Raw genomic sequence first — 54,055 nt, 5'->3', positions numbered from 1 at the left:
CCTGCTCGCCTCCACCGGCAAGATCGCGGTCTACGGCTGGAGTGCTAGGCGGCGCGGTGGATGGTGATGATCGTATGCGTGCCGCCCGTGTCGATGATGTCGAAGGCCCGGGGCGTGTCCGGCGACACGACGTCGGTGAGGATCCTCTGCGGGTGCTCGACGCCGTGGCGGAGCACCACCGGATAGCGTCCGTCGCGCCCGCCCACTCCCACCGAGAAGATGTCGTCCTTGTCGTCGTACTCGATGTAGGCCAGCGGAAGCCTCTCGGTCTGCACCTGGTCGCCGAACCCCTGGTCCAGCACCTCTATGGTCACCTCTGAGCCCTCGTACTGCCTGGACAGGCTGTCCAAGAACGGGCGCCACTCCTCGCGCGGCACCTCGGAGTGTTCCTGAGTCATCTGACAGCTCCTTCCCTGCGGAGACGACCGGCCAGGGGTGATCGAGCCTCCCGGCGATCTCCTTCTCATCCTGGCCGGAGCCCGGCCGCCGGACATCACACGTTCAGGTAGGAAACCCCCACTACCTCGGCGGGCACACGCTCCGGCCGTGCCGTTCGGCGGCCTCTTCGCGTGGCTGACGACGAGCGCCTCACAGAGCGCCGATCCAGTCCGCCTCGGTACCGGTCAGCCGGTGCCATTCGGCGGCAACCCCCTCGGGATCCATGTCGCTGGCCGTACGCATTCACATCGCGGTGTCGTCTGTCTCGGCACCGAACTCCAGCATGGTTCGGGGAGATCCGGTCCGCTGTCCATCGATGCGGGCCGACCGGCGCGCCATTGTCTTTCCCGTGTTTCCTTCGACACATTCACTCTGTGTTTCCGCGGTCTTCCGAACGGTGTCCGGTGTGGTGTGCGGATAAACGAGAGCCCTGGTCACCGCTGTGTCGCATTCGTGCCCTGAGAATTACGGCGTCCGCCGTCGTGGTGCGACGATGGTGCCTTCCGCAGGGTGAGGGCCGTCGGGGTGCACTCCTTCCGGCTTTGTTTCGCCGAGTGTTTCACTCTGCTCCATCTCGTATGGAAAGTCGCCATCTTGGATGAATGTCCTATTCTCCCAGGGAGTGAGTGGTCCGCGCACACCCTCCGCGGAGGTGGAATCAGCTGGAAATCTGTCGCGGGAGCTGCCCTTCCCACAGCGTGATGGCGCACCACGACCGGGCGGACGTGGAGCGCGGCGGGCGGCCGGGCATCGGGGGGCCGTCATCTCTATGACGTTTCCCGGCCACTGTCAAGCGTGTGGGGATTAGCTTTCAGCTGAAGAGGTGACTCTTTCGAAAATCGTTGAAATAACTCCCCGCATTCACTTAATGGCCGATCGCATAAATCGCTTCAACGGTTGATTTTCAAGCGGGTGATCAGTCTATGCTGACTCGTCGGGTCTGTTGTTTTCAGACACATTTCGACGGTGCGGGTAACGGGGACTTCCGGCGGCTGCGATACGTCGGATCGATGTGCTCAGGGAGGCGTGCCGCCGCTTTTCGGCATACCCGGAGTCACTCGTTGTAAGACTCCGGACCCGTGCGTCGCGAAAGGCGTCAGAGGAGAATTCGTTGCCACTTCACTCCAATGCCTCGGATCGCGGAAGGTCTCGATCATCACGACGGCGAATCGCCGCGGCGATACTCGCCGTAACCGTCGGCACATTGACAAGCATGATCTCGACCGGACCGGCCTCGGCCGAGCCGGCCCCGGCCTACGACCACAGCAAGGACAAGGGCATCGCGCCGGGCACACACGGGCCGCTTCCCAAAGGATTCTCCACGACCCAGCTCTCGGTGAAGTTCAAGTCCGACCGGGCCGTACGGATTCACGAGCAGAAGCTGGTCGCACAGAACACCGCCGACGCCTCCGAGATCCAGCAGGTGCTGGCGAAGTACAAGGGCGCGTCGATCAGGCCCCTGTCGTCCACGCCCGAGACGGAGGTCACCGAGCAGCGGCTCCAGCTGGAGAAGCGGACCGGCCGCGAGCTGCCCGACCTGAACTCGTGGTTCGTCGTCACCGTGCCCAAGGGCATCGAGTCGCTGCTGAGCGACCTCAACGCCCTGCCCTCGGTGGAGATCGCCCAGGCCAGGACGCTCCCGGTCGCTGCCACCGAGCCACTGCGCTCGCACCAGAAGTACCGCAACGCGATCGGCTCCGTCCAGGGAGGGGGCATCAACGCCGACTACGCCAACGCGCAGCCCGGTGGCAAGGGCGACGGCATCACCGTCACCGACATCGAGTACCAGGCCATGCTGGTCCCGGAGTACGGGCCGCAGAAGGTCGCCGCGGGTGACGACCACTCGCTGATGCTGGCGTGGAACGCGTCAGGCGGTGAGGTGTGGGCGTGGGGCGACAACGCCCAGGGCCAGCTCGGTCTGGGTCACACCACGGTCAGGAAGGTTCCGGCACGGGTCCCCGGCATGACCGGGGTCACCACCGTCTCCGCCGGTAACGGCTACTCGGTCGCGCTGAAGTCCGACGGCACCGTGTGGGCGTGGGGCGACAACAGCCAGGGCCAGCTCGGCAACGGCACCACCACCGACAGCTCGGTCCCGGTGCAGGTCGCCGGGATCTCCACCGCGGTGGGCATCAGCGCGGGCCCCGGTCACGTCCTGGCCGTCATGTCGGACGGCACCGTCAGGGCATGGGGCGACAACAGCCAGCGCCAGCTCGGCTACGGAACCATGGACTCCTCGCTCGCGCTCACCGTCCCCGGGCTCACGGGCGTGTCCACCGCGTTCGGCTCGGTCGCGGCGGGGGCGGCCCACTCCGTCGCCGTGCTCGCCACCGGCACGGTCAAGGCCTGGGGCGACAACAGCCAGGGGCAGCTCGGCGACGGCACCACCACCGACCGGATCTCCCCGGTCACCGTGTCCGGCCTGACCAACGTCAGCCAGGTCAGCAGCCGCGGCGAACACGTGCTCGCCCTGGTCTCCGGCGGCACGGTCAAGGCCTGGGGCGACAACAGCCAGGGCCAGCTCGGCGACGGCACCCTCACCGACAGGAAGACCCCGGTCTCGGTTTCCGGCCTGACCAACGTCAGCCAGGTGGCCGCCGGTTCCCTGCACAGCGCCGCCACGACGTCGTCGCTCACCTCGACGACCTATACCTGGGGTGACAACGCCCAGGGGCAGCTCGGCAACGGCACAACCACCGACTCCACCACACCCGTCGCGCTCTCCCTGGGCGCCGAGTCGATCGCGGTGGGCACGGCGCACAACGTCGCCAAGCTCAGCCAGTGGTTCCACGCATGGGGCGCCAACGGCAGCGGGCGGCTGGGTGACGGCACCACCACGGCTCGGACCAGCCCGGTCCAGCTCAGCGGGGCGCTGACCCGGTGGAACCAGTGTCATGAGGACCTGGCCGGGCGCGTCGCGACCGGCGCGGTGCTTCAGGTGCCGCCCATGTTCGGCGACCTGTGCGCCAACGACGTCACGATCTATCACGGTACCGCCGTCGCCGGGATCATCGGCGCCCAGGACGACAACGGACTCGGCATGGCGGGCATCGCACCGCACGCCACGCTGCACCTGGGCGGCGAGCAGACTCCCGACACCGTCGCCTACGCCACCGCGCACTCCAACCCGGGCGACGTGATCCTGTTCGAGCTCGCGGTGATACCCGACGGCACCTCCGGCCCCTGGTACCCGTGGGAGGTGGACAGCAGCATCTACGACCAGACGGTGCTGGCCACCGCTGCCGGGGTGACCGTGGTCGAGGCCGCGGGTAACGGCGGCAACAACCTCGACGACCCGACCGACACCTACGCCACCACCATCATGGGCCGTCCCGACTCCGGTGCCGTCGTCGTCGGGGCGGGAGCGCCGCCCAGCCCCGGCGGGACGAACTGCCTGGGATCCACCCCGCCCGCCGAGCGGACCGCGCTGTCGTTCTCGACGTACGGCTCGCGCGTCGACGTCCAGGCCTACGGCTCATGCGTGGCGACCCTGGGCATCCCCGGCTCGCAGGACCTGACCCCGTCGGAGACCAACCCGAACAAGATGTACACCGGTTACTTCAACGGCACCTCCAGCGCCAGCGCCATCGTGGCTGGCGCGGTGACGGCCCTCCAGGGAGTGGCCAAGAACGCGGGCGCGGTGCTCACCCCGGCCCAGGTCCGCTCGACCCTCAAACTGACCGGTACGGCACAGCCCACCGGCGACCCCCACCACATCGGCCCGCAACCGAACCTGCAGGCGGCGGTCGACGACGTCCTGACGCCCTAGGACGATTGATTCCAACGGGGTAGCCGCGGGAGGACGCGGCTGCCCCGACAGAAAGCCGCCAGAAAGGAGCCGGTCCCCGTCCGTGAGGGGCGGGGACCGGCTCTGTCGTCCTGTGCTGGGGTGTGCGTCAGCCGAAGGCGCCGGCCTTGACGCCGTCGATGAAGGTGTCCCAGGTGGTGGGGGTGAACAGGAGGGCGGGGGCGGTGGGGTTCTTGCTGTCGCGGACGCCGATGTGTCCGCCGGTGAGCCGGGCGATCTCGACGCAGTTGGTGCCGTCGCTTCCGGAGAGGGTGGACTTTCGCCACGTGGCCGTGCTCAGTTCCTGTCGCAGGTCGTCCATGTCTGGATTTTCTCCTCGATCAGGTCATGGGACTGAGTCAGTCGAACTGGCCGTTCTTGACGGCCCCGATGAAGGCGCTCCAATCGGCGGAGGTGAACAGGAGCGCCGGACCGGTGGGGTTCTTGCTGTCGCGGACGCCGACGTGTCCGCCGGAGAGTCGGGCGATCTCGACGCAGTCGGTGCCGTCGCTTCCGGAGAGGGTGGACTTGCGCCAGGTAGCCGTGCTCAGTTCCCGCTGCAGGTCGTCCATCGTCGCATCTTCTCCTTGATCAGGATCAGTGACTCGCGCTGGGACAGGGCTTCGGCGCGGATCGCGTCGTATCTCAATGCTAGTGAGCTGACGTCATCCGGTCTGCCCGTCACCCGGACCGAGATCCCCGCCGAGTCGATGTAGGCCGTGTCGGGCTCTCCCGGTGCCGTCGCGATGACGAAGGCTCCGATGAGGCCAATGGCACTGTAGGCGCTCCATGGCACGATCTGGATGGTGATCCGCGAAGAACTCGCGGTTTCGGCGAGGTGGCCGAGCTGGGCGGCCATCACGCTGGGACTTCCAATGGGGCGATCGAGAACTCCTTCGTCCAGGAGCACCCACCACACGGGAGGTGACGTGCGGCGGAGGATGTTCTGGCGTTCCATCCGCGCGGTTGTGCGTTCCTCGATCTGTTCGGGTGTCGCGAGCGGCTCGGTGGACAGCACGGCTCTCGCGTAGTCCTCTGTCTGAAGCAGCCCAGGAACGATCACGGGTTGCCACGTCCGCAGGGTGTCCGCCTCTCGTTCGATCTCCAGCCATGACCGGTACCACGTCGGCAACTGCTTGGACACGTTGTCGAGCATCGCCCAGAGGCTGGAGAGTGCCCCGTCGAGTTTGAGGGCGGAGTCCATGCTGCAGGCGAGCTCCGGGGTCGGTCCCCGGTTCCCGTTCTCCAGCATGCTGATCTGGCTGATCGACCAGCCTGTCAGGGCCGCCAGCGTTTTTTGTGACATTCGTGCGGCATTTCGGTGCCTGCGAAGCTCTGCACCGAATTGCACCCTCGGTGAGATGTTCGGGTCGAAGCTGATGGGGGTGGTCACTGGCCTCTCCTCGCGGTGGCCGGGCGGAGTACACGGAGCTGTGTAAGAAAGGTGTATTCGATCCGCTACCGAGCGTAGTCGCTTTCTGGGACTCTTTGAAGGGCGGGACGCAAAAAGACAGGCCGTGGACCGCGAACTCGGGTGAATTCATGAGACGGGCTGCCGATGCGCGACGAAGGGCTTTTGGCATGGAACCGAAAAAGCTCGGAGAGGTCTTTCTGGAGAGCGCTCAGGAATCGGTTCGGCGGGCGCGGGGCGAGGTGCGAGCCTTTCTCGGTGTGGACCATCCCCTGCTGGAGGATGTCGTGCAGGTGGTGTCCGAACTCGTGGCCAACGCCGTCGAGCACGCCGATCGGCGACGTGCCGGAGACCTGGTCGGACTGACCCTCACGGAGACGGCCGGGCTGGTCCACGTGGAGGTCTCCGACCCCGGATCGCTCCTCAGTGCGCCGTACATCCCCGAAGGGGAGACCCCGATGGCGGAGAGCGGCCGTGGCCTGCTCATCGTCGACCGGATCTGCGGTGGCAGGTGGGGCGTCCGCGAGCGGCCGGAAGGCCGGGGCAGGACCGTGTGGTGCGCCGTGCCCGGCGGCGAACGGCCCCCTTCCGCCGAGGAGACGGCCCAGCGGCTGGAAAGCCTCTCGCGGGGGTGAATTCGCGCGGGGAATGACTCCCCGCCCATGACCGCCCGTTCTCCCGTGGTGCCGCATGGGAGAACGGGTGCGGGTTCCCGGCGGGTGCCCCCGTCCGCCGGGAACCCTTCAAGAACGGCCCCCGGTAGAAAAACGACACGTGTGACTTCCCCCGTAACCGAACGCCACGTGTCCGTTCTCTCCTTTCCCCCGTTGAGAGGACTTTCCGCCGGGGGCCCTGGAAACGCGCGCTCGAAATCGCCATTCGATATGGCGGGCTCGTTCAGGACGCGTTCCGTGCGCTTTCCATGAGTGCCAGGTAACCGTCTTCGAGGGTCGGCTCCGCCGGTACGGCACCCGCCTCAGGAGACGACGGCGCGACGACGCGGTAGCGCGTTCCCGCATTGTCGGGAACGGCCGCCACGACCCTGCCGATCGAGGGGGCGGGCCCCGCGGTGGTGACCGTCCACACCAGCCCTTCGGCGTGCGAGACCAGCTTTCCGACGGTTCCGTCGAACACCAGGCGGCCCCCGGTGAGGACCGCCAGCGAGCGGCAGGTCTGGGCCACGTCCTCGATGATGTGCGTGCTCAACAGGACCGTGCGCTCCCTGGCCAGCTCGACCAGCATGGTGCGGAACCTGATCCGCTCTTCGAGGTCGAGGCCGGTCGTCGGCTCGTCCACGATCAGCAGCTTCGGGTCGGCCAGCAACGCCTGGGCGATGCCGACCCGCCGTACCATTCCGCCGGAGAAGCCCTTCAGCCTGCGGTCGGCCACGTCGGACAGGCCGACGACCTCCAGCAGTTCACCGACCCTGCGGCGCCGGAAGGGACGGGAGTCCAGGCCCTTGAGCAGCGCGATGTAGTCCAGGAACGCGCGGGCGGTCAGATCGGGGTAGACGCCGAGGTCCTGCGGCAGGTATCCGAGCTCCCGCTGTACGGCCAGCCGCCCGCCGGGCTCGGTGACGTCGTGTCCGCCAACCCTGACGGTTCCCGAGGTGGGCTTGAGCAGCCCGGCCAGGATGCGCATGAGCGTGGTCTTGCCCGCGCCGTTCGAGCCGAGCAGGCCGTACATGCCGGTGGGCACCTCCAGGTCGAGCCCGTCGAGGGCGCGGACCCCGCCCCGGTAGGTCTTGGTCAGCCGGGAGATCTCGATGCGCATGTCAGTGCTCCGTGCGGGCGGTGTGGAGACGGATGAGCAGGAGGACGGCCGCGGTGAGCGCGACCATCACGCCCATCCACAGGAAGGCGACGGCCGGGGTTCCCACGGGACGCAGCGCGTCGAACGCCGCGCCGGACGTCGGGCGGTAGGGCTCGTAGTCCGATGGCGCCTGGACGCCCGGGGGAAACCTGACGCCGAAGAGCGCGAACCTCGCGTAGCGGGCGCCCGGTGAGAGGATCGAGTAGGCCACGGTGGGCATCATGTCCGGGGAGATGAGGCTGCTCCAGCACCAGTAACCGACGAACAGCACCCGGAACGGCTGTACCGGCATCAGCAGCGGACCGGCCAGGGCGAGCGCCCCGGTGAACAGCAGGCCCGGCAGGCTCGTCGCCGCGAAGACCGCCATGGACAGGGGCAGCGCCCCAGGCCTGCCCCCGATGATCGCGTAGACGAGGACCCGGCCGAAGTACATGAGCGCGATCGGTGTGGCCGTGGCAGCGCAGGCGCCCAGGTACTTGCCGAGGAGCCGTCCCGTGCGCCCGGCGGGGGTGGTGTTCAGGACCTCGGTGACGCCGAGCCGCCGGTCTCTGACGAGCCGGTCGGCCAGCAGGCATCCGTAGACCATCGGCATCATGGCGTTGATGATGTCGCCCATGGCCAGCAGGGCCGCCGTGGTGTCGTGCGGGAAGGACCCGACGTCGGGGAGCAGATATCCGAGCTGAGGGTTGACGACGAGCAGGGTGAACGCCAGGCCGTAGACGATCCACAGGACGGGGCGGCGGATCTGCATGCCGAACTCGTGGCGCAGGGTCGCGATCACTCGTTCTCACCTCCGAGAACGCGCGTCTCGTGTGCCCGGAGGCCGAGGTGCTTCACGATCGGTGAGTTTCGGGGAGACGCCGGATCGGTTCACGCCACCCCGCCATGACCACGGCGGCCAGTGCCATGACCAAGGCCAGAGCGATCGTCCCGGGGCTGGTGGTCCACAGCGCGCCGAGCCAGGAGAGCCCGGGCCAGTCGATGAGGCTCAGCATGTACAGTCCCCACACCGCCAGGGCGACGCCCGCCGCGCCCTCGGCGTTCCAGCACACCGACAGCAGCAGGCTGAGCGCCGCGATCACCGCCGTCGGCCCGAGCCACGCCGTGACCAGCGAAACCAGCTGCGCCGCGGCCGAGTCGGCGACCGAGCCGAGCATCGGCAGGGACAGCAGCGCCGAGGCGGCCAGCCCCAGCGCCAGGTCGTAGCCGAACACCAGCGTCATCCTGGCCAGCAGGATCACCCGTGGCGATGTCGGCGTGACGGCCACGAGCTCGAAGACCCTGCCGTCGCGCGGGCCGCACGCCGCCGCGATGCCCATCCCCGCGACCAGCGGCGCGACCAGGGCGAGCACGGACACCGCCGTGGACGGCTCGGCCAGGACGAACCCCACCCCGGTCGCCATGACCAGCGCGGAGACCAGCCAGATCGGCAGGGGCTGGACGCGGGCCTCCATCACCAGCAGCTCCCATACCCTGACGACCCTCGGCACGGCGGGCGGCCGGCCGCCCTCGAGCGCCGATCTCCACAGCGCGCTCCGCACGATCTCCGGTCCCGGCGGCGCCGGAACGCCGTCGCCGATCCCCCTCAGCTCGGGCCACTCGTCCACGTGATCGTTCCCTTTCAACGGAGCACCCCCCTGAGGGTCGCGCGGGCATGATGCAGGCGGCTCTTGACCGTGCCGACCGGGATGCCCAGGATCTCGGCGATCTCCTGGTGACCCAGGTCGTTGAGGAAGGCGAGCACGACCACCTCGCGCTGCGCCAGCGGCAGCCGCGCGAGCGCCTCCTGCACCCGCTCCGCTCCCACCGCCAGTTCCTCAGGGCCGGGCACGTTGTCGGCCCGCTCGTACGGCTCGGCCGCGAGCGGGGGAGGGATCCCGCGCAGCCGGTTGTGCGCCTGCCTGCGTGCCACCCCGAACAGCCAGGTGCTCACACTGGAACGGCCCTGGTAGGTCGCGGCGGAACGCCACACGGCCAGCAGCGTGTCCTGGAGGATCTCCTCCGCGGTGCCCCGGTCTCCGGCGAGCCGGTACAGGAAGCCGAACAGCGCCCCCGAGTGCCGCCCGTACAGCTCGCCGAGCGCGCTCGCGTCCCCGCCCGCGACCCTGGCCAGCACCCGCGCGTCCGGATGCCGCCCGTGCGCCGTCTCCTCGGAGTCCACGGATCTGTTGTCCATCGACAGGTCTGTAGCGGCTTACCGGCTCGGGGGTTCAGGTGTTTCCGCGGGAAGTTAAAAATCTACTTTGTAAAGGAAGATTCGAGTGGCCGGACCCGCCGCACACACGGTGCGGCGGCGGCCGTCAGATCTCGCCCTTGGTCTCCAGGCGCACGAGCGCCTTGGCCATCGGGTGGGCGGTCAGCCCGATCTGCCACTCCCGCGCGCCCAGCTCACGCAGCCGGGCCGCGACGGTCTCGTCGTCGATGACCGGCGGGGGTTCCCAGGTCAGGCGGCGCACCGCGTCCGGCTGGACGAGGTTCTCCGTCGGCATGTGGTGCTCGTCGGCCAGTGCGGCCACCACGGCCCTGGCGGCGGCCAGGCGCCGTGCGGCGACCGGGTCGCGGTCCATCCACCGGTTGGCGGGCGGCGGCCCGTCGCCCGGTGTGCTGGGCTGGGGGAGCTGTGACTCGGGCAGCGCGCGGGCCCTGCCGATCGCGGCCAGCCAGTCGCGCAGGTGCCTGCGGGCGCTGCGCCCGGTGAACGGGGGGATCTCGGTGAGCGACTTGGTGGTGCGGGGCAGCTCGAGGGCGGCGGTGACGATCGCCGCGTCCGGCAGGACCCGGCCAGGCGCCAGGTCGGACTCCCTGGCCAGCTCGTCCCGCAGCGTCCACAGCTCCCTGACCACGGCGAGCCCGCGCAGCGAGCGGACCTTGTGGATGCCCGAGGTGCGCCGCCACGGATCCGAGCGGGGCGCGGGGGACTTGTGCGCCAGCACCGAGGCGAACTCCTCCTGCGCCCACGACAGCTTCCCGGTGGAGTCGAGCTCCTGGTAGAGGATGTCGCGCAGCTCGATCAGGACCTCGACGTCGAGCGCCGCGTAGCGCAGCCAGTCTTCCGGCAGCGGCCGGGTCGACCAGTCGGCGGCCGAGTGCCCCTTCTCCAGCCTCAGCCCGAGGACGTTCTCCACCATCATCCCGAGCCCGACCCGCTCGTAACCGAGCAGCCGACCGGCCAGCTCGGTGTCGAACAGCTCGCGGGGGCGGAAGTTCAGCTCGGCCAGGCACGGGAGGTCCTGGGAGGCGGCGTGCAGCACCACCTCGGCGTCCGCCAGCGCCGCGTCGAGCTCGGACAGGTCGGGGCAGTGGGTCGGGTCGATCAGCGCGCTGCCCGCACCGGCGCGGCGCAGCTGCACCAGATAGGCGCGACCGCTGTAGCGGTATCCCGAGGCACGCTCGGCGTCGACGGCGACCGGGCCCGTGCCCTCGGCGAAGGCGCGCACGGCGCGTGCGAGGTCGGCGTGGTCCTCGATGACGGGTGGGATTCCCTCTCGCGGCTCCAGCAGCGGAACGATGGTTGTCTCGTCGGTCACGTTCGGAAGGGCTCCGGATCTTCGCGACGGCGTGGCGGCAGGCTCGCCACGTCGGGTGGCAGGGGTGGTATGCCGGCCGCCAGGCACATCAGATCGCACCAGGCGGCGACGTGGCCGGAGAGATCCTCCTCCAGCGGGGACCAGGAGGCGCGCAGCTCCAGTTCCGTGGTCACGGGGTCTTCGGCCTTGTTGCCGAAGCCCTCTGACACCGCTCTGGTGACGGTGCCTCCGGCGGCGGCGTAGGAGGCGCCGTGCGCGTCGAGCGACTCGGTGAGCCAGCTCCACGCGACGGGGCCGAGCAGCGGGTCCTCGGTGATCTCCGGTTCCATGTCCGCCCTGACATAGGCGACCAGTCGGAACTGGCCGTCCCAGCCGCGCTGGCCGTCCGGGTCGAACAGCATGATGAGGCGGCCGACCGCGAGCTCGTCGTCGTCGCGGTAGACCGACGCGCCGATGGCGGCCGAGTAGGGGGCGAGGCGCTGTGGCGCCGGGATGTCCTCCAGCTCGATCTCCGGTCTGACCTCGGCGGGACGCATGCTCGCCGCCGCGCGCGTGAAAGCGGCGGGGGCGAGCGGCGTGTCACCGGCGGTCATATCGGAAGCGTAGGTCGGAACTGAACGCATGGGGACCACTGGGGTGTGTGTAGGAGCCATCGGGACCGATCAAGCCACTGCCGCCGACAGGCGGGGAGCGAGTGCGTCCCCGTCGTCGGAGATGTCGCCGGAGATGCGGAGGAACAGCGCGTGACCGCAGTCGACACAGGCCCATTCGGGGCACTGACCCGGTTCGTGACCGTCGAGGCAGGGGGGTTGCTCGAACACCCGCTCGTCGGCACAGGAAGCACAGTGCTCACCGCGGCGCTCGGGTGAACTCCACATCGTGGACATCGCACAGGCCTTTCGTCGGGTCGTGGTCCGACGTTGGCACGTCGCGCCGACATTTCCGCGCAACGTGCTCGGCGTGTCCCGAAAGTGGTGCCGGAATCGATGCCGCGCGGTGACTTGACGAACATTTGGACCAGCCGGGGGCCGGACCAGGTTCGTCGATGGGAGGAACTGTACCCGGAAACATGATCGCTTCGCGCGGTCCGGCGTCGTCGGAGGCCTTCCGCCATCGGGTTTCGTCGGACGAAGCACTCGAAACGGGTGGAACCCTATCGTCATCATGACTTGAAGCTGTCTAGGTGTTGTTAAGGGTGATCTCATTTAATAACCGGTGATTTCATACCCAGAACGACACTCAGCAGCCTTGAAGAGCGGACCGCGCTCCCGGCATGGCACCCTGGTGGAGTGACTCCCGAGCTTGCCGACTCTTCGTTCCTGCGCGCGTGCCGCCGCCAGCCCGTTTCCCACACGCCCGTGTGGTTCATGCGTCAGGCGGGCCGCTCGCTGCCCGAATACCGGGCGGTGCGCGGCGGGGTGCCCATGCTCACCGCGTGCGCGACCCCGGACCTGATCGTGGAGATCACCCTGCAGCCCGTACGGCGCTACGGCGTCGACGCGGCCATCTTCTTCAGCGACATCGTGGTGCCGCTCAAGGCGATCGGGATCGACCTCGACATCAAGCCCGGCGTCGGGCCGGTCGTCGCGGAGCCGATCAGGGACGCCGCCGCGGTCGGGACGCTGCGCCCGATCGAGCCCGACGACGTCTCCTACGTCACGGAGGCCGTCCGCGCCCTGACCGGCGAGCTGGGCGCGACCCCCCTCATCGGGTTCGCGGGGGCGCCCTTCACCCTGGCCTCCTACCTCATCGAGGGCGGCCCCTCGAAGAACCACGACCACACCAAGGCCATGATGTACGGCAGGCCGGACCTGTGGCACACCCTGATGGACCGGCTGACCGAGATCACCCTCGGCTTCCTGCGTGTCCAGATCGCCGCGGGGGCCTCGGCCGTACAGCTCTTCGACTCGTGGGTCGGCGCCGTCGCCCCCGACGACTACCGCGAGTTCGTCCTGCCCTACACCAGCCGCATCTTCGCGGGCCTCGCCGAGCTGGACACCCCGCGCATCCACTTCGGCGTCGGCACCGGTGAGCTGCTCGGCCTGCTCGGCGAGGCCGGGGCCGACGTGGTCGGCGTCGACTGGCGGGTCCCGCTCGACGAGGCCGCGAGAAGGGTCGGGCCGGGCAGGGCGCTGCAGGGCAACCTCGACCCCGCGCTCCTGCTCGCCCCGTGGGAGGTCGTCGAGCGCAGGGCGGCCGACATCCTGGCCCGTGGCGCCAAGGCGGAGGGGCACGTCTTCAACCTCGGCCACGGCGTGCTGCCCGCGACCGACCCCGACCAGCTCGCCCGCCTCACGGACTTCGTCCACGAGGCCTCCGTGCGCTGAGGCCCGCCGGGGCCGTTCCCGGTCCGGCTCGAAACTATTCCGGCGGGGCCGGTCCGTCGCCGTGCCCGGATTCGACGGCCCCGGCCGTCTCCTCGTCGGACCCGGCCGCCACGGGCGGCGGCGCCGTTCCGGTGGCGCCCCTCCCGGTGAGGCGTCGCACGACGGCGACGACCAGCCAGACCAGCGCGATGACGACCAGCCAGGGCAGCAGCGCGCCCAGGACCGTCAGGCCGATCCTGACGGCTGTGACGAAGGAGCTCCAGCCCGACCGCAGGCCGCCAAGGAACCCCGAGGGCTCGTCCGAGGGCTCCTCGACGACGACCTCGGGGCCGACCAGGTTCAGCGTCAGCGTCGCCATGCTCGTCTGCGAGGCGAGCGTCTTCTGCCGGGCCTGGAGCGATTCGAGATCGGCCTCGCGCGCCGAGACCTCCCGCTCGACCTCCAGCACCTCACCGATCGTCTTGGCCTTCTTCAGCAGCGTGCGCAGCGAGTCGAGCGCGGCCTGCGACGACTTGAGGCGGCTCTCCACGTCGGCGACCTGCTCGGTGACGTCCTCGGTGTTCTGCTGCAGCGACTCGCGCTTACCGAGCTCCTTGCCGAGGCGGTCGAGCACCCCCGGGTAGGCCGTTGGCGGGATCTTGAAAACCAGGTTGACGGAGGCGCGGTCGCTCGAGCCGGTGTCCGACTTCTCGGTGGCCAGGTAGCCGCCCGCGCCGGTGACGATCCGCCGGGCACTGTCGGCCGCCGAGATGACGTCCTTGGCGCGGACCGCCATCTCGGCCGTGTAGATGATCGACCGGTCCTGCGCGACCAGCTTCACCTGATCGGCCCGCGAGCTGTTCTCCGGCTCCCCCGCGGTCTTCGGCTCGGGAGCCTTCGCCGACTCGGCGTCGGCGGACTGCGGCAGGGCCTGCTCCGCGCTGGTTCCTGCGGAGCCGCCGCCAGAGTCGAGGGTTGTCTGGTCACCCGTCCCCGCGCAGGACGAGACGAACAACACGATGCCCGCCACGCACAGGCCGTACCTGAGTTTTCTCATGACCGTGAAGACGGTCGCGGCGGCGGTGGGGTTTTGCGGCGGGGGTCACGATGGAATCACGTTCCGCGCACCGCCCGCTCCGGGGTGGCGGGACACATGGGCGAGCATGGGGGGCGGTACGGTCAGGAGTCATGGAAGGCAACCGGTGCCATGTGGTGGTCGTCGGCGGGGGGATCGCGGGCCTGGCGGCCGCGTGGTACCTCGGGCAGGGCGGCGAAAATGTCCGGGTGACCGTGCTCGACGGCGCCCGGCGGATCGGCGGCAAGCTCCACGCCTCCGAGGTCGCGGGAATCCCGGTGGACGCCGGGGCCGAGGCCATGCTCGCCCGGCGCCCCGAGGGCAGGGAACTGGCCAGGATGGTCGGCCTCGGCGACGAACTGCGCCACCCCGGCACGACCCAGGCGGGCATCCTGAGCAGGGGGACGCTGCGCGCCCTGCCCAAGGGGCAGGTCATGGGCGTCCCCTCGGACCTGGCCGCGCTGGCCAGGTCGGGCATCCTCAGCCCCGGCGGCCTCGCGCGCGTCCCGCTGGACCAGATCCTGCCCGCGACGCTCATCACCACCGACGTGTCCGTGGCCGCCTACATCCGGGCCAGGATGGGCGACGAGGTGGTCGAGCGCCTGATCGAGCCGATGCTCGGCGGCGTCTATGCGGGCCGGGCCGACCGGCTGTCGCTGGACGCGACGATGCCGAAGATCGCCGCCGCCGCCCGCTCTGAGCGGTCGCTGCTCACCGCCGCGCGGGAGATCGCCGCCGAGCCGCAGAAGGAAGCGGGACCCGTCTTCACCACGCTGCGCCAGGGCATGGGCTCGCTGCCCGCGGCCGTGGCCGCCGCCTCGGGCGCGGAGATCAGGACCGGTGTCACGGTCAGGGAGCTGAGCCGTACCGAGACCGGATGGCGCCTTGTGACGGGGCCGGTGCCCGACCCCGAGGTCATCGAGGCCGACGCGGTCATCCTCGCCGTGCCCGCCCCCGCCGCGAGCCGCCTGCTCGCGGGCGAGGTGCCGAAGGCCGCCGCCGAGCTGTCCAGGATCGAGTACGCCAGCATGGCCATCGTCACGCTCGCCTACCCCAGGGACGCCTTCCCCGAGCCGCCGACCGGCAGCGGCTACCTGGTCCCGCCCGTCGAGGGGCGCCCGGTCAAGGCCGCGACGTTCAGCTCGGTCAAGTGGCCGCACCTGGCCGAGGCGGACCCGGACCTGATCGTGCTGCGCTGCTCCATCGGCCGCCTCGGCGAGGAGATGCTGCTCCAGCGCGACGACGCGGAGCTGGCCGCGCTGGCGATGGCCGAGACGGCCGAGGTCACGGGCGTGCAGGGGCTGCCCCGCGACTCCCGGGTGACCCGCTGGGGCGGCTCCCTGCCGCAGTATGACGTCGGTCACCTCGACCGGGTGGCCCGCATCCGCGCGGCCGTCGCCCCGCAGCCGGGCCTGGCCGTGTGCGGCGCCGCCTACGACGGTCTCGGCATCCCCGCCTGCGTCTCCACCGCCCGCACCGCGGCGGCCCGGATTCTGGACCACCTGGATCCGACGGGAGAATGGCAGAGAAAAGCTGATTCGCTGACAAAGGGGTGAGGACGACGGACGGGAACCCGCGGCCGAAGGCACGCGACCTGAACCAGGTGATCCGCTACACGATGTGGTCGGTCTTCAGGCTGCGTGAGCGCTGCCCGGCCAACCGCGAGGGCATGGCCGACGAGGTTGAGGATCTCCTGGCCCAGGCGGCGGAGAAGGACGTGGTCACCCGGGGCCTCTACGACGTGGCCGGGTTCCGCGCTGATGCCGACTTCATGTTCTGGTGGCACGCGCCGACCGCGGAGGACCTGCAGGAGACCTACTCCAGGTTCCGCCGCACCGAGCTCGGGCGGCTGGCCGAGCCGGTCTGGTCGGTCATGGCGCTGCACCGCCCCGCCGAGTTCAACAAGTCGCACATCCCGGCCTTCCTCGCAGAGGAGGAGCCGCGCGGATACGTCAGTGTCTACCCGTTCGTCCGCTCCCTGGAGTGGTACCTCCTGGACGACGCGGACCGCCGCAGGATGCTGGCCGAGCACGGCAAGATGGCCCGCGACTACCCCGACGTCAGGGCCAACACGGTCGCCTGCTTCGCCCTGAACGACTACGAGTGGATGCTCGCCTTCGAGGCCGACGAGCTGCACCGCATCGTCGATCTCATGCGGACCCTGCGGGGCGCGGAGGCCAGACGGCACACCCGGGAGGAGATCCCCTTCTACACGGGCGTCCGCAAGCCGGTCGGCGAGCTGATCGCCTCGCTGCCGTAGTCCCCGGCCCGCGAAGGCCGGGCCCCTGACGGTCCCGCGCGGGCGGACGCGTCCCTCGAGGTCGCGCCCTCGCGGTCCCGCTGCTTCTGACGGTCCCGGGCGGGCGGGCGCGTCGGGCGCCCCGCTCCGGCGGGGCGCGACGCGGAAACCGGCCGGGGAACGTTCGCGCCCGGGTCAAGCGTGGGTAATACTCGGGGAAACAACCTGTCGATGTGAGGCCATGGGTGAAAACGGGCGAGGGTCTGGCACGGTCCAGCGGGCGTGAGGGGATTCGCCGCAGGAGGAGGACCCGATCCCGTCTTCTTGAGATCCTGGTCGGGGTGGGCGCGCTGGCGGTCGCGCTGCTGGTGCTCGGCGGCTCACTGTTGCGGACGGGATCGCCGACCCAGCAGCAGGAGGTGACGCGGGCGATCGTGCCCCTTCCCGTGGAGACCCCCTCGGGAGGGGGAGGCGCGGCCGTCCCCCTCGCCGCGCCCGCGGAGCCGGGCGAGAAGAAACGGGGAGACGAGGCCAAGGCCGCGGGGCTGTCCAAGGACACCGACAGGAAGGCGCTGGCCTACTTCGTCGGGCACAAGGCGACCAAGCGCCTCAAGGACATCCGCAGAGTCGGTGGTTATCTGCGGATATATACGGATCTTCCGGAGTCCGCGACCAACTCCAAACAGGCTCTCAAGCTGTGCGAGACGGGCCGCGACTATCTCGTCGGAGAGCTCGGCGAGCCCCGTCCCGTGGTCTTCGTCCAGGCGAAGTTCGGCGAGAACGGCAACCCCGTGCTCGCGAACATCCTCGGTCCCGACGACTCCGACTGCCGCCTCACCTACCCCGAACCGAAGTGACCTCCCCGGTAGGGGCCCGGCTCGTCAGGTCACTCGTACCCTTGTCTTGCCGCAGACCCTGCAGCGCTGGGTGATCACCCGGCCGACGGCCTCGATGATCTCCCACCTGTGCCGGAAGTGCACGGCCGCTCCCTGAGCGAGAACACGTTGCGGAGATGACCACGTACTTTGCGTGATGGTGCTTTACCCCGCGACCGGGCGTCCTCACTCTCTCCCCGAGGGGAGATTGTGGTACGGAGTGTCCGGCCCGTGCCCCGCGGACGCCGAAGACCGAGGGGTGTCCGGCGAGGGCGCGGGGCTGCTCGGGTCTATTCGGACGGCTCCAGCCGCAGGGACACGGAGTTGATGCAGTAACGGTCGTCGGTCGGGGTGGCGTAGCCCTCACCGTGGAAGACGTGACCGAGGTGGGAGTCGCAGGTGGCGCACCGGACCTCGACCCGGGCCATGCCCAGCGAGCGATCCTCGATCAGGGTCACCGCCTCGCTTTTCGACGGCTCGTAGAAGCTCGGCCAGCCGCAGTGGCTGTCGAACTTGGTTTCCGAGCGGAACAGCTCGGTTCCGCAGGCCCGGCAGCTGTAGACGCCCACGGTCTTGGTATCGACGTACTCACCGGTAAAGGGACGCTCGGTGCCCGCCCGGCGGAGCACGTGGAACTCCTCGGGAGAGAGCTGGACACGCCATTCGGCGTCACTCTTGACCACCTTTTCCATATCTCAAGCCTATGCGCTCGAGGCGGTGTTTCCAGGTGTTCCCGGGGGTCCCGGGGTGTTCCGGGGGTGTTGTGGGCGCTCCCGGGAGACTCCGGGCGTCCTCATGTGTCCCTGGGCGTCCCCATGTGTCGACGTGCTCCCCCCACGTTCCCCCCACGTTCCCTGTGTGTTCCCTGCGCGTTCCCGGGAGGGTGTGAGGACGGGCGCGGGCAAAAATCTTGGGGGCGAAGCATCCATTGATGCCCGATTTGGCGTCTTTAAGGATGTGGGGGGTATTTCACCTTCCTGTTGATGGGTGAGGTCATCTGTCAGGCCGTCCAGGATCAATTGGACGACTGAAAATGCCGCCGGCCGGGTGGCGCGCCAGCGCCCGGAACCGGAGAGCTAGACGGATGATCATGCGGTCCGTCCCGTTGAGTGCCCGGTCCCGCCGCCGTGGCGGCTCCGGGGCGGACCCACCCACACGGTTCCGGGACGGAACAGGCTCCAGGGAGTACGGTCGGACGTATGCCGTCGCCGTACATAGAACTCCCCGTCGGGGACAGGGTGGTCAAGGTCACCAATCCTGACAAGATCTACTTCCCCGGAATCGGAGTGACCAAGCGTGAGCTGGTCGAGTACTACGTGAGCGTGGGAGAGGGCGCCCTGCGTGCCCTGTACGACCGTCCCGCCTACCTCAGGCGCTATCCCGACGGAATCGAGGGGGAGGAGATCTACCAGAAGCGGATGCCCGCCAAGCGGCCTGAGTGGCTGCGGACGGCCGTGATCCGCTTTCCCAGCGGTCGTACCGCGGAGGCGCTGTGCGTGACCGAGGTCGCCGCCATCGCCTACTGCGCGAACCTGGGAACCATCGACTTCCACCCCTGGCCCACCCGCTCCTCCGACACCGACCACCCCGACGAGCTGCGCGTCGACATCGACCCGCAACCGGGAACCTCCTTCAAGGAGGCGCGCCAGGTGGCCTTCACCGTCCGAGAGATCCTCCAGGAGCTCGGCATGACGGGCTTCCCCAAGACCTCGGGAGGGCGTGGCATCCACGTCGCCGTGCGCATCGAGCCGCGCTGGGACTTCATCCAGGTGCGTCACGCCGGGATCGCCTTCGCCCGTGAGGTCGAGCGCCGCCTGCCCCACCTGGCCACGACCGCGTGGTGGAAGGAGGAGCGGGGAGAGCGGATCTTCCTCGACTACAACCAGAACGCCCGCGACCGGACCCTGGCCGCCGCCTACTCGGTGCGGGCCAGGGAGGGAGCCCCCGTCTCGGCCCCGCTCACCTGGGACGAGCTGGCCGACGCCGAGCCGCGTGACTTCGACATCCGTACGGTCCCCGCCCGCTTCGCCAAGCTTGGCGATGTGCACGCCGCGATCGACGAGCAGGCCTTCTCGATCGAGCCCCTGCTGGAGTGGTTCGAGCGCGACGGCGCCGAGGACATGCCCTATCCGCCCAACTACCCGAAGATGCCCGGCGAGCCGAAGCGGGTCCAGCCCAGCAAGGCGCGCGAGGAGACGGGGGCGTAAGCGGTCACGTCCCGATCGCGGGGCACCCGACGGGCCCGTGCCCTCCGGCGTGACCCCCGGCTGTGCTCCGGGGGTCAGCCCGAGCGGTGCCGTCTGCCGAGGGTGAAGGAGAGATTCACCCCGATGATCCCGACCCACATGAGCACGAGCACGAACCCCAGGGAGCCCTCGAGCCCGGCGAAGGCCAGCCCGACCGTGCCCGGCACGCCGAGCGAGATGGAGATGATCGCCAGGGCCAGCCGCTGGCCCGCGTCCACGGACGGCTTGATCGCCGGGCTCACCTGCCTGGCGCGGGCGGCGACCCGGTCGTCCACCCGCTTGTCGATCTCCTGGTCCATCTTCTCCAGGAAACCCTCGACGAGGGAGTCTTCGTATTCGGGGCCGAGCTCGCGACGGGCTTCGAGGGAGGCCCTCAGCTCGTCGCCGGAGGAGGATGAACGTGCCATGGTCGAGATATATCGACTCCAGGCCCCCGTGTCTACGCGAACATCATCTCAGCGGGCCAGGATGTCGTCCAGGTCGTAGGAGACGGGCCGTTCGAGTTGCTCGAAGGTGCACGATTCGGGGGTGCGATCGGGGCGCCAGCGGCGGAACTGGGCGGTGTGCCGGAAGCGCGTGCCCTCCATGTGGTCGTAGGCGACCTCGACGACGAGCTCGGGCCGCAGCGGCACGAAGGACAGGTCCTTGGTCGCGCTCCACTTGGAGATCGCGCCGGGCAGGGAGTCGGCGCTCCAGGGATGGCCGTCCTGGCTCACGTACGGGGCCAGTTCCCCGATGAGCTCCGCCCTGCGCTTCATCGGGAACGACGCCGCGACGCCGACGTGACGGAGCTCCCCCTGCGCGTCGTAGAGCCCCAGGAGCAGGGAGCCGACCACCGGACCGGACTTGTGCTCCCGGTACCCCGCGACCACCGCGTCGGCGGTCCGCTCGTGCTTGACCTTGAACATCACCCTTTTGTCCGGCTGGTACGGCGAGTCGCCCGGCTTGGCCACGATGCCGTCGAGTCCCGCGCCCTCGAACGTCTCGAACCACTCGGCGGCCCGCTCCTGCGAGGCGGTGACCGGAGTCAGCCGCACCCCGTGGCCCGCGCCGCCGAAGATCGACTCCAGTCTCGTCCTGCGCTCGGCGAAGGGGACGTCGAGCAGGGACTCCTCGCCCAGGGCCAGCAGGTCGAAGGCGACGAACGACGCCGGTGTCTGCTCGGCCAGCAGCTTCACCCGCGAGGCCGCGGGATGGATGCGCTGCTGCAGGGCCTCGAAGTCGAGCGCCTGGCCGCCGCGGATGACGATCTCCCCGTCGACGATCACCCGCTCCGGCAGCTCGGCCCGCACGGCCTCGACCACCTCGGGGAAGTAACGCGTGAACGGCCGCTCGTTGCGGCTGCCGAGGTACACCCCGTCGCCGTCACGGAAGACGATGCATCGGTAGCCGTCCCACTTCGGCTCGTACAGCATGGTGCCGTTCTGCGGCGGCAGGCTCTTGACGGCCTTGGCCAGCATCGGCGCGATCGGTGGCTGCAGCGGCAGGTCCATCCCGCTCCTCGTCCGTTCTTCGGGGTCGCGTGACATGTCTACCGGAGAGGGCGGACATATTTGGTGAACAGGAAGCCATCCTCTTCCAAGACGTGGGCCAGGCGCAGCCGGGTGAGCGAGCCGGGGCCGTCGAGGACCCGGGCGGCGTCGCCGCCGATCAGCATCGGGCTCACCGTGAGGCAGAGCTCGTCAACCAGGTCCGCGGCGGCGAGCTGGGCGTTGATCTTCGGGCCGCCCTCGCACAGCACCCGTTCGAGGCCGCGCGCGGCCAGCTCCCCGAGCGCCGCGGCCAGGTCGACCCGGTCACCACCCGCCACGATCACCTCGGCGTGCCTCGCGGCCTCCTCGCGCCGGTCGCGGGGCGCCGCCTCACAGGTGATGACGATCGTCCTGGCGTCCGGCTCCGCCTCGGCGAACAGTGGGCTCGCGAGGTTCAGGTCGAGCCGCCGGGTGAGCACGGCGATCGGCGGCGCGGCGGAGCGTCCCCGTCTCAGCTCGCGCCACGACTCCCTCGGTCTGGCGGGACCGTACCCCTCGGCCCTGACCGTCGCGGCCCCCGCGAGGACGACGTCGGCCTGGCCGCGCAGCACCCCGAAGACCCGGCGGTCACCGCTGCCGGACAGCCCGCCGGACAACCCCTCAAGCCAGGTCCCGCCGTCGGCGCTGGCCACCATGTTGAGGCGGACGCACCGCCCCTCCGGATAGGCGTAGGCCCGTGCGAGGTCGACGTCGTCCGAGGTCGTCGGATGGATGAGGCGCATTCCCCTACCTTGGCACAGGGTCGGCGAGGGGACGCGCGGCGGTGTTCCCCGGCTCGGCCGCGGCGCGGGCCGCGCGGCGGCTCCTTCGGACCGGCTCCCGTCCGGCAGGGAGGGGTGGAACGGTCCCGGAGCGGAAGATAACGGATTCGACGCTTCCGGTGACTTTGGGCGACCGCCGTTACATGATGCGTCAAAGGAGACCGGGAGGCTGTGTGGGGCTGGTCGCGATCGTGACATGGTTGATCACCGCGATGCTCGGGGTCTACCTGCTGTACCTCTGGCTCTCCGGTGGAGGTCCGCGCCGGCAGGCGGCGAAGGTTACCCGTTTCCCCGTGGTGCTGGTCTTCGCGCACCCGGCCCTGGCGCTCTGCGCCCTGGGCTGCTGGATCGCCTACATGCTCACCTCGGGGCGGGCCTTCGCCTGGCTGGCGTTCGGGGTGCTCGCGGTGTCCGCGCTGCTGGGCTTCACCATGTTCACCCGCTGGCTCGGCGCCGGCCGCCACGCGCGCGGCGCCGAGCGGCGTTTCCCCCTCGTGGCCGTCCTGCTGCACGGCCTCGCCGGGCTGGTCACCTTCGTCCTGGTGCTGCTCACCGCCGCCATCGCCACCGGCCTTTAGGGGCGCCGCCCGCCGCGCCCTTTTAGGGCCGTCGCCGCTCGCAGCGCAGGATCCGCATCGAGCGCGAGGTCACCGCGATCTTGGCCTCCTCGGGCCAGGACTCCTCCGAGGGCGTCTCCTGCCGGCCCTCCTGCGCGGTGTCCAGTACGGCATGCCACCGCGTGCCGTACCTCGCGTCGGGGACGGCGAAGGTCATGTCCTCGTGGTGGCCGTTGATCAGCAGCAGGAACGAGTCGTCGACGATCGGCTCACCGCGCGTGCCGGGCTCGGTGATGGCGGCGCCGTTCAGGAAGACGGCCAGCGACTTGGCGTAGCCGGTGTGCCAGTCGGAGGCCGACATCTCCTCCCCCGAGGGGGTGAGCCAGACGATGTCGCGGGTGCCGTCCTCGGCCTTGCGGCCGTGGAAGAACCTGCGCCGCTGGAAGACGGGGTGCTCGCGCCGCAGCTCCGACAGGCTCCTGACGAAGTCCAGCAGCTCCTTCTCGCTCCCGGCAAGCGACCAGTCGACCCAGGAGATCTCGTTGTCCTGGCAGTAGGCGTTGTTGTTGCCGCCCTGGGTCCTGCCGAACTCGTCGCCCGCCAGCAGCATCGGCACGCCCTGCGACAGGAACAGGGTGGTCAGGAGATTGCGGCGCTGGCGGTGGCGCAGGCGCATGATCTCCGGGTCGCCGGACGGCCCTTCGGCGCCGCAGTTCCACGACCGGTTGTCGTCGGTGCCGTCGCGGTTGTTCTCCTCGTTGGCCTCGTTGTGCTTGCGGTCGTAGGAGACCAGGTCGGTGAGGGTGAACCCGTCGTGGCAGGTGACGAAGTTGATGGAGGCGACGGGACGGCGGCCCGAGGTGGCGTAGAGGTCGGCGGAGCCGGTCAGCCTTGAGGCGAACTCCGGCAGCGCGGCCCCGTTCCCGCGCCAGAAGTCGCGCACGCTGTCGCGGTACTTGCCGTTCCACTCCGTCCACAACGGCGGGAAGTTGCCGACCTGGTAGCCGCCGGGGCCGACGTCCCACGGCTCGGCGATCAGCTTCGCCTGGGAGATGACCGGGTCCTGCTGGATCAGGTCGAAGAACGCGCTCAGCCGGTCGACGTCGTGCAGCTCGCGGGCGAGGGCAGAAGCCAGGTCGAACCGGAAGCCGTCGACGTGCATCTCCAGGACCCAGTAGCGCAGCGAGTCCATGATGAGCTGCAACGCGTGCGGCGAGCGGACGTTGAGCGAGTTGCCGCAGCCGGTGTAGTCGAGGTAGTAGCGCCGGTCGCCGTCGTGCAGCCGGTAGTAGGCCGCGTTGTCGATGCCGCGGAAGCCCAGCGTCGGCCCCATGTGGTCACCCTCGGCCGTGTGGTTGTAGACCACGTCGAGGATGACCTCGATCCCGGCGTCGTGCAGCGCTCGCACCATCGCCTTGAACTCCAGCACCTGCTCGCCGCGCTGCCCCGAGCTGGAGTACGCGGCGTGCGGAGCCAGGTAGGCGATCGTGTTGTAGCCCCAGTAGTTCGTCAGCCCGCGGGCGACCATCGCGTGCTCGGGCACGAACTGGTGCACCGGCATCAGCTCGACCGCGGTGACGCCCAGGCTCAGCAGGTGGTCGATGACCGCGGGGTGCGCCAGGCCCGCGTAGGTGCCGCGCTGCTCCGGGGGCACCGCGGGGTGGCGCATGGTGAGCCCGCGCACGTGCGCCTCGTAGATCACCGTCTGGTGGTACGGCGTGCGCGGCGGCCGGTCGTTCCCCCAGTCGAAGAACGGGTTGACCACCACGTTCTTCGGCATGAAGGGGGCACTGTCCTCGTCGTTGCGGCTGGCCGGGTCGGTGAAGGGGTAGGAGAACAGCGACTCGTTCCACGCCAGGGAGCCCTCAACGGCCTTGGCGTACGGGTCGAGCAGCAGCTTGGAGGGGTTGCACCGGTGGCCGCGGGTGGGGTCGTGGGGGCCGTGCACGCGGTAGCCGTACCGCTGCCCGGGAGTGATCCCCGGGAAGTATCCATGCCAGACGAACCCGTCGACCTCGGGCAGGTCGACGCGCTCCTCGCGCCCGTCGTCCCCGAAAAGGCACAGCTCGATCCGCTCGGCGACCTCGGAGAACACCGAGAAACCGGTGCCCACGCCGTCCCAGGTGCCGCCGAGTGGATACGGCTCTCCCGGCCAGATTTCGCGCATGTGGCCCTATTCTCCCTCAGTTAGGCCCTCGTGTGCAGGGTGTCGTCGTTCTTGTCACCCTGGAGCGGGGGAACACGAATGGTCGGACCGGCCCGGGCCTCTCCTGCGGGAGCGGTTGGGGCTCACAAGGGGGTGCGGATCTTCTTCGGCTGTATGTGCGACTGGTCGGCCGAACCGGGCGCGGCGGCCTCAACCGGGGGTGACGACCGTGGGCACGGTGCGGCCGGGCATCTCGGTCTTTCGGATGGTCTGCCCGGTTGAGCGGGGGTCGCCTGAGTGTATGCGTCCCGGGTCACTGGGCGGAACGCCTGGCGGCGAGGCTTTAACCTGCGCTTTTTCGTCTTCCCCGCGGGGTGGAGCCGTCCCGCGTCATGGGCGGGCCGTGGTGCGGGAGTCCGCGCGGGTGCCGGAGGGCGAGAGGGCGGCCCGACGGTGAGCCCGACGGTGAGAGGGAGGGGCGTCCGGGCCCGGTTACCGTGACCGCGCCCGCCCCTTACGAGGCGGGCGCGGTCAGGCAGTGGCGCTGATCAGCCGACCAGTTCGGCGTTGAGGCTGATCGTGGTGCCGGAGAGCGCCTTGCTCACCGGGCAGTTGGCCTTGGCCGTCTCGGCCGCCTTCTGGAACTCCTCCGCGGACAGGCCCTCGACCTGGCCGCGAACGGAGATGACGATCCCGGTGATGCCCTCACCCGGCTGGAAGGTCACATCGGCCCTGGTCTCCAGGGACTGCGGCGGGGTGCCGGCCTGGGCCAGTCCGTGGGACAGGGCCATCGAGAAGCAGGAGGAGTGCGCCGCCGCGATGAGCTCCTCCGGCGAGGTCTTGCCGTTGGCCTGCTCGGCCCTGGAGGGCCAGGACACGTCGAACGTGCCCACCCCGGACGAGTCCAGCGAGACGGTGCCCGATCCGTCGAGGAGCGCGCCCTTCCACTGAGTCGTCGCGGTACGTGTCGTCGCCATGGCGATGTCCTTTCGATCACGAAGCGTTAACCAGGACCGACCCTACTCGCCGAGATCACCACGCTCACCGTCGGAGCCGCTCGTCGGCGCTCGTCCTTTCCCGGGGCGCGGGGCGCCGTTCCCGTTCCCGGCCCACCGGCCAGCCTTCCCTTACTTTCCGTTACCGTTCGCATGTGATCTGTAATCGAATCCTTGGTGCTGGACGTAAGAAACATGACGGCGGGTGGGGAAGGGGCGGCCGTGTCGGAGGAGGACGAGGAGAAGTGGTTCGAGTGGATGTTCCGCGTCTTCTACGAACCCGTGTGGGCGTACGCGGCACGCCGGGTCGGCCTGGGGGGAGCCGATGACATCGCCTCGTGCACCTTTCAGACCGCCTGGCACAAGAGGCACCGGATTCCGAGGGACGACGACCGGGCCGTCGTCGCCTGGCTGTACCGCGTGGCCTGGGGCCACGTGCGCAACGTCACGCGCGGAGAGGGGCGCAGGCAGCGCCTCCTGGCGTTGCTGAGGCAGCTGCCGCCGGATGAGCCCGGTGACGGGTCACACGACGAGGAAGAGGTCAGGACCGCGATGGAGACGGCCATGGCGCGCCTGCGCCCCAAGGACGGGGAGATCCTCCGTCTGCACTACTGGGAGGACCTCGCGGTCGAGGAGATAGGCGTGGTCCTCGGCCTGACGCCGAACGCGGTCAGGGTACGGCTCTGCCGGGCCAGGCAGAGGCTGGCCGCCCAGCTGCGCGACATGTGCCTGTGGCACGAGGAGGCGGGCAGATGAGCGCCGGGGGCCGCGACAGGGTCCGTGAGCTCATGATCCGGCACAACCCCGTCCTCCCGCACGAGGTGAGGGAGAAGATGGGCAGGGGGGACGACGACGAGATCCTCAGGCGGATCCTGCGCGAGGGCGCCTCCCGGCGGGCGCGCGGAAGGAGGCCCGTCCTGGCCGTCGCCCTCCTGGGAGCCGCCGCGGCGCTGATGGTCCTGTCACAGGTCCCGCAGCACGCCCGGCCCCGTCCCCCGGGCGAGGACGCGCCGTCCGCCCTCGCGGGGCCCGAGGGGCCGCCGATCCTGGAGGACCTCGCGAGGATCACCCGCCTGTCGGCCAGCAGGCCCGTGCGCGGCCTTCCGCGTCCGATGGCGTCCTTCCCCCAGGCCTCCCCGGAGCTGCTGGAGCTGGCGGCGCTCGCCGAGGCCCGTCCCCGCCCCAGGACGGGCCCGTGGAGCTACATCAGGACCGAGGAGTGGCTGCTGGCCACCACCGTGGCGCGGGAGGGCACCACCTCCGAGGTCATGCCGTGGGTCGTCAGGCGCTGGACGCCCGTGAACGGGCGGGGGACCTACCTCAGGATGCGGACGGCGGGCAGGCCGTTCGGGAACGGCGGCTGGGGTGGCATCTCGACCGGGGCCGCGCACGCCGTCCCCGCGCAGGGCGGAGGCGGCGGAGGCGGCGGAGGCGGGGGAGAGGCCGCGGACAGGGAGACCGGCAGCGCCGCGGACCTGCTGCCCAGGGCGGCGTCGCTGTCGCGTTCCCTGCCCGAGCTCCGCGAGCAGCTGCTCGGCAGCGAGCCGCAGACCGGCATGACGCCGACGCGCCGCCTCGTCAGGGCGGTGGAGGACCTGCACACCCACGACGTGGTCGAGCCCGCCCTCTCGGCGGCGCTGTGGCGGGTCCTCGCGCCGCAGGAGGACCTCAGGTCGCTCGGACGGATCAGAGATCGCGGCGGCAGGCAGGGGCAGGCGTTCGGCTTCGAGGACGGGCCGCTGCTCGGGGTGTTCGTCGTCAGCTCGGCGACCGGGGGGCTTCTCGCGACCGAGCTGATCGGGCTCGCGCGGGCCGACGGCCGGGGGGAGAGCCGTCCCGCGGTCGAGGAGTACCGGACGTACGTCACCGCCAGGTGGGTCGGCGGGGCGGGGTGGACCTCCTGACCCGCGGACCTCCTGACCTACGGGCCTTCGCGCCCTCGCGCGGGCCCGCGCGGCTCGCGGCCAGGGGAGGCCGAGCGGGACGCCGTCCCGCTCGAAACCCGTCCGGCTCCGGTGCTCAGAGAGCGGGGCATTCACGCAGGCTGGGATGGGCGTTCACCCACCGCTGGTCGCCGGCGCCGCTCACATTGCCGTAGCCTCCTTCGCCGGGGAAACAGATTCCGTCCTCGTTCCTGTTCCTCTTGAGGAGGAAGACAAAGGGGCGGTCGTTTTTGACGGACATGATGGCGCCGGTCCCGTACAGCCTTCTCGGCCCCGGTTCCTTGATGGCCTGCCTTGAGCCCTCGAACGCCCGGCGGTCGTAGAGACACACCGCGTTGTCCGGGACGCCGTCCTCGTCGCAGTCGTGTTCGAGGTTCCGGCGGGCCGGGCCGCACGACGGGGGGCGGAAGGTGAGCACCTCGGCGCCGCCGCCGTACGAGAGTGTGTCCGGCGGAACGAACCGCCCGTCAGGCGCCTTCGTGAGCTGCTCGGCGATCGCCCGCGCGACGTCGGCCCGGCAGCGGGAGGGCGGATCGGCGGTCGAGGCGGGGGGAGGGGCCGCGGCCGGGATCGGGGGAGGGAGGGCGGCCTGACCGGGGACGGCGAGGGGGCTCAAGAGGAGGCCCGGGAGGGCACCGCACACCGCCCCCAGTTTTTTCGGGCTGAATATCATGCTTAATCCTTTTGGTGGAAATCGGCGGCGACCGTGAAACCGGCCGCCCTTCCAGGGCCGAGGGTAGATCAGGGAATGGGGCGCGAGCCGAAGGGAGATCGATTTCCTCGCCTCGGCGGATCAATGAATATCCGCCTGCCCGCTGTAATGAACACCGGAGTGACGGACGTTTACCACCGGAGAGCATTTCTTTGTCAGGACGGAGCGCTTCGGATGAGGATCCCCCCATCGATCCGCGTAGGACACCGCGAGCCGCTGCCACGGGACGGCAGCCGTGACTGCGGCGTGCTGGAGCGGGTGATCCACCGGCGTTGGTCGGGGACGCCGCGCAGGGAACTGGTGACCGCGGTCGACGAGCTGGCGAGCCTGCCCGTCCACCTGGCGACCCGGCTCGCCGAGGACCTCGACGGGATCTGGCTCGGCACCGACGTGCTGCCAGAGCCGCCGGAGCCGGACGACTCCTGCGATGCGCGGGTCGCGGCCGACTCAGCGGGGATCTACGTGGGGCGCACCATCGTCATCGCGGGCGGGCCCCACTCGTCGGGCGCGCTGGTCCACCACATGATCGGGCACGTATTGTGCGATCTGGACGAGATGGACCAGACCCCGGAATGGCGGCGGATCATGAGCCTCTGCCGCCCCCGGCTCGCCCTGGACCGCTACCGCGACTGCCCGTCCGAGTGGTGGGCGGAGACCTACGCCCTGTGCGCCAGCCACAGGCAGGACCGGCTCGCCCGGCTGCTGGCCGACGACGTCCAGGTCGTCGCGGCCGTCGCGGCCTACCACCAGAGGCGCCACGGATGGGTCAGGTGACGGCCCGGTCGATGATCGCGCCCAGGTCGAGGCCCGACGGCAGGGTGCCGAAGGCGCGGCCCGCCTCGCCGGACAGGCGGGAGGCGCAGAAGGCGTCGGCGACGGCCGGGGGCGCCAGCCGTACGAGCAGGGAGCCCTGCAGGACGAGGGCCATGTCCTCGGCGATCCTGCGGGCACGGACCTCGGCGTCGGCCAGGTCGCCGAGCGACTTGCGCAGCCGGTCCGCGGCGTCGTCCAGGCGCCTGTCGGCCCCGGCGGCGAGCGTGACCTCGGCGAAGAACGCCTCAAGCGCCTCGGGCTCGCGTCCCAGGGCGCGCAGCACGTCCAGCGCCGCGATGTTCCCCGAGCCCTCCCAGATGCCGTTGAGCGGCGACTCACGCAGCAGCCTGGGCATCTGCGACTCCTCAACGTAGCCGTTGCCGCCCAGGCACTCCATGGCCTCGGCCGCGTGGGCGGGGCCACGCTTACACACCCAGTACTTCCCGACGGCCAGTGCGGTACGGCGCAGCGCACTCTCGGCGCGGTCCCCCGTGATGGCCCGGTCGGTCGCCCCGGCGAGCCTGGTCATCAGCGTGGTCGCGGCCTCGGACTCCAGGGCGAGGTCGGCCAGGACGTTGCGCATCAGCGGCTGGTCGACCAGCCGCCTGCCGAAGGCGGAACGGTGCGTGGCGTGGTGGACGGCCCTGGTCACGCCGTACCTCATCCCGGCCGCCGAGCCGGTCACGCAGTCCAGGCGCGTCATGTTCACCATCTCCAGGATGGTCCGCACGCCCCGGCCCTCCTCGCCGACCAGCCAGGCGACCGCGCCGTCGTACTCGACCTCCGCGCTGGCGTTCGACCTGTTGCCCAGCTTGTCCTTCAGCCGCATCAGGCGCATGGCGTTGCGGGTGCCGTCGGGCAGGATCCGGGGCAGCAGGAAGCACGACAGTCCGCCGGGCGCCTGGGCGAGCACCAGGAACACATCGCACATCGGCGCGGAGTTGAACCACTTGTGGCCGGTCAGGGCGTAGCTCCCGTCGTCGAGGGGCTTGGCCCTCGTGGTGCCCGCGCGGACGTCGGATCCGCCCTGTTTCTCGGTCATCGCCATCCCGGCGAGCACCCCCCGCTTGCCCAGCGGCGGGCGCAGGCCGAAGTCGTAGCTCCTCGACGCCAGCAGGGGCTCCCACTCGGTGGCGAGCGCGGGGCTGTGGCGCAGCGCGGCCACCGAGGCGTAGGTCATGGAGACCGGGCAGCCGTGCCCGGCCTCGACCTGGCTCCAGACGTAGAACTTGGCCGCGCGCGCCACGTGCGCGCCGGGCCTGGCGCTCGTCCAGGGGGTCGCGTGCAGGCCGTTCTCGACCGCGACGGTCATCAGCTCGTGCCAGGCGGGGTGGAACTCGACCTCGTCGATCCGGCGGCCGTACCGGTCGTGGGTACGCAGGACCGGCGGATGCTCGTTGGCCAGCCGTCCCCACTCCCCGGCCTGCTCGGAGCCCGCGAGCGTGCCGAGCCGGTGCAGCTCCCCGGTGGCCCAGCCCGCGCCCTCGCGCTCGACACCGGACAGGAGCGCCGCGTCCGCCGACACGTCGTGGCCGCTGAGCGGGGGAACCTGGTTGAAGACGTCATGGGTCACGTGCGGCCTCCGGAAATCAACCGAACCCCTCACCGGGCTCTGGTTACATACCACCGCTTTTCGGGATTCTCACCCCTTTGGTGTGAAAATGGGCCGCCCGTATCCACGGACACGGGCGGATGTCAGCCCTCCCTGACCAAGTCGCGGAGGTAGTCGTCGTCCTCCTCGCTCTCGGCGAGGACCCGTTCGACCCCCCGCTTGGCCCGCGGGTCGCCGCGCGTCAGGAGTCCGTGCGTGGCCTCGGCGACCGTGTTCAGGTCCTCGTCCTCAAGCCGCGCCGCCAGCGCGTCACGGATCAGCTCGGTGTCCTCGCTCAGTCCCGCCAGGCCCATGGTCGCCCAGTCACGCACCTCCTCGTCCGGATCCTCCGTCATCGAGACGAGCAGCGCGAGTCCCTCCGCGTGGCCGGGGGGCAGGACGGCGGCCAGCGCGGCCGGATCGGCCTGGGTGCGCGTCCAGCCGTTGGCGGTGACGATCTCCAGCACCTCGGGCAGGGCGCGGGGGTCGGCGTGGTGGCCGAGCGCGCCGAGCACCGAGCGCAGCACCCGTTCGTCGCCCTCCGTGGCCGCCATCCGCCGCAGGATCGGCAGCGTCCGGTCGAGGAAGGGCTTGGCGTCGTCGGTGAAGCCGAACTCGGCGAGCACGTCGACGGCGAACTCCCGCTTGCGCGGGTCCTCGCTGACGCACAGTCGCGCCGCCGCCTCGAAGGTCTCCTCGTCCCCGCGCCCGCTCAGCGAGCCGGCGATCGCCCACCAGGTCTCCGCCTCCTCGTCGACGTCCCGGTACGGCAGCGCCCGCTCGACCAGCTCGTCGAAGGGCAGCCGCTCCCCGGTCGCGTCCTCCAGGAGGGTCGCGACGGCCGCATGGCCACGCTGGCAGCGCAGCTCGGCCACGCGCTCCCCGTCCGGCCCGACGGCGGCGACGGTCACCAGGTCGGTGCCGTCAGCGGCGCGGCTGCGGCCGACGACGAACTGGGACCCCTCGGGAGCCTGCTCGGTGACCTGCTCAAGCAGCGCGCTCTCCAACTGGGTGCCCAGCCAGTCGTAGGCGATGGCCAGCGGGGTGTCGCCCTCGCCGTCAGGCCTGTCCGCCGCCGCCCCGCGCTCGAGGAGCGCGCGCACCGCGCCCAGCGCCCCGCGCCTGACGGCCAGGGTGAGCGCGGTCTCGCCGCTGTCGTTGGACTCCTCGGGGTCGGCCCCGGCCTCCAGCAGCGTCTTGAGGGCGTCGGCTCGGCCGTTCGAGGCGGCCCAGAGCAGCGCGGTCCATCCGCCGCCCTCCCTGCCCGAAGGGTCGGCCCCGGCCCGCAGCAGCGCCTCGACGACCCCGACGTGGTCCAGGGCGGCGGCCGCGCACAGGGGCAGCCCCTCGTCCTCGCCGCCGCTGATCCGCCCGGGGTCGGCCCCGTGCGCCAGCAGCGCCTCGACGATCGCCGTCCGGCCTCCCGCGGAGGCGGCGTACAGCGCCGTGGTCTCGGATGGGCCCGTGGGGTCGGCGGCCGTCCCGCCCTGGAGCAGGCGCTCGGCGCGCTCGGCGTCGTCGCGGGCCACCGCCTCCAGAAGTTCTTCGTACATGAGGGGGACCTTAGCCTGTCCCGGCACGCCGTTGGGGTATGGGCGGGCCGGGGCCGCGCGCGGTCGCGGATTCGTACCGGTACGGACCGCCGGTCGTGGATTCACGACGGTGTAAACAGTCATGTCCTCCTTACGGAGGACCCATCGCCGGGACAACTCGCGATATGTTGTGAGTTATGAACGATCCCGGCGCAATACGGGTCTCGGACGCAGAGCGGGAGGCCGCCGTCGAGCGGCTGCGCGTCGCCTCCGTTGAGGGACGCCTGACGCTCGGGGAGTTGACCGAGCGCACGGAGGCGGCCTACACCGCTCTCACCCAGGCGGAGCTGGCCGTCATCACCGCCGACCTGCCCTCGGCCGCCCAGGCGGCACCTGGGCTCGCCTACGCGCCCGCCGAGCCTGCGGCGCCGCGGGGAGGCAGGGCGCGGCAGTGGTTCGTGGCCGTGATGGGCGACTCCAAGCGCCGCGGCAAGTGGCGGATCGACCAGGGACTCGGCGCGGTCGCCGTGATGGGCGACGTCGTGCTCGACCTGCGCGAGGCGGAGGTCCGCACCGGGGTGGTCGACATCGTCGCCACCTCGGTCATGGGCGATGTGAAGATCATCGTGCCGGACGGCGTGGACATCGAGATCGATGGAATCACGATCATGGGGGATAAGAAGGTCCAGGTCATCGAGGCTCCTCCCGGCTTGAACGTGCCGCTCGTCCGGATCAAGGCCTATGTGGTCATGGGCGACCTCAAGGTGATCGGCGACTCCAAGGCCAAGCCCATCAAGAAGCCGTGGGCCGCCTGGCGGGAGCAGTGGCGTGAGCTGCGGGGCGAGTTGCGGGGCGAGCTCACGGGCGAGCAGCCTCCCTCCCTGCCGCACGCCGATCCGCACGGGTGGCACGCGGTCTCCGACGACTCCGGCGACCGCTCCCACGCCTGGCAGCACAGGCGGGATCGCCGGGAGCGCGAGCGGTAACCTCCCGAGCCCGTGCAACGTCCCGCGGGGTCCGAACGGTAGTGATCGGTGAACACCACCGACCAGTGAGGACTTCGGATGCGAGACCGGGCCGACTTCGAGCGCTACGTCGAGCAGCGTTCGGCCCGTCTGCTGCGTACCGCCTACCTGCTCTGCCGTGACTGGGGGCTGGCGGAGGACCTGCTGCAGACGGCGTTAGCCAAGGCGTGGTTCGCCTGGCGCAGAGTGGGGGACGATCCCGACCCCTACGTCTACCGGATCCTGGCCAACACCCACGCGAGCTGGTGGCGCAGGAGGTGGCGGGGCGAGGTCCCGACCGAGGTCCTGCCGGAGCACGCCACGGAGGATCCGACCGGCGACCTCGGCGTCCGCGAGGCGGTCCGCACCGCCCTTGGGGCGCTGCCCGCCAGGCAGCGGGCCGTGCTGGTGCTGCGCTACTACGCGGATCTCCCCGACAGGGAGATCGCCGAGATCCTCGGCTGCTCGGAGGTCACCGTGCGCAGCCAGGCCACACGGGCGCTGGCCAAGTTGCGCGTCGATCCCGCGGCCAGGGCCGCGACCATCTCGGGGAGCTGACATGATGATCACCGAATCCGACCTGCGCGAGTTCCTCGAGCGGGACGCGGGAGACGGCGCGAGCGGCGGGGTCACCGTCGCCCAGGTCGACGGGCGGGTCCGCGGGATCCGGCGCCGCCGCCTGCGCCTGCTGGGCGGGGCGGTCGCGGCCGGGCTCGCGGTCACGGCGATGCTGACCCTGCCCCGCTCGGGGGGCGGCGGGGCCCCCGACGACGTCTGGACCGGGGTGATGGCCCAGCCCTCGCCCAGGTACGGCGCCCGCGGGGTCTACGTCGGCATCCTGGACAGGCGGTACTCCTGGATGGGGGAGCGCGTCGCCGTCGGCATTCCGGAATACCAGGGCAGTGAGAACGCCTGGGGGAATCTTGCCTGCCCGCGCGGGACGGTGGCGCTCTACTGGCTGGACGGCGCCTACCAGAACGCCCTGCTGTGCAAAGACGGCTTCGTCAGCATGACGGTGCCGAAGGGCACCGGGCGCCTGGAGTTCGCCGTGGTGTCCTCCGGTTCCGTCAGGAGACTGGGCAGGCCGCTGGTGAACGAGGAGGACGCACGGCAGGTGCTGGGGTTCGCGGACGGGAGGCGCGCCGAGATACGTCTCACGCTCACCGACCCCCGGGTCGAGCCGTGCGACAGCGGTCCCGACTGCCGTTTCGCGGACGAGAGTATTCCGCCCCTGTCCCCGGCGCCCACCTGGACCCTCTTTCCCGAATACCCCGAGACCGGGTCAGGCGGTGGCTGACCGTTCCGTCCCGCGCAGGGCCTGCTCGTAACGTTCGATTAACACGGCCGCAAGCTCGGGGGCGGCGCCGAGCACGTCCGCGACGACCTCGGCGCCCGCGGCCAGGGTGTCACGGCGGATCTTGTCGGCGAAGTAACCCGGAGCCAGCAGGTAGGGGGCGACGACCACGCGCGGGGCCCCGGCCTCCAGCAGCCGCCCGACCTCCCGCTCCGGCGTCGGCTCGGCGGCGGAGGCGTAGGCGGCGGTCACCGACCACCAGCCGCGCCGTGCCGCCCACTCTGCGGCGACCCCGGCGACCGTCGCGTTGGCCCGCCGGTCGCTTGAGCCCGCCGAGACCAGCACCACCGCGGTGCCGGGGTCACCGGGCTCGACCCCCGCCTCGGCCAGGCGCCGTTCGAGCGCGGTGACCAGCAGCGGGTGCGGGCCGAGCGTGGCGCCCCGGTGCACCCGCAGCAGCGGCCTGCGGGCCGCCGCCTCGGCCAGCGCGCCGGGGATGTCCACCCGGCTGTGGTAGGCCTCGGTGAGCAGCAGCGGCAGCACCGCCGCCTCGGTCAGCCCGGACAACGCCATCGCGAGCGTCGGTGGGGCGTGGTCGAGGTAGGCGGTGCGCACCGGGATCTCCGGGCGGGCCCGCCGTACGAGGTCGAGCAGGTCCTCGACCGTCGCGGCGGCGCGCGGGTCGCGGGACCCGTGCGCCACCGCGATCAACGGCGGCGGTGCGGACGTCGTGCCACGCGGGCGCCACGTCACAGGCGTCATAGATGCAGTCCGCATTCCGTCTTGCCCATGCCCGCCCAGCGACCGCTGCGCGGGTCCTCGCCGGGCGCGACCTGGCGGGTGCAGGGGCCGCAGCCGATCGAGGGGTAGTTGTCGTAGTGCAGCGGGTTGATCAGCACGCCGTTGTCGGCCATGTAGTTGTCGACGTCCTCCTGCGTCCAGCGGGCGATCGGGTTGATCTTCACCATCTGGCGCTTGGCGTCCCACTCGACGACCTTCACCCCGGCGCGGGTGACGGCCTCGTCGCGGCGGATGCCGGAGACCCAGGCGAGGTACGGCTCGAGCGCGCGGTTGAGCGGCTCGACCTTGCGCAGGTAGCAGCACAGGTCGGGGTTGCGCCCGAACAGGCGGGGGCCGAGGTCGCGCTCCTGCTCGGCGACGGTCCTGGACGGCGTGACGTCGATCACGTTCACGTCGTAGACCTGCCGCACCGCGTCACGGGTGCCGATCGTCTCGGCGAAGTGGTAGCCCGTGTCGATGAACAGCACGTCGACGCCGGGCTTGACCCGGCTCACCAGGTCGATCAGCAGGGCGTCGCTCATCGAGGAGGTCAGGCAGAGCCGGTCGCCGAACGTGGCCGCGGCCCAGCGGATGATCTCGAGCGCGGAGGCGTCCTCGAGGAACCGCCCCGCCGACTCGACGATGTCCTGCAGGTCCAGCGTGCCACGCTGCTGCCGTAATCCGACTTCGATGTCCACCAGTGTCATCGCTCGCTCACCACTCCTCATTCGCTGCACGGGCCGTTCGTGCCTTGTGGGCCGTTCGCGCCTCGCGGGCCACTTCACTCATCGCGCCGGGGCCGCCGCCTGTCACGACCGCACCCCGATGCCGAGAAACTTCAACTTGAAGGCGCGGGCGCACGAGCGGCAGTACCAGCCGCCGTCGCCCTCGTAGGGTTCGAGGTCCTCTTCACCGCAGTAGGGGCAGTGGAAGGGAACCGCTCGTTCGCTCACTTGAGGTCCGCCTCGTCGGCGCGCTGGACCCACTCGGAGAAGGTCTCACTGTCGTTGCGCTGCTTCTCGAAGTTGCGCACGACGCGCTCCACGTAGTCGGGAAGCTCCTCGGCGGTGGCCTTCAGACCGCGGACCTTGCGGCCGAAGCCCGGGTTGACGCCCAGCGAGCCGCCCAGGTGGACCTGGAAGCCCTCGACCTGCTCGCCCGCGTCGTTGACGACGAGCTGGCCCTTGAGGCCGATGTCGGCGACCTGGATGCGCGCGCAGGAGTTGGGGCAGCCGTTGACGTTGATGGTCAGCGGCTCCTTGAAGTCGGGCAGCCGCCGCTCGAGCTCGTCGATCAGGTTGGCCCCGGTGGCCTTGGTCTCGACGATCGCCAGCTTGCAGAACTCGATGCCGGTGCACGCCATGGTCTGGCGGCGGAAGGTGGAGGGGTTGACCCGCAGGTCGTTCGCCTCAAGCTCGGCCACGATGCTGTCCACCCGCTCGGGGGCGACGTCGAGGATGACCATCTTCTGCTCGACCGTGGTGTGGACCCGGTTCGAGCCGTGCCGCTCGGCGATGTCGGCGATCAGGTGCAGCTTGTCACCGTCGAGGCGGCCGACCTTGGGCGCGAAGCCGACGTAGAAGTTGCCGTCCTTCTGCTGGAAGACGCCCACGTGGTCCCTGCGCCCGCCACGGGGCTGCTCGGGGGCGGGCCCGTCGGGCAGGGCGTGGCCGAGGTACTCGGTCTCCAGGATCTCCCTGAACTTCTCCACACCCCAGTCGTTGACCAGGAACTTGATCCGCGCCCTGTGCCGCAGGCGGCGGTAGCCGTAGTCGCGGAAGATGCCGATCACGCCGCCCCAGACCGCGCTGACCTGCTCGGGGGTGACGAAGACGCCCAGCCGCTTGGCCAGCATCGGGTTGGTGGACAGGCCGCCGCCGACCCACAGGTCGTAGCCCTTCTCGCCCTGCTCGTTGACCACGCCGACGAAGGCGATGTCGTTGATCTCGTGCACCGTGCAGTGCGCGGGGCAGCCGCTCACCGCGGTCTTGAACTTGCGGGGCAGGTTGGAGAACGCCGGGTCGCCGATGTAGGTGTCGTAGATCTCCTGGATCAGCGCGGTGCCGTCGAGCACCTCGCCGGTGTCGATCCCGGCGAGCGGACAGCCCAGGATGACGCGCGGGGTGTCGCCACAGGCCTCGGTCGTGGACAGGCCGACCGCTTCGAGGCGGTTCCAGATGTCGGGGACGGACTCGATCTCGATCCAGTGGAGCTGGATGTTCTGCCGGTCGGTGACGTCGGCGGTGCCGCGACCGTAGAGGTTGGAGATGTCGGCGATGGCGCGCAGCTGCTCCAGGTTGAGCCTGCCGCCGTCGATCCGGACCCGGAGCATGAAGTAGCGGTCGTCGAGCTCCTCGGGCTCCAGGATCGCGGTCTTGCCGCCGTCGATCCCGGGCTTGCGCTGGGTGTAGAGCCCGTACCAGCGCATCCGGCCCCGCAGGTCGGCCGGGTCGATGGAGTCGAAGCCGCCCTTCGAGTAGATGTCGATGATCCGCTGACGGACGTTGAGCCCGTCGTCGTTCTTCTTGTTCTCCTCGTTCTTGTTCAGCGGTTCGCGGTAACCGAGAGCCCACTGACCTTCGCCTCGCGGGCGCTTGTGGTGGCGGTTAGCCGGCCTGGCCGGGGTCGTCATGTGCGCGTCCTTTGTGAATCGGTGAGTGATTTCCGGACACGCACAGGCACTCCCTGCCGTCTCATCGTTGAGTGCGGGGGTGGTTACTCACGGAGGAGGACGCCTGTCACGCGCCCGAGCTGGGTGAAATCAGCGGAGGGCGACGGTCAACGGACGTCACGACAGATGGCGCTGCGGACACGCAGAAGGTCGACGTGGCGTCGCACGACGAGCATTGGGTCCGCTGGCATGTCCATGACGATACCTTGGCGGCCCGAGATGTCCAATGCGAGGTCCAAAATCTGGACTTTCTCCAGGTTCAACCTTGGCGTGGCGGGCTCAGCCCTGGCGCGGCCAGTCCAGTGCGGACTCCCTGGGCTTGGCCGCCTCGCCGGCGGGCTGATGCTGGCAGTCGCACCACGAGCCGCCCCTGCACTCGTCGTGCCGGTGTTCCTTGCATCTATCGCAGATCACCCTCCCATTGTGCGGCCGTTCCTTGTAGAACATCGCTCGGTTACCCTTGCCTGAGCCGTGACGAGGAGGCGCCGTGGGCCTGATGGGGGAACTGGTCGCGGATCTACGCGCGGAGACGGAGGAGCTGGACGGCGTGATCCGCGGGCTCGATCCCGCGGCCTGGGAGCTGCCGACCCCGGCGGAGGGCTGGGCGGTGCGCGACCAGATCAGCCACCTCGCCTGGTTCGACGACGCGGCGACCGTCGCCGCGACCGACCCCGAGGCCTTCCGCGCCGCGCGGCACGCCTTCCTCGACCAGGGCGAGTCCGCGATCGACGAGCTGGCGGCCGCCTCACGCGGCCTCACCTCCGCCCTGCTCCACGACTGGTTCCGCGTGGCCAGGGCCAGAAGCCTCGAGGCCTTCGCTGGGCTCGCGTCCGCGACCCGGCTGCCCTGGTACGGGCCGGACATGTCGGCTGCCTCCTTTGTCACCGCCCGGCTGATGGAGACCTGGGCCCACGGGCAGGACGTGGCCGACGCGCTCGGCGTCGTGCGGATCCCCACCGCCAGGCTCAGGCACGTGGCGAACATCGGAGTGCGGGCCATGCCGTACGGCTTCGCGGTCAGGGGCCTGGCGCCGCCCGCGGACCCGATCCGGGTCGAGCTGACACTGCCGGACGGCTCGTCATGGACGGCGGGCCCGATCGGGGCCGCGAACCTGGTCAAGGGGACGGCGCTCGACTTCTGCCTCCTGGTGGTCCAGCGCCGCCATCTCGACGACACCTTCCTCGAGGTGAGGGGCGAGACCGCGCGGGCGTGGGCGGACATCGCCCAGGCGTTCGCGGGGCCGCCCGGCAGGGGGAGACGGCCGCTCGGCTCAGGGATTTCTCAGGGGGGCACCCGATGGAGCCGTTCCAGCCCCTCTTGAGATGCTCGAAGTATGCGCACGTTGTTGAATGTCATCTGGCTGGTGTTCGCGGGAATCTGGCTGGCTCTCGGCTATGTCATCGCGGGCGTCATCTGCTGCATCCTGATCATCACGATCCCGTTCGGCATCGCGTCGTTCAGGATCGCCGCCTACGCCCTGTGGCCCTTCGGGCGGACCGTGGTGCGCGACCCGGGCGCGGGCTGCCTGTCGACGGTGGGAAACGTGATCTGGTGTGTCGTCGCCGGGATCTGGCTGGCCATCGGCCACCTGATCACCTCGATCCCGCTGTTCCTTTCGATCATCGGCATCCCGCTGGGCATCGCGAACATCAAGATGATCCCCATCTCCCTGCTGCCGCTCGGCGCCAGGATCGTCGACGTGGACGACGCCGAGGCGTTCTACCGCGGGTAGCGTTCCGTCGCAGGTGGCGGTGATAACGGACCTGATCTTCGGGTGTTAACGGACCCGAGATTCGATCGTTGCCGAGCAGACTCGTGATCAAGGGACGCTGCGCATACCGTTGTGTGGCATGACGTCCACCGACGCCCCTGCGCGCAGACGCGGGCCGCGAAAGCGCACAGCGGGCGCGGCCAGGGCCAGGCTGCGCGCCGGTTTGTCCTGGGTGCGGGGAACCGAAACCTGGGCCCTGGCGAGCGCCACGACGAACGCGGGCGTCACCTACCGCGTCACGGGGCTGGCCGGGGAGGCGGCCTTCTTCGCCCTGCTGTCGCTGCCGCCGTTCATGCTCGGCCTGATCGGCGTGCTCGGCCAGCTCACCAAGGTTTTCGGCCCCGAGACGGTCAAGAACGTCAGTGACTGGATCCAGGCGCAGGCCCACCTGCTGTTCACCGACAACGCCGTCGACACCGTCGTCACCCCGCTCATCGACGACGTGCTGAAACCCGAGAACCAGGTGTCCCTGATCTCACTCGGCTTTCTGCTGGCCCTGTGGTCGGGCTCGCGGGCGCTGTTCGTCTACGTCGATCTGATCTCACTGGCCTACGGGCTCGGCGAGGAGCGGGGCATCATCCGCACCCGCCTGATGTCCTTCGGCCTCTATCTCGCGGGCCTGCTGATCGGGCTGCTGGTCATGCCGGTCCTTGTCCTCGGCCCGGTGGCGTTGCGCGGCGCTCTGCCTCCCGACTACGCGGGCCTGGTCAACAGCCTCTACTGGCCGGTTGTGGTCATCGGCTCGGTGTTCTTCCTCACGCTGCTGTACCACGTGAGCGTCCCGGTGCGTACGCGCTGGTGGCGGGAGACGCCGGGGGCCGTGCTCGCCCTCATCATCTGGATCGCCTGCGCCGCCGTGCTGCGTGCGGTGCTGGCCGCCTGGTTCTCCCCGGTCTCCATCTACGGCTCGCTCGCCGCCCCGATCGCGGTGCTGCTGTGGCTCTACATCACCGCTCTGGCCGTGCTCATCGGTGCGACGCTCAACGCGGAGGTGGACAGACTCTGGCCGGTCGACGGCGCCGGTCGCGCAGCGCGTGCGGGCTGAGTACGGACAGTCCGCTATCGTCTAAAGCGCGACTGGCGCATTGGGTGGGAGAGACCACCGGGGAGCGGAAACAGCGGAGGCCGTACGCCTGGGTCTTCGCACGTTGTCAACGATGACAGGGGAGTGAAGGCGCCATGGGTTCTCTATCCAACGTCGATCCGCAGATCGCCGAGCTCATCAAGGCGGAGGAGCGCCGTCAGGCCGACACCGTGAAGCTGATCGCCTCGGAGAACTATGTCTCCAAGGCGGTCCTCGAGGCCACCGGCACCGTGCTCACCAACAAATACTCCGAGGGATACCCCGGCAAGCGTTACTACGAGGGCCAGCAGGTCATCGACCAGGTCGAGACCCTCGCCATCGAGCGGGCCAAGTCCCTGTTCGGCGTGAACCACGCCAACGTCCAGCCCTACTCGGGCTCGCCCGCCAACCTCGCCATCTACCTGGCCTTCCTGCAGCCGGGTGACACCGTCATGGGCATGGGCCTGCCGTTCGGCGGCCACCTCACCCACGGCTGGTCGGTCTCGGCGACCGGCAAGTGGTTCAACCCGGTCCGCTACGGCGTGCGCCAGGACACCGGCCGCGTCGACATGGACGAGGTCCGTGAGATCGCCCTCCGCGAGCGGCCCAAGCTGATCTTCTGCGGCGGCACCGCGATCCCGCGCACCATCGACTTCCCCGCCTTCGCCGAGATCGCCCGCGAGGTCGGCGCCGTGCTGGCCGCCGACATCGCGCACATCGCGGGCCTGGTCGCCGGTGGCGCCCACCCGTCGCCGGTCGGTCACGCCGACGTCATCTCGACCACGACCCACAAGACCCTGCGCGGCCCCCGCGGCGCGATGCTCATGGCCACCTCCGACGAGCACGCGACCGCGCTCAACAAGGCCGTCTTCCCGGGTCTGCAGGGCGGTCCGCACAACCACACCACCGCGGCCATCGCGGTGGCGCTGAAGGAGGCGGCGACCGACGAGTTCAAGGACTACGCGCGCCAGATCGTCCTGAACGCCCAGGCGCTGGCCGAGGAGCTCAAGAGCCGTGGCTTCGACCTGGTCTCCGGCGGCACGGACAACCACCTGATCCTGTTCGACCTGAGCCCCAAGGGCATCGGCGGCAAGCCCGCCGCGCAGGCCCTGGACAAGGCCGGTCTCGAGACCAACTACAACACCGTGCCGTTCGACACGCGCAAGCCCTTCGACCCCTCCGGCATCCGGATCGGCACCGCGGGCGTGACCAGCCGCGGCATGGGCGTGACCGAGATGCGCCAGATCGGCGCCTGGATCGACCAGGTGGTCAGCGCCCTGGCCAAGGACGAGGACGAGGCGAAGCACGTCATCACCCGGGTCCACGGTGAGGTGCGGGAGCTGACGAGTCACTTCCCCGCCCCCGGCCTGTGAGACCGCCCGCGCGCCGGTGAGCCGCCGCGGCCTGTGACGCCCGCGAGCCGGACGTCCGCCTGAGCCCCGGGACCATGCCGTCCCGGGGCTTTCGCGTGCCCGCCCGCCGTACGGCTGTGCCTGCCCGGCATACGTCTGTGCCCCCAGCCGTACGGCCGGGCCCCCGGCGGCGGGTCCCGCGGAGGGCGGGTTCTCCCGTTCCCGGCCGGAACGGGACACGGGAAATGGTTTGCGTGGGAGGGGTGGGACTGCGTTACAGTTCTGCAGACAGGCGCCGTCTGCGTCTGCGGCGACGCCACCGCCTGGAGCGGTGGCCAGGAGATCTGGAGGTGAGGACATGCGGGTCGTTGTTTTCAGCCTGCCGTCAGTCAACCTCCGGGTGCTCGTCTAGCCGACTTCCAACAGGGGCACCCGGCCTTTCGAAAAGGGTGTACCCACGTTGTCCTCTTCACGTTTCACCGGTTCCTTTGAGCTGTCCTCGCTCGGCTGGAACGACTCGCTCGCCGCGGAGCTGCCCGTCGGCCTGATCCCCGCCAGGGTCGCGCGTGTCGACCGCGGCGCCGCCGAGGTGCTGTGCGCGGACGGTCATCTGCAGGCCCACTACGGCGCCGCCGTACGGCGGGCCGCCGCCGCCGACCCCGTCGCCCTGCCCTGCGTCGGAGACTGGGCGGGACTCAGGGCGCTGCCCGAGGGGCGTTTCGAACTCGAAGCGCTCCTGTCCCGCCGTACCGCGTTCGTGCGTGGCGGCGTCGGCAGGGTTTCCCGGGGTGGCCTGTCCGGCGACTCCCAGGGGCAGGTGCTGGCGGCCAACGTCGACGTCGTCTTCGTCGCCGAACCCGCCCTGCACGCCACCGACACCGCCGACCTCGGCCGGATCGAGCGGCTGCTCGCGCTGGCCTGGGAGAGCGGCGCCCTGCCCGTGGTGCTCGTCACCAAGTCCGACCTCGCCGGTGACAGCCTCGACTTCCTGATGCGGGAGGTCGCGACGGCCGCCCCAGGGGTCGACGTGCACGCGGTCTCCTCCATCAGCGGCGAGGGGGTCGGCATCGTGCGCGGCCACCTGGAGGGAACGCGCACCGCCGTCGTGCTCGGCGCCTCGGGCGCGGGCAAGTCCACCCTGGTCAACGCGCTGGCCGAGATGGAGGTGATGGAGACCCAGCAGGTCAGGGCCAATGACGGCAGGGGGCGTCACACCACGGTGCACCGCGAGCTCATCCCGTTGCGCGGAGGCGGCCTCGTCATCGACACGCCCGGCATCCGCCGTATCGGCCTCTACGACATGGGGGAGGGCGTGGACATGGTCTTCTCCGACATCGAGGAGCTCGCCGAGCGGTGCCGTTTCGCCGACTGCGGGCACGACAGCGAGCCCGGCTGCGCGGTGATCGCCGCCGTCGAGGACGGTTCGCTCCCCGAGCGGCGGCTGGAGAGCTGGAACAAGCTCCAGCGCGAGGCGGCCTGGATGGCCTCCAGGAGTGACGCGCGGCTTCGCAAGGAGCTGCAGAACAAATGGAAGATCATCCACAAGGAGATGCGCAGGTCGGGGCGGAGCCGTCCCTGAGATCCCGGCCGGGGCGGGAGGCCTCCCGCCCCGGCCGCCCTGCGGCGATCAGGTGGTCGGCGAATAGGGCGCGGTGCGCAGCTCACGATAGAGCTTGCGTGCCGCGTCGAGCAGGCCCACGACGATGGAGGCGACCAGCACGACCTTCACGATCTGGTCGGCGGGCTCGGCGGCGAACATCGCACCCGCCGCGGTGACCCAGCCGAAGACCGCGCACGCGGCGAGGGTCAGCCCGATCTCGATGCGCCTGGTCAACGGCTGCCACCTCCCACGGACGATCAGCACCGCGTACAGCACGAAGTGCCCGGCCAGCGCCGCCACCAGCCAGGGCGCACGCTCACGCAGGAACCCCTCGTCCATCGCCAGCGCCCGGTAGGCCTCGGGCGCGGCCTGCCCCCCGAGCAGCACGTCCCCGTTGAACAGCAGGAACAACCCCGCCCCTCCCGCGACGACGGCGGCCACACAGCCGAGGCGGCTGACCTGATCGCGCCCGAAGCGGCGAGGCCGCCACGCGACGGCGCCCGGCCGGGCACGGCGCCACCACGCGGCAGCGGCGAAACCGGCCACGAGCATGCCGGGCCACCACAGCGCGCCCACGCCGGAGTCGGTCCACCACTGAGCGAGCGCGCCGAGCAGGTCGCCCGCCGACGCGATCGGATGCTGCATGAGGGTGTCGAGCAGGCCGAGCACCCAGATGACGGCGACACCGATGACGGCGAGCCTGACGAATCGGTGCGAGTCGGCGGGATCGATGAGGATCAGCGGCTGACGGTATCTCGCGGCGGTCTCGGCGGGACGGCCGTAGCCGAGCACCAGGGCGGTGGCCATCGCCTCGTCGGCGGGGCGGCCCGCCTGCCCGGCTTCGGCGGCGAGCTGTTCGGTCAGCAGGCTGCGCAGCTCATAGCCGACGTCGCGCCGCTGCGCCCGCGGCAGCAGCCTGGCCACGTCGTCCACATAACTCTGGATGAGGTCGTCGGGGGTCATGGGCACTCTCCGCCTTTCAGGAGAAGATCCACGGTGTGGTTGAGTCCGCGCCACGAGGCCGTGAGCCGTCGATGCAGCTCCAGGCCGTCGGCGCTGAGCACGTAGTAGCGGCGTGGCGGGCCGCCGTCGGTGCGCCATTCGCTGGTCAGCACGCCTTGGGACTCCAGTCGCCTGAGCAGGGGGTAGAGCGTGCCCTCCTCGATCGGCATGCCGCTTTCCGCCAGCGATTGGCGCAGTTCGTAGCCGTAGCGCGCGGTGCGCAGCTGCGACAGCGCGGCGAGGACGACGACGCCACGCCGCAGCTCCAGCTCGAGCTTGTCGTACACACCTTCTGTCACCATGTGGCACACAGTACTATGTGCCGCACAGCTAGTCCATGCCTCAGGCCTCGGTACCGGTGGGTGCGCCGTGATCCGGGGTCCCGGTGGCAATCGCCACGGAAACAACGGACATGCAGGTCAAGGTGCTCTCGGAATGTTGCGGCGGCATCCTGCTAAGGGGTTGCTGACCTGCATGTCCGTTGAAAATTTCCCCGGTACTACTGAGACCCCCTCGGATGCGACGGTGAGCGGCCCGGCCTCTGCCCGGCCGCTTTCGTTCGCCCGCTGTCCGGCTGCTTTCGCCCGGGCCGCCCGGGTCCGTCATGACGTCATCTGTTTCAGCGGACCGGCGACGGTCGCGTTCCCCGGGGACCACTCATAATTACTCTGAGTGGAGTTTCGTTTACTGTAGGTAGGCAAACCTTTAGGTGTGATCGCCGGTTCGCGTGGACGCGCACTCTCCCGGCGCCGCCGGACGGCGCCGTGGATCGTGCTTCTCGTCTGCCTGGGCCTCTGCCTGGGCTGGCAGTCCGGCGATCTGGGCCTGGCGGCCGAGCGACAGTGCGTCGAGAGGGTCGCGGGCGATTCGCACCCCGTCGACGAGACGCCTGCCGTACCCCTCTCGCATGACACCGTGTGCAGGCGTGACCCGCGCGCACGAGCGGGCGTGCCGGTGCCGCCGTGCGCGGACGTCGCGGACGCGCCGGAGGAGGGGAGAGCGGGCCGGAAATGGGCTGACGAGGTCTTTCCCGTCGCTCCGCCCGCCGGGGCCCGAAGGCTGATCCTGCTCGGAGTCTCTCGCATATAGGTCTGGCCGCTCGTCCTGCAGGCCGGTACCGAACCCATGCGAGAAGAGAGCACATGCGAGAGATCAATGCCGTCGCCGAGGCCTGGGACTTCCAGTGCCTTCGCTGCCTGCACGTCTGGGGAGACCTCTACGAGGCCTGCCACGCCGACGACGGGCGCCCGGTCGTGTGGCGAAGGAAGGGCATCGTCACCACGCCGCCCTGGGTGGACCAGAGCTGCCCGAACTGCTCGGCACCCCAGGTCAAGCCGCTGCCGTCGCGCGGACGCAGGGACACTCCGAAGATCCCGCCGCAGAACTGACCGACCCGGCTGGGTCACGAAAGTGTGACATCCGCCCCTGACACAACAACGTGTGATCTCGCAGGGGGAACAGCGAGATCACACGTCAGGGGAAGCCGGGTGGAGGTACTGCTCAGGCGACGGCGCTGATGCCGGCGCTGGCGGCGCGGCGCATGCGACGGCGACGCTCGGAGGCGCGCTCGTCCTCGTTCAGACCGCCCCAGGTGCCGTACTTCTCCGGACGGGACAGCGCGTAGTCCAGGCACTCCGCGCGGACCGGGCACTGGGCACAGATGGCCTTGGCCTTCCGCTCGCGGATGTCACGCTCAGGCTGACGCTCCCCGTCAGGGCCGAAGAAGAGCACGAGGTCCTCACCCCGGCACGCGGCGTCATCCTGCCAGCCCCAGCTGGGCCGTGGCCGGGCGGTCTGCCGACGTACCTGAGACATGAGAAAACCACCTTTTAGTGAGAGGTATTTCGGGTTGATGCCGCATTGGACGCTTATGGCGTCCCTGGGTCCAACGCCTGGATTGGCCGCGATGTTCCCTCGGTCAGGTCAGGGCGGGCGTGGCGTACCGCACAGGGGTGAGCCTGTCCAGCGCGACCAGCCGGTAGGTAGTGATCGTGTCGGCGCAAGCCGTACCACATGGCGTTGTTAGCGTCATGGGTTCAACCACTACCCGAAAACGAACGCCACTACCGCGCACGAACGCCTCGGTGGTGTCGCCGTCCGACCTGGAGGACTCCACGGCCACTCCGCCGACCGAGAGCTCGCCCGTGTGGGCGCGGACGAAATGCTCGGCGGCTTGCAGTGGCTCAGGGATGCCTGCGCGTCCCCGGAATCGGTCGAGAATGATCTCACCGGACCGGTACGCATCGGCTGCCGCGATCGCAGCAGCCTGAGACATGCTGCCGTAGTAAAGGCCGTGTGGCAAGCACACAAGGTTGGCGGCGTATCGATCGCCGCCAACATGTGATGTTTCCCATACTCTGTCCGGCAGCACTTCCGCCAGTGACCGAGCGAGGGGTAGTCCAATGCGGGCGCAGCACGCGTTGCGTTTGGCATGCGTGCAGACCAGAAAAACCGGCTCACTGACAAGTATGCAGGACTCCGGGACCACTCCGGCCACCACGGCGTCGAGGTCAAGATCGTGTGGACCTGCGACGACGCCTTCCGCGAGCCACGGCTCGGCGGCGGTCGAGTCGGCGACCATGACATGGATCCCGCTCGCCACGGGCCCGCGGCGCCCGGGGCGGCGGATCAGCTGAGGCCGGATGCCGAGGCTCACCGCCCGTTCGACGAGGGCGCGCACGCCGTCGGGGAGGCGGCACTCTTCGAGGTGGGAGGCCCAGGGGCCGGGATGCTCGATGAGCAGCCAGAACCGGGCCCCGACCGTGGCGCTGGCGAGGACGGGCAGGTCACCGGTATGGCAGCCCTCGGGATGTGCGCAACCCTTGAGTGTCATATCCGGAACGCTCCCCGCGGCGACGTCTACACCTATACAGACTTAGGTAAGACTAACCTAAGAGTGTTACGAGTGTGGCGTAGGGGGAACAGGGAGATCTCCGGGCGAATCGGAAAACCTGTACGCCCTGCGGTGATCCGCTGTCAACAGAGTCGCCGAATAAAGTCGTTCCGCCGTGCGAGCGTCCATGGCCCTGCTTCAATGGGGCGGTGTCAACAGGCTCGCACCGGCAGGCAGGCGCCTTCCGTCCTGAGTCGGTGGTCAGGGAGCGGCGGGTGGGCCGTCGCTCCGGGACCACCGGTCATGGCCGGGGGCCGGTGCTCCCCACTTCTTCCCGTCCTCCTCATTCCTCTCATTCCTCTCATTCCTCTTCCTCTCGGGCTCCGACCCCGAGCCGATGGCGGCGGCCCCGGTCCGCGACCGTCGCTCAGCGGGTCAGTGCCGACTGTGCCATGGGCAGGGCGGCCGCCCTGTCCTCGGTGACCAGGCCGATGCGCGTCCGGCGGTCGAGCAGGTCGTCGACGTCGAGCGCTCCCTCGTGCCTGACGGCCCAGACGAGCTCGGCCCCGGTGACCCCGGTCGGCAGCGGCTCGGCCAGCGTGGGGTCCTCCTCCGCCAGCGCCTGGACCGCCGCGGCCTCGCTCCCGTAGCGCTCGGTCAGCCGTCTCGGCACCCCGTGCGCGTTTCCCTTCGGGGTTCCGTCCGCCTCGGCGCCCGCTCCGATGAGGGGCAGGCGCGCCGTACGGCTCCCGCCCGCGGCCAGCCCCCGCCGCCGCACCGCCAGGTCGACCGCGTCCTCGGCCATCCGCCGGTACGTGGTCAGCTTCCCACCGACGATTGTCACGACCCCGTCGCGGGAGACGGACAGCGCGTGCCTCCTTGACAGATCGGCGGTGCGCCCCTCCGCGGCGGGAAGCGGGCGGAGCCCGGCGTAGGCCCCGGCGACCTCCCGCCTGCCGACCGCGACCCCGAGCACCGAGTTGAGCACGCCGAGCAGAAACGTCACGTCGCCCTCCGGCACCTGCGGCACGTCGGGCACGGGGCCCTCGAGCGGTTCGTCGGTGAGTCCGACGTGGATCCTGCCGTCCGCCTGGGGGAGTACCAGAACGAACCTGGCGCGCTCCCCCGGAATCGGCACGTGCAGCCCGGCCGCGAGGCCGGGCAGGGTCTCGGGCCGGAACACCAGGTGGGTGCCGCGTGAGGGCCGCATCCGGACGTCCGGGACGAGCAGGCCCGCCCAGACCCCGGTCGCGTTGACCACCGCCCTGGCTCGGATCATGAAGGTGTCCCCGGTGAGCTCGTCACGGGCCAGCGCCCCGTCCCCAGCCAGCTCCAGCGCCCGGCAGCGGGTCAGGATCCTGGCCCCGTGCGACGCGGCCGTTCTCGCGAGCGTGACCACGAGCCGGGCGTCGTCGACCAGCCGCCCGTCCCAGGACAGCAGGGCACCGCGCAGGCCGTACGGGTTCAGCGGCGGGGCGAGACGCAACGCCAGCGCGGGGGAGATCCGCGAGGGGCCGGGGAGGAGACGGCGGGGCGTGCGGGCGGCGATCCGCAGCCCGTCGCCGAGCCGGTAGCCGGCCATCACCGTCGCCGCCCCACCCCGGGAGACCGCCGGGGTCAGCGGCATCAGGTACGGCTGGGCCCGCACCAGATGTGGGGCGGTGCGGCCGAGCAGGATCCCGCGCTCGACCGCGCTCTCGTGCGCCACCCCCACCTGACCTCTGGCCAGGTAGCGGAGGCCGCCGTGGATCATCTTCGAGCTCCACCTTGAGGTGCCGGACGCCAGGTCACCGGCGTCGATCGCGGCGACGGAGAGGCCTCTGGAGGCCGCGTCGAGCGCCACGCCCGCCCCGGTCGCCCCGAGCCCGACGACCAGCACGTCCACCACGAGGTCACGGGTCTCGGCGAGCTCTCGCGCGCGCCTGACCGCGTTGAGGGAGGAGTTCATGGTCTGAGATACCTCTCCAGGAGTGCCGTCAGCTCGGCGTCCAGGTCGTCCCCGGTGAGCGGAAAGAACAGGGCGGGGCCGGAGAGCAGGAACGACTGGGCGGTCAGCACGACCGTCCGGGCCAGCCTCGCCGGGTCGTCCCGCCGTACGGTGCCCAGCTCCTGGCCCCTGGCGACGGCCGACTCGACGAGCGAGAGCATGACCTCATGGCTGGAGCCCCTGCGCTTGAGCAGGTACGGCAGGAGCAGCTCGGGGTCCACCTCGACGATCTTGCGCCAGAGCGGATGGTCGCGCAGCGCTCCCACCGTCGCCACCGCGGCGGTCACCGGGTCCTCGGTGGCGAAGCGGCCCGCGACGAGCACCCACTCGCGGGTCATCAGGTCGGCGACGAGGCCGCGCACGTCGGGCCAGCGCCGGTAGATCGTCATGCGGGACAGCCCGGCCCTGCGGGCCACCTCGGTGAGGGTGGTGCGCCTGACTCCGACCGCGAGCACCACCTCCCTGGTCGCGTCGAGGACCGGGTCGAGGATCGGATCGGCGCCACGGCCGGAAACCGGGGCGGTGTCCGGGGCGCGATCCTGAGCCTGGCCGCGAAGCGGGCCGGAGGTCGGAGTGTCGCCGAAGGGTGCGTTGTGACGAATGGACGTCATATGTCACAGTGTAGAGGTGGAAACTCCGAAGAACACCGCCGAGCCGATGCTCTGGTCAGGCTGGGGTGATCCCGAGAAGGCGTCCGAGCTGCCGGAGCCCGTCAGGCTGCTGCTGCGGGACCTGCTGGGCGTGCGCGCGCCGCGGACGCCCGCGGTGGGCTTCGGCGAGGTCAGGCTACCCGTGGCGGCACTGCCGCAGGCCGTCCTGGACGAGCTGCGCGCAGCCGTCGGCGCCGACCACGTCCGCGTCGACGACGAGGCCCGCGTCCGGCACACCCGAGGCAAGTCCACCCCCGACCTGATGCGCATGCGCGCGGGCGACGGCTCGCAGGCGCCGGACGCCGTGCTGCTGCCCGGCTCCCACGCCGACGTGCTGGAGGTGTTGCGGATCTGCTCCGCCCGCCGGGTCGCGGTTGTCCCGTTCGGTGGGGGCACCTCGGTCGTCGGAGGGCTGGCGGTCGGAGAGCGGGGCTTCACCGGAGTCGTCGCGCTGGACCTGGGCAGGCTCGACCGGCTCGTCTCGGTGGACGCCGAGTCGATGGTGGTCGAGATGGAGCCGGGACTGCGCGCGCCTCAGGCCGAACTGCTCCTCGCCGAGCACGGGTTCACCCTGGGGCACTTTCCCCAGTCGTTCGAGTACGCCACGCTCGGCGGGTTCGCCGCGGCCCGATCCAGCGGTCAGGCCTCGGCGGGCTACGGCAGGTTCGACGACATGGTGGTCGGCATGACGGTCGCGACCCCGCGCGGCACCCTCGACCTCGGCCGCGCGCCCAAGTCCGCCGCCGGCCCCGACCTGCGCCAGGTGATCCTCGGCTCTGAGGGCGCCTTCGGAGTGATCACCTCGCTCAGGCTCCGCGTACGGCGGGCTCCTGAGGAGCAGCTCTACGAGGGCTGGCGGTTCGCGTCGTTCCGGGAGGGCTCGGCCGCGCTGCGGCGGCTCGCGCAGGACGGCCCGCTGCCGACCGTGCTCCGGCTGTCGGACGAGACCGAGACGATGGTCGGCCTGGCGAAGCCGGGGGAGATCGGCGCGTCGGCGGCCGAATCGGGCTGCCTGGTCATCGTGGGCTACGAGGGCTACGAGGGCGCGGGAAAGCCGGAGCGGCCGGAACAGGCGCAGGAGCCAGGAGAACCGGCGCAGGCGGCGGGGTCCGGGCGGTCAGGGCAGGCCGCCGGGGGAGGCCGGGGAGGCCGGGACAGGCGCGGCGGGGAGGTCGCCGCGCTCCGGGAGCGCGTCGCCGCCGTGCTGTCCGGGCTCGGCGGCGTCTGTCTCGGCACGGGACCCGGCGAGTCATGGGCGCGTGGCCGCTACTCGGCCCCCTATCTGCGCGACTCCCTGCTCGCGGCGGGCGCGACCGTGGAGACCCTGGAGACGGCGGGGTTCTGGTCCAACCTGCCCAGGCTCTACGAGGCCGTGCGCCTGTCGCTCACCGCCTCGCTCGGCGCACCGCTGGTGATGTGCCACGTCTCCCACGTGTACGCCACGGGCGCCTCCCTCTACTTCACGGTCGTCACGGCCCAGGACGACGCCCCCGTCACGCAGTGGGAGAGGGCCAAGAGCGCGGTCAACGAGGCGATCGTGGCGGCGGGCGGCACGATCTCGCACCACCACGGCGTCGGCCGCGACCACCGCGAGGCCTACGCCGCCGAGATCGGCGAACTGGGCGTGGAGATCCTGCGCGGGATCAAGGAACGGCTCGACCCGGCGGGGATCCTCAACCCCGGCGTGCTCCTGTCTCCCGGATCGCGGGCGTAGGGCCGGTCCGCGCCGAGCCGGGCGGTGGGAGGGGCAGTGGCTGATCCCCGTTTCCCGCGGGAGGCCGTTCTTCCCAAGGGTGCCTCCCGTTTGAAATAGGATGCCTCCCGTTTGAAATCTACGATGTAAAGGCGCTCGGACGAGTGGATTCACGCTGAAACGGGTGCGGCTTCGTGATATCGCCATCAAAATATGACCATGGTGGATGTCGGGCAGGCCGCGGAACGCGGGCGTGAGGTCTCCTCCCGGGTCTCGGAGGAAGGGGCGGGCTGGGCCTGCGCCCAGATCGGCACCTTTAAGAAGCTCGTGCCCGGCAAGGAGACCTTCAGCTGGCTCAGTCCGCGCACCCTGTGGAAGTCGAGGAACGAGATCCTCGCGGGCCTGTTCGGCGACCCCTCAGGCCAGGTCAGGGGGCGCTGGGTGGCGTCCCAGCACGACCGGGGGATCGATCCCTCGTTCCGGATCCCGATGGACGTCGGGCCCGAGTTCTCCTTCCTCGTCCTCGGTGACACGGGCGAGGGCGACTCCTCGCAGTACGCCGTCGTTCCCGGCCTGCTCAAGCTCGGCGCGGACACGGACTTCGCGGTCATCGCCAGTGACGTGATCTATCCGGCGGGGTCGGGCAACGAGTACGAGAACAAGTTCTTCCGCCCGTACGAGGAGTACCGGGCGCCGATCTACGCGGTCCCGGGAAACCACGACTGGCACGACGGACTCGGCGGCTTCATGCGGGTCTTCTGCGACGCCCCCGCGCTGAAGGCGGAGCGGGAGGGGTTCAGGCTGTCGCCCGCCGGGCTGCGCGGGCTGCTGTGGCGCAAGCCGGAGAAGATCGACGAGGCCCGCCTCGCCAAGGCGCACGAGCGCAGGGCCCTGCCTGTGCAGCGGGCCGCGCAGCCGGGGCCGTACTGGGCGATGGAGACGCCGGGCCTGCTCATCGTCGGCGTCGACACCGGCATCCGCGGCGACCTTGACCGGGAACAGGCGCGCTGGCTGCGCGAGGTCTCGCGAGATCCACGGCCCAAGCTCCTGATCACCGGCAAGCCGATCTACGTCCGCAACGACTACAAGCCGTCCAGGCTCGAGGGTGGCGGCACGATCGACGACATCGTCGCCGATCCCGCGCACAACTACGTGGCGGCGATAGGCGGCGACGTCCACAACTACCAGCGCTTCCCGGTCAGGACCGGCGGCCGGACGATCCAGTACATCGTGGCGGGCGGCTCAGGGGCCTTCATGCACGCGACCCACACCACCCCCAGGGTTACGGTCGGCGGCGTCCACGAGGACAACTACAGGTGCTACCCGCTGCGCGGCGATTCGCTGTCGTTCTACAGCAAGCTCTACAGCGAACGGCTGCGCATGCGCTGGCTCTACCTCACCCCAGAGGAGGGGGTCGCGCTGATGTCGAAGCAGATCGGCAACACCCCGCCGAGGGACATCAGGCCCGTTCCCATCACCCGGCGGATGCGGTGGGCCGCGCGGATCCTCGGCGGTTGGCCGATGCCGTTCCGGCTTCCTGTCGGCAGGGTCTTCCACCGCTACCTGTCCGAACTGTCCGACTGGGACACACCGCCGTTCTTCAAGAGCTTCCTGCACGTCTCGGTGACACCGACGAGCCTGAAGATCCGCTGTTTCGCCGCGACCGGCTGCCTGCCGCAGGAGATCGAACCCCCGCTCGAGGACGAGGTCGAGATCTCGCTCGCCTGATCGGAACTGTCGGTCCGGCGTGACAGGCTGGACGGATGAACGTGGCAGTGGCCGCTGGGTCCGGCACCTCGGGTGTCCTGCGCCCCGACGGGCAGGAGGCCAGGACGGTCGCTGATCTGGCGGCGGCCGTCCGGGAGATCGAGGCCGGTCCTGGGCCCGCGCCCCGCTGGGTCTGGGCGGACACGAGGGAGGTCTACCCCGCGCTCCTGCGCGCGGGAGTGCGGCTGGCGCGCTGCCACGACCTGGCCTTGACGGAGGGGCTGCTGCTGGGTTACGAGGGGCGCTACGGCGAGCCCCGTTCCGCGTGGGCCGCGCATGCCAGGCTGCAC

57 protein-coding genes and 1 riboswitch (1 of these 58 cut by a window edge) are annotated in these 54,055 nt (G+C 70.4%); of the genes, 25 read left to right on the top strand and 32 right to left on the bottom strand.

All coding sequences use genetic code 11. The features are described 5' to 3' along the window. Positions 1 to 44: 44 nt before the first annotated feature. Positions 45 to 398 carry a DUF5335 family protein gene (locus AB0395_RS12845; protein ID WP_366280070.1) on the bottom strand — a complete coding sequence of 118 codons (354 nt, stop codon included), beginning with the start codon at positions 396 to 398 and terminating at the stop codon, positions 45 to 47. 1,253 nt (positions 399 to 1,651) lie between these two features. Here AB0395_RS12845 and AB0395_RS12840 point away from each other — a divergent pair. Beyond that, positions 1,652 to 4,207, top strand: coding sequence for a S8 family serine peptidase (locus AB0395_RS12840; RefSeq protein WP_366280068.1), 2,556 nt, complete (start codon positions 1,652 to 1,654; stop codon positions 4,205 to 4,207). A gap of 127 nt (positions 4,208 to 4,334) precedes the next feature. On the opposite strand, the gene AB0395_RS12835 is transcribed toward AB0395_RS12840, so the two are convergent. From AB0395_RS12835 to AB0395_RS12825, 3 genes are read right to left on the bottom strand one after another with little or no spacing between them, the layout of a single operon-like run. Continuing rightward, on the bottom strand, positions 4,335 to 4,547 hold the full coding sequence (locus AB0395_RS12835; protein WP_366280066.1) for a DUF397 domain-containing protein: 213 nt from the start codon (positions 4,545 to 4,547) through the stop codon (positions 4,335 to 4,337). Between the two features lie 37 nt (positions 4,548 to 4,584). Beyond that, a complete protein-coding gene (locus AB0395_RS12830; RefSeq protein ID WP_366280063.1) occupies positions 4,585 to 4,797 on the bottom strand; it encodes a DUF397 domain-containing protein in 213 nt (70 codons plus the stop codon). Beyond that, a complete protein-coding gene (locus AB0395_RS12825) occupies positions 4,773 to 5,618 on the bottom strand; it encodes a helix-turn-helix transcriptional regulator (protein WP_366280060.1) in 846 nt (281 codons plus the stop codon). Before AB0395_RS12825 ends, AB0395_RS12830 begins: the two co-directional genes overlap by 25 nt. Positions 5,619 to 5,806: 188 nt before the next feature. Between AB0395_RS12825 and AB0395_RS12820 the strand changes: the two genes are divergently transcribed. Further along, positions 5,807 to 6,271, top strand: a complete 465-nt coding sequence (locus AB0395_RS12820; protein WP_366280058.1) for an ATP-binding protein — start codon at positions 5,807 to 5,809, stop codon at positions 6,269 to 6,271. Positions 6,272 to 6,533: 262 nt separating this feature from the next. Here the strand turns inward: AB0395_RS12820 and AB0395_RS12815 are convergent, their stop codons facing one another. The 6 genes from AB0395_RS12815 to AB0395_RS12790 all read right to left on the bottom strand — a co-directional run bounded on the left by AB0395_RS12815 (position 6,534) and on the right by AB0395_RS12790 (position 11,568). Next, positions 6,534 to 7,409 (bottom strand): ABC transporter ATP-binding protein, encoded by an 876-nt coding sequence (locus AB0395_RS12815; RefSeq protein ID WP_366280055.1) that lies wholly within the window; start codon positions 7,407 to 7,409, stop codon positions 6,534 to 6,536. A 1-nt stretch (position 7,410) separates the two neighbouring features. Beyond that, on the bottom strand, positions 7,411 to 8,229 hold the full coding sequence (locus AB0395_RS12810) for a hypothetical protein (protein ID WP_366280052.1): 819 nt from the start codon (positions 8,227 to 8,229) through the stop codon (positions 7,411 to 7,413). A gap of 52 nt (positions 8,230 to 8,281) precedes the next feature. Further along, entirely contained in the window at positions 8,282 to 9,055 is a 774-nt protein-coding gene (locus AB0395_RS12805) for a hypothetical protein (RefSeq protein ID WP_366280049.1), read from the bottom strand. Between the two features lie 14 nt (positions 9,056 to 9,069). Next, complete coding sequence (locus tag AB0395_RS12800; RefSeq protein ID WP_366280046.1) at positions 9,070 to 9,624, bottom strand: sigma-70 family RNA polymerase sigma factor; 555 nt, start codon at positions 9,622 to 9,624, stop codon at positions 9,070 to 9,072. Positions 9,625 to 9,748: 124 nt separating this feature from the next. Further along, positions 9,749 to 10,975, bottom strand: a complete 1,227-nt coding sequence (locus tag AB0395_RS12795) for a ribonuclease D (RefSeq protein ID WP_366280043.1) — start codon at positions 10,973 to 10,975, stop codon at positions 9,749 to 9,751. Beyond that, the gene (locus tag AB0395_RS12790) at positions 10,972 to 11,568 is read right to left on the bottom strand and encodes a DUF3000 domain-containing protein (protein ID WP_366280041.1); all 597 of its coding nucleotides are present in this window, start codon (positions 11,566 to 11,568) and stop codon (positions 10,972 to 10,974) included. The genes AB0395_RS12795 and AB0395_RS12790 overlap by 4 nt, the downstream gene beginning before the upstream one ends. A gap of 150 nt (positions 11,569 to 11,718) precedes the next feature. Between AB0395_RS12790 and AB0395_RS12785 the strand changes: the two genes are divergently transcribed. Both AB0395_RS12785 and hemE read left to right on the top strand, forming a co-directional pair. Next, positions 11,719 to 11,844, top strand: coding sequence for a hypothetical protein (locus AB0395_RS12785; RefSeq protein ID WP_366280039.1), 126 nt, complete (start codon positions 11,719 to 11,721; stop codon positions 11,842 to 11,844). A gap of 420 nt (positions 11,845 to 12,264) precedes the next feature. Then, complete coding sequence (hemE, locus tag AB0395_RS12780) at positions 12,265 to 13,302, top strand: uroporphyrinogen decarboxylase (protein ID WP_366280036.1); 1,038 nt, start codon at positions 12,265 to 12,267, stop codon at positions 13,300 to 13,302. A gap of 34 nt (positions 13,303 to 13,336) precedes the next feature. Here the strand turns inward: hemE and AB0395_RS12775 are convergent, their stop codons facing one another. Continuing rightward, positions 13,337 to 14,338, bottom strand: coding sequence for a DUF4349 domain-containing protein (locus AB0395_RS12775; protein WP_366280034.1), 1,002 nt, complete (start codon positions 14,336 to 14,338; stop codon positions 13,337 to 13,339). Positions 14,339 to 14,469: 131 nt separating this feature from the next. Here AB0395_RS12775 and hemG point away from each other — a divergent pair, with 131 nt between their 5' ends. The 3 genes from hemG to AB0395_RS12760 all read left to right on the top strand — a co-directional run bounded on the left by hemG (position 14,470) and on the right by AB0395_RS12760 (position 17,452). Beyond that, entirely contained in the window at positions 14,470 to 15,912 is a 1,443-nt protein-coding gene (gene hemG, locus AB0395_RS12770) for a protoporphyrinogen oxidase (protein WP_366280032.1), read from the top strand. Continuing rightward, positions 15,909 to 16,616, top strand: a complete 708-nt coding sequence (hemQ, locus tag AB0395_RS12765) for a hydrogen peroxide-dependent heme synthase (RefSeq protein ID WP_366280029.1) — start codon at positions 15,909 to 15,911, stop codon at positions 16,614 to 16,616. The genes hemG and hemQ overlap by 4 nt, the downstream gene beginning before the upstream one ends. Positions 16,617 to 16,936: 320 nt before the next feature. Next, positions 16,937 to 17,452, top strand: a complete 516-nt coding sequence (locus tag AB0395_RS12760) for a hypothetical protein (RefSeq protein WP_366280027.1) — start codon at positions 16,937 to 16,939, stop codon at positions 17,450 to 17,452. A gap of 308 nt (positions 17,453 to 17,760) precedes the next feature. On the opposite strand, the gene msrB is transcribed toward AB0395_RS12760, so the two are convergent. Then, positions 17,761 to 18,162, bottom strand: coding sequence for a peptide-methionine (R)-S-oxide reductase MsrB (gene msrB, locus AB0395_RS12755; RefSeq protein WP_366280025.1), 402 nt, complete (start codon positions 18,160 to 18,162; stop codon positions 17,761 to 17,763). Positions 18,163 to 18,669: 507 nt separating this feature from the next. Between msrB and ligD the strand changes: the two genes are divergently transcribed. Beyond that, positions 18,670 to 19,677: a non-homologous end-joining DNA ligase gene (gene ligD / locus AB0395_RS12750; RefSeq protein ID WP_366280022.1), complete on the top strand. Its 1,008-nt coding sequence runs from the start codon at positions 18,670 to 18,672 to the stop codon at positions 19,675 to 19,677. 74 nt (positions 19,678 to 19,751) lie between these two features. Here the strand turns inward: ligD and AB0395_RS12745 are convergent, their stop codons facing one another. From AB0395_RS12745 to AB0395_RS12735, 3 genes are read right to left on the bottom strand one after another with little or no spacing between them, the layout of a single operon-like run. Further along, entirely contained in the window at positions 19,752 to 20,123 is a 372-nt protein-coding gene (locus tag AB0395_RS12745; RefSeq protein WP_366280019.1) for a hypothetical protein, read from the bottom strand. A gap of 48 nt (positions 20,124 to 20,171) precedes the next feature. After that, entirely contained in the window at positions 20,172 to 21,209 is a 1,038-nt protein-coding gene (locus AB0395_RS12740) for an ATP-dependent DNA ligase (RefSeq protein ID WP_366280017.1), read from the bottom strand. Positions 21,210 to 21,247: 38 nt separating this feature from the next. Next, complete coding sequence (locus tag AB0395_RS12735) at positions 21,248 to 21,970, bottom strand: pyrimidine reductase family protein (protein WP_366280014.1); 723 nt, start codon at positions 21,968 to 21,970, stop codon at positions 21,248 to 21,250. Between the two features lie 212 nt (positions 21,971 to 22,182). Between AB0395_RS12735 and AB0395_RS12730 the strand changes: the two genes are divergently transcribed. Further along, positions 22,183 to 22,587: a hypothetical protein gene (locus tag AB0395_RS12730; RefSeq protein WP_366280012.1), complete on the top strand. Its 405-nt coding sequence runs from the start codon at positions 22,183 to 22,185 to the stop codon at positions 22,585 to 22,587. Positions 22,588 to 22,609: 22 nt separating this feature from the next. Here AB0395_RS12730 and glgX read toward each other — a convergent pair whose 3' ends face one another. Together glgX and AB0395_RS12720 are read right to left on the bottom strand one after the other, a co-directional pair. Further along, positions 22,610 to 24,733 (bottom strand): glycogen debranching protein GlgX, encoded by a 2,124-nt coding sequence (gene glgX, locus AB0395_RS12725; protein WP_366280009.1) that lies wholly within the window; start codon positions 24,731 to 24,733, stop codon positions 22,610 to 22,612. 527 nt (positions 24,734 to 25,260) lie between these two features. After that, positions 25,261 to 25,689 carry an OsmC family protein gene (locus AB0395_RS12720; RefSeq protein WP_366280006.1) on the bottom strand — a complete coding sequence of 143 codons (429 nt, stop codon included), beginning with the start codon at positions 25,687 to 25,689 and terminating at the stop codon, positions 25,261 to 25,263. Between the two features lie 240 nt (positions 25,690 to 25,929). Between AB0395_RS12720 and AB0395_RS12715 the strand changes: the two genes are divergently transcribed. Both AB0395_RS12715 and AB0395_RS12710 read left to right on the top strand, forming a co-directional pair. Beyond that, entirely contained in the window at positions 25,930 to 26,463 is a 534-nt protein-coding gene (locus AB0395_RS12715) for a sigma-70 family RNA polymerase sigma factor (protein ID WP_366280004.1), read from the top strand. Beyond that, entirely contained in the window at positions 26,460 to 27,611 is a 1,152-nt protein-coding gene (locus AB0395_RS12710) for a hypothetical protein (protein WP_366280001.1), read from the top strand. The genes AB0395_RS12715 and AB0395_RS12710 overlap by 4 nt, the downstream gene beginning before the upstream one ends. 115 nt (positions 27,612 to 27,726) lie before the next feature. Here AB0395_RS12710 and AB0395_RS12705 read toward each other — a convergent pair whose 3' ends face one another. Continuing rightward, positions 27,727 to 28,323, bottom strand: a complete 597-nt coding sequence (locus AB0395_RS12705) for a hypothetical protein (protein WP_366279999.1) — start codon at positions 28,321 to 28,323, stop codon at positions 27,727 to 27,729. 213 nt (positions 28,324 to 28,536) lie between these two features. On the opposite strand from AB0395_RS12705, the gene AB0395_RS12700 reads away from it, so the two are divergent. After that, the gene (locus tag AB0395_RS12700; protein ID WP_366279996.1) at positions 28,537 to 29,136 is read left to right on the top strand and encodes a hypothetical protein; all 600 of its coding nucleotides are present in this window, start codon (positions 28,537 to 28,539) and stop codon (positions 29,134 to 29,136) included. Here the strand turns inward: AB0395_RS12700 and AB0395_RS12695 are convergent. Together AB0395_RS12695 and AB0395_RS12690 are read right to left on the bottom strand one after the other, a co-directional pair. Next, positions 29,129 to 30,748, bottom strand: coding sequence for an isovaleryl-CoA dehydrogenase (locus AB0395_RS12695; protein ID WP_366279993.1), 1,620 nt, complete (start codon positions 30,746 to 30,748; stop codon positions 29,129 to 29,131). The genes AB0395_RS12700 and AB0395_RS12695 overlap by 8 nt on opposite strands. Positions 30,749 to 30,870: 122 nt before the next feature. Beyond that, positions 30,871 to 32,319 carry an ankyrin repeat domain-containing protein gene (locus tag AB0395_RS12690; protein WP_366279991.1) on the bottom strand — a complete coding sequence of 483 codons (1,449 nt, stop codon included), beginning with the start codon at positions 32,317 to 32,319 and terminating at the stop codon, positions 30,871 to 30,873. A 176-nt stretch (positions 32,320 to 32,495) separates the two neighbouring features. On the opposite strand from AB0395_RS12690, the gene AB0395_RS12685 reads away from it, so the two are divergent. The 3 genes from AB0395_RS12685 to AB0395_RS12675 all read left to right on the top strand — a co-directional run bounded on the left by AB0395_RS12685 (position 32,496) and on the right by AB0395_RS12675 (position 34,599). Then, positions 32,496 to 33,284 (top strand): DUF1707 domain-containing protein, encoded by a 789-nt coding sequence (locus AB0395_RS12685; protein WP_366279988.1) that lies wholly within the window; start codon positions 32,496 to 32,498, stop codon positions 33,282 to 33,284. 78 nt (positions 33,285 to 33,362) lie between these two features. After that, positions 33,363 to 33,860: a SigE family RNA polymerase sigma factor gene (locus AB0395_RS12680; protein ID WP_366279986.1), complete on the top strand. Its 498-nt coding sequence runs from the start codon at positions 33,363 to 33,365 to the stop codon at positions 33,858 to 33,860. 1 nt (position 33,861) lies between these two features. Beyond that, positions 33,862 to 34,599 (top strand): hypothetical protein, encoded by a 738-nt coding sequence (locus tag AB0395_RS12675; protein WP_366279984.1) that lies wholly within the window; start codon positions 33,862 to 33,864, stop codon positions 34,597 to 34,599. Here AB0395_RS12675 and AB0395_RS12670 read toward each other — a convergent pair. The 6 genes from AB0395_RS12670 to AB0395_RS12645 form a co-directional block, all read right to left on the bottom strand. Then, positions 34,585 to 35,358 (bottom strand): sirohydrochlorin chelatase, encoded by a 774-nt coding sequence (locus AB0395_RS12670; RefSeq protein WP_366279981.1) that lies wholly within the window; start codon positions 35,356 to 35,358, stop codon positions 34,585 to 34,587. The two genes, AB0395_RS12675 and AB0395_RS12670, sit on opposite strands and share 15 nt — an antisense overlap. After that, entirely contained in the window at positions 35,355 to 36,083 is a 729-nt protein-coding gene (locus AB0395_RS12665) for a phosphoadenylyl-sulfate reductase (RefSeq protein WP_366279979.1), read from the bottom strand. The genes AB0395_RS12670 and AB0395_RS12665 overlap by 4 nt, the downstream gene beginning before the upstream one ends. Positions 36,084 to 36,185: 102 nt before the next feature. After that, entirely contained in the window at positions 36,186 to 36,329 is a 144-nt protein-coding gene (locus tag AB0395_RS12660) for an Insertion element protein (RefSeq protein WP_184616917.1), read from the bottom strand. Beyond that, positions 36,326 to 38,008, bottom strand: coding sequence for a nitrite/sulfite reductase (locus AB0395_RS12655; protein WP_366279976.1), 1,683 nt, complete (start codon positions 38,006 to 38,008; stop codon positions 36,326 to 36,328). The genes AB0395_RS12660 and AB0395_RS12655 overlap by 4 nt, the downstream gene beginning before the upstream one ends. A gap of 146 nt (positions 38,009 to 38,154) precedes the next feature. After that, complete coding sequence (locus tag AB0395_RS12650) at positions 38,155 to 38,238, bottom strand: putative leader peptide (protein WP_366280128.1); 84 nt, start codon at positions 38,236 to 38,238, stop codon at positions 38,155 to 38,157. An 88-nt stretch (positions 38,239 to 38,326) separates the two neighbouring features. Beyond that, positions 38,327 to 38,461: a hypothetical protein gene (locus tag AB0395_RS12645; RefSeq protein ID WP_366279974.1), complete on the bottom strand. Its 135-nt coding sequence runs from the start codon at positions 38,459 to 38,461 to the stop codon at positions 38,327 to 38,329. An 82-nt stretch (positions 38,462 to 38,543) separates the two neighbouring features. Here AB0395_RS12645 and AB0395_RS12640 point away from each other — a divergent pair, with 82 nt between their 5' ends. The 5 genes from AB0395_RS12640 to rsgA all read left to right on the top strand — a co-directional run bounded on the left by AB0395_RS12640 (position 38,544) and on the right by rsgA (position 43,812). Beyond that, on the top strand, positions 38,544 to 39,368 hold the full coding sequence (locus AB0395_RS12640; RefSeq protein WP_366280126.1) for a TIGR03084 family metal-binding protein: 825 nt from the start codon (positions 38,544 to 38,546) through the stop codon (positions 39,366 to 39,368). Positions 39,369 to 39,380: 12 nt separating this feature from the next. Then, on the top strand, positions 39,381 to 39,779 hold the full coding sequence (locus tag AB0395_RS12635; protein WP_366279972.1) for a YccF domain-containing protein: 399 nt from the start codon (positions 39,381 to 39,383) through the stop codon (positions 39,777 to 39,779). Between the two features lie 118 nt (positions 39,780 to 39,897). After that, positions 39,898 to 40,863 carry a YihY/virulence factor BrkB family protein gene (locus tag AB0395_RS12630; RefSeq protein WP_366279970.1) on the top strand — a complete coding sequence of 322 codons (966 nt, stop codon included), beginning with the start codon at positions 39,898 to 39,900 and terminating at the stop codon, positions 40,861 to 40,863. An 18-nt stretch (positions 40,864 to 40,881) separates the two neighbouring features. Continuing rightward, a riboswitch (ZMP/ZTP riboswitch) is annotated at positions 40,882 to 40,964 on the top strand. 33 nt (positions 40,965 to 40,997) lie between these two features. After that, positions 40,998 to 42,254, top strand: a complete 1,257-nt coding sequence (glyA, locus tag AB0395_RS12625) for a serine hydroxymethyltransferase (RefSeq protein ID WP_366279967.1) — start codon at positions 40,998 to 41,000, stop codon at positions 42,252 to 42,254. Between the two features lie 439 nt (positions 42,255 to 42,693). Continuing rightward, on the top strand, positions 42,694 to 43,812 hold the full coding sequence (gene rsgA / locus AB0395_RS12620; protein ID WP_366279965.1) for a ribosome small subunit-dependent GTPase A: 1,119 nt from the start codon (positions 42,694 to 42,696) through the stop codon (positions 43,810 to 43,812). 48 nt (positions 43,813 to 43,860) lie between these two features. On the opposite strand, the gene AB0395_RS12615 is transcribed toward rsgA, so the two are convergent. Together AB0395_RS12615 and AB0395_RS12610 are read right to left on the bottom strand one after the other, a co-directional pair. Further along, positions 43,861 to 44,796 carry a hypothetical protein gene (locus AB0395_RS12615; RefSeq protein ID WP_366279962.1) on the bottom strand — a complete coding sequence of 312 codons (936 nt, stop codon included), beginning with the start codon at positions 44,794 to 44,796 and terminating at the stop codon, positions 43,861 to 43,863. Next, positions 44,793 to 45,137: a PadR family transcriptional regulator gene (locus AB0395_RS12610; protein ID WP_366279960.1), complete on the bottom strand. Its 345-nt coding sequence runs from the start codon at positions 45,135 to 45,137 to the stop codon at positions 44,793 to 44,795. Before AB0395_RS12610 ends, AB0395_RS12615 begins: the two co-directional genes overlap by 4 nt. Positions 45,138 to 45,546: 409 nt before the next feature. On the opposite strand from AB0395_RS12610, the gene AB0395_RS12605 reads away from it, so the two are divergent. Together AB0395_RS12605 and AB0395_RS12600 are read left to right on the top strand one after the other, a co-directional pair. Next, positions 45,547 to 45,924: a hypothetical protein gene (locus AB0395_RS12605; RefSeq protein WP_366279959.1), complete on the top strand. Its 378-nt coding sequence runs from the start codon at positions 45,547 to 45,549 to the stop codon at positions 45,922 to 45,924. A gap of 53 nt (positions 45,925 to 45,977) precedes the next feature. Next, complete coding sequence (locus AB0395_RS12600) at positions 45,978 to 46,223, top strand: hypothetical protein (protein WP_366279957.1); 246 nt, start codon at positions 45,978 to 45,980, stop codon at positions 46,221 to 46,223. A 112-nt stretch (positions 46,224 to 46,335) separates the two neighbouring features. On the opposite strand, the gene AB0395_RS12595 is transcribed toward AB0395_RS12600, so the two are convergent. The 4 genes from AB0395_RS12595 to AB0395_RS12580 form a co-directional block, all read right to left on the bottom strand. Continuing rightward, positions 46,336 to 46,650, bottom strand: a complete 315-nt coding sequence (locus AB0395_RS12595; RefSeq protein WP_012893126.1) for a WhiB family transcriptional regulator — start codon at positions 46,648 to 46,650, stop codon at positions 46,336 to 46,338. 103 nt (positions 46,651 to 46,753) lie between these two features. Beyond that, positions 46,754 to 47,668, bottom strand: a complete 915-nt coding sequence (locus AB0395_RS12590; RefSeq protein WP_366279955.1) for a sucrase ferredoxin — start codon at positions 47,666 to 47,668, stop codon at positions 46,754 to 46,756. Positions 47,669 to 48,095: 427 nt separating this feature from the next. Further along, entirely contained in the window at positions 48,096 to 49,616 is a 1,521-nt protein-coding gene (locus AB0395_RS12585) for a glycerol-3-phosphate dehydrogenase/oxidase (RefSeq protein WP_366279953.1), read from the bottom strand. After that, entirely contained in the window at positions 49,613 to 50,266 is a 654-nt protein-coding gene (locus AB0395_RS12580; RefSeq protein WP_366279950.1) for a TetR/AcrR family transcriptional regulator, read from the bottom strand. The genes AB0395_RS12585 and AB0395_RS12580 overlap by 4 nt, the downstream gene beginning before the upstream one ends. Before the next feature lie 46 nt (positions 50,267 to 50,312). On the opposite strand from AB0395_RS12580, the gene AB0395_RS12575 reads away from it, so the two are divergent. The 3 genes from AB0395_RS12575 to AB0395_RS12565 all read left to right on the top strand — a co-directional run. Further along, the gene (locus AB0395_RS12575) at positions 50,313 to 52,019 is read left to right on the top strand and encodes an FAD-binding oxidoreductase (RefSeq protein ID WP_366280124.1); all 1,707 of its coding nucleotides are present in this window, start codon (positions 50,313 to 50,315) and stop codon (positions 52,017 to 52,019) included. A gap of 192 nt (positions 52,020 to 52,211) precedes the next feature. After that, on the top strand, positions 52,212 to 53,726 hold the full coding sequence (locus AB0395_RS12570; RefSeq protein ID WP_366279947.1) for a metallophosphoesterase: 1,515 nt from the start codon (positions 52,212 to 52,214) through the stop codon (positions 53,724 to 53,726). A 35-nt stretch (positions 53,727 to 53,761) separates the two neighbouring features. Further along, positions 53,762 to 54,055, top strand: partial view of a bifunctional 3'-5' exonuclease/DNA polymerase gene (locus AB0395_RS12565; protein WP_366279944.1) — the beginning only. It continues 1,311 nt past the right edge of the window; the window shows 294 of its 1,605 coding nt (coding positions 1–294); it begins with the start codon at positions 53,762 to 53,764; its stop codon lies off the right edge, out of view.

The sequence above is a fragment of the Streptosporangium sp. NPDC051023 genome, assembly GCF_040689595.1.
In the GTDB taxonomy this organism is placed as follows: domain Bacteria; phylum Actinomycetota; class Actinomycetes; order Streptosporangiales; family Streptosporangiaceae; genus Streptosporangium.
The sequence above is the reverse complement of the archived record's forward strand: the minus strand, read 5'-3'. Positions and strand labels throughout refer to the sequence as shown.

Excerpts from the sequence above, each read along its gene's own strand:
- AB0395_RS12845 (WP_366280070.1), bottom strand. The coding sequence starts at position 398 with ATGACTCAGGAACACTCCGAGGTGCCGCGCGAGGAGTGGCGCCCGTTC.
- AB0395_RS12840 (WP_366280068.1), top strand. The coding sequence starts at position 1,652 with ATGATCTCGACCGGACCGGCCTCGGCCGAGCCGGCCCCGGCCTACGAC.
- AB0395_RS12835 (WP_366280066.1), bottom strand. The coding sequence starts at position 4,547 with ATGGACGACCTGCGACAGGAACTGAGCACGGCCACGTGGCGAAAGTCC.
- AB0395_RS12830 (WP_366280063.1), bottom strand. The coding sequence starts at position 4,797 with ATGGACGACCTGCAGCGGGAACTGAGCACGGCTACCTGGCGCAAGTCC.
- AB0395_RS12820 (WP_366280058.1), top strand. The coding sequence starts at position 5,807 with ATGGAACCGAAAAAGCTCGGAGAGGTCTTTCTGGAGAGCGCTCAGGAA.
- AB0395_RS12815 (WP_366280055.1), bottom strand. The coding sequence starts at position 7,409 with ATGCGCATCGAGATCTCCCGGCTGACCAAGACCTACCGGGGCGGGGTC.
- AB0395_RS12800 (WP_366280046.1), bottom strand. The coding sequence starts at position 9,624 with ATGGACAACAGATCCGTGGACTCCGAGGAGACGGCGCACGGGCGGCAT.
- AB0395_RS12790 (WP_366280041.1), bottom strand. The coding sequence starts at position 11,568 with ATGACCGCCGGTGACACGCCGCTCGCCCCCGCCGCTTTCACGCGCGCG.
- AB0395_RS12775 (WP_366280034.1), bottom strand. The coding sequence starts at position 14,338 with ATGAGAAAACTCAGGTACGGCCTGTGCGTGGCGGGCATCGTGTTGTTC.
- hemG (WP_366280032.1), top strand. The coding sequence starts at position 14,470 with ATGGAAGGCAACCGGTGCCATGTGGTGGTCGTCGGCGGGGGGATCGCG.
- msrB (WP_366280025.1), bottom strand. The coding sequence starts at position 18,162 with ATGGAAAAGGTGGTCAAGAGTGACGCCGAATGGCGTGTCCAGCTCTCT.
- ligD (WP_366280022.1), top strand. The coding sequence starts at position 18,670 with ATGCCGTCGCCGTACATAGAACTCCCCGTCGGGGACAGGGTGGTCAAG.
- AB0395_RS12745 (WP_366280019.1), bottom strand. The coding sequence starts at position 20,123 with ATGGCACGTTCATCCTCCTCCGGCGACGAGCTGAGGGCCTCCCTCGAA.
- AB0395_RS12740 (WP_366280017.1), bottom strand. The coding sequence starts at position 21,209 with ATGGACCTGCCGCTGCAGCCACCGATCGCGCCGATGCTGGCCAAGGCC.
- AB0395_RS12735 (WP_366280014.1), bottom strand. The coding sequence starts at position 21,970 with ATGCGCCTCATCCATCCGACGACCTCGGACGACGTCGACCTCGCACGG.
- glgX (WP_366280009.1), bottom strand. The coding sequence starts at position 24,733 with ATGCGCGAAATCTGGCCGGGAGAGCCGTATCCACTCGGCGGCACCTGG.
- AB0395_RS12720 (WP_366280006.1), bottom strand. The coding sequence starts at position 25,689 with ATGGCGACGACACGTACCGCGACGACTCAGTGGAAGGGCGCGCTCCTC.
- AB0395_RS12710 (WP_366280001.1), top strand. The coding sequence starts at position 26,460 with ATGAGCGCCGGGGGCCGCGACAGGGTCCGTGAGCTCATGATCCGGCAC.
- AB0395_RS12705 (WP_366279999.1), bottom strand. The coding sequence starts at position 28,323 with ATGATATTCAGCCCGAAAAAACTGGGGGCGGTGTGCGGTGCCCTCCCG.
- AB0395_RS12700 (WP_366279996.1), top strand. The coding sequence starts at position 28,537 with ATGAGGATCCCCCCATCGATCCGCGTAGGACACCGCGAGCCGCTGCCA.
- AB0395_RS12690 (WP_366279991.1), bottom strand. The coding sequence starts at position 32,319 with ATGTACGAAGAACTTCTGGAGGCGGTGGCCCGCGACGACGCCGAGCGC.
- AB0395_RS12685 (WP_366279988.1), top strand. The coding sequence starts at position 32,496 with ATGAACGATCCCGGCGCAATACGGGTCTCGGACGCAGAGCGGGAGGCC.
- AB0395_RS12680 (WP_366279986.1), top strand. The coding sequence starts at position 33,363 with ATGCGAGACCGGGCCGACTTCGAGCGCTACGTCGAGCAGCGTTCGGCC.
- AB0395_RS12675 (WP_366279984.1), top strand. The coding sequence starts at position 33,862 with ATGATGATCACCGAATCCGACCTGCGCGAGTTCCTCGAGCGGGACGCG.
- AB0395_RS12670 (WP_366279981.1), bottom strand. The coding sequence starts at position 35,358 with ATGACGCCTGTGACGTGGCGCCCGCGTGGCACGACGTCCGCACCGCCG.
- AB0395_RS12665 (WP_366279979.1), bottom strand. The coding sequence starts at position 36,083 with ATGACACTGGTGGACATCGAAGTCGGATTACGGCAGCAGCGTGGCACG.
- AB0395_RS12655 (WP_366279976.1), bottom strand. The coding sequence starts at position 38,008 with ATGACGACCCCGGCCAGGCCGGCTAACCGCCACCACAAGCGCCCGCGA.
- AB0395_RS12650 (WP_366280128.1), bottom strand. The coding sequence starts at position 38,238 with ATGCCAGCGGACCCAATGCTCGTCGTGCGACGCCACGTCGACCTTCTG.
- AB0395_RS12640 (WP_366280126.1), top strand. The coding sequence starts at position 38,544 with ATGGGGGAACTGGTCGCGGATCTACGCGCGGAGACGGAGGAGCTGGAC.
- AB0395_RS12635 (WP_366279972.1), top strand. The coding sequence starts at position 39,381 with ATGCGCACGTTGTTGAATGTCATCTGGCTGGTGTTCGCGGGAATCTGG.
- AB0395_RS12630 (WP_366279970.1), top strand. The coding sequence starts at position 39,898 with ATGACGTCCACCGACGCCCCTGCGCGCAGACGCGGGCCGCGAAAGCGC.
- glyA (WP_366279967.1), top strand. The coding sequence starts at position 40,998 with ATGGGTTCTCTATCCAACGTCGATCCGCAGATCGCCGAGCTCATCAAG.
- AB0395_RS12615 (WP_366279962.1), bottom strand. The coding sequence starts at position 44,796 with ATGACCCCCGACGACCTCATCCAGAGTTATGTGGACGACGTGGCCAGG.
- AB0395_RS12610 (WP_366279960.1), bottom strand. The coding sequence starts at position 45,137 with ATGGTGACAGAAGGTGTGTACGACAAGCTCGAGCTGGAGCTGCGGCGT.
- AB0395_RS12600 (WP_366279957.1), top strand. The coding sequence starts at position 45,978 with ATGCGAGAGATCAATGCCGTCGCCGAGGCCTGGGACTTCCAGTGCCTT.
- AB0395_RS12595 (WP_012893126.1), bottom strand. The coding sequence starts at position 46,650 with ATGTCTCAGGTACGTCGGCAGACCGCCCGGCCACGGCCCAGCTGGGGC.
- AB0395_RS12590 (WP_366279955.1), bottom strand. The coding sequence starts at position 47,668 with ATGACACTCAAGGGTTGCGCACATCCCGAGGGCTGCCATACCGGTGAC.
- AB0395_RS12585 (WP_366279953.1), bottom strand. The coding sequence starts at position 49,616 with ATGAACTCCTCCCTCAACGCGGTCAGGCGCGCGCGAGAGCTCGCCGAG.
- AB0395_RS12580 (WP_366279950.1), bottom strand. The coding sequence starts at position 50,266 with ATGACGTCCATTCGTCACAACGCACCCTTCGGCGACACTCCGACCTCC.
- AB0395_RS12575 (WP_366280124.1), top strand. The coding sequence starts at position 50,313 with ATGCTCTGGTCAGGCTGGGGTGATCCCGAGAAGGCGTCCGAGCTGCCG.
- AB0395_RS12570 (WP_366279947.1), top strand. The coding sequence starts at position 52,212 with ATGACCATGGTGGATGTCGGGCAGGCCGCGGAACGCGGGCGTGAGGTC.